This is a genomic window from Hymenobacter rubidus (assembly GCF_016734815.1).
In the GTDB taxonomy this organism is placed as follows: Bacteria; Bacteroidota; Bacteroidia; order Cytophagales; family Hymenobacteraceae; genus Hymenobacter; species Hymenobacter rubidus.
Genome location: NZ_JAERQF010000004.1, coordinates 57,672 through 114,865 on the forward strand (window position 1 = coordinate 57,672; position 57,194 = coordinate 114,865).

Consider the following 57,194-nt stretch of genomic DNA (forward strand, 5'->3'; position numbering starts at 1 on the left):
CATGCCAAGGCTGGTCTGCCGGCCAACAGCATCGAGTCCGTGGAAGTCGGTTTGCCAGAGCACCTGCCCTTGCTGGTTCAGTTTGGCCAAGGTGTGCCTTTGTGTAGTTCCGGGGCCACCTAACTTGTTTGTGCCGCCCCAGGTGAACGTTCCGTCGAGATTGCTCGCTACGTAAAAGATGTTGCCGTTCCGGGCAGGCAGCACCTGGGTGCGCAGCGAGTCACCTTGTGCGTTGGTGTACAGAAAATAAGGGTAGTACCCCCCGGAAGTATTAACCACACCCGCGTGAACGTACAGATTCGGACTGAGCTTGAGCGAGCCGGCGTAATTGTTGGCCGTCTCGCCCGCAAACCCGCTGCGGTAGCTGTGCTGCCAGAGCGGGGTTTGGGCCTGGGCGGTGAGTGTGAAGGCCAGCAAAGACACCAGCAGGCCGGCCAACAGACGTGGTTTGGCTAACCGAGAGCGGCCGGTAAGCTCATTCCACCCGCGCAATGCCAACGGGGGTACGGCGGAGTTACTAAAGCGGCTGTTGCGCCGAAAGTGCACCGAGCAGTCCTGCCCGGTCTGAACTGCCAGCGTCGATGGTGGGTAGCGGTTTGCCATGGTATCGGGTAAGAAGTAGAGGCGCATTCGGTGCGGCAAGAACAATGACCCGGCGAATGCTGGCCCGCAATAGCAAGCTGGATAGTCTCGGTTCGTTGGCTTCATGCCCAATAAATTGCCCAAAATTTCCAGCAAGTTTCGGTCCAACCTCAACTACTTTCCTCCGCATCCCAACTCGCTGCCCTTTTTGGGGAACGGGTTGGGGTCGGACCCCAACCCGTTCCCCAAAAAGGGCAGCGAGTTGCCAAAAAAGGGCAGCCGGTTCCCGAAAAAGCGGAACCGACTGCCCTTTTTACTGAAGTAGTTCGGGTGTGCGGGCTAGGCCTTGGCGAGCTTGGCCTTGGCTTTGCTTTGGCCCGCGAAACGGGGTTCCAGCTTGGTCACGGCGGCCTGGGCGCCGGGCTGGTTCAGCGAGGCCGCCGTTTTCAGAGCCGAGTAAGCCACCAGGGCGGCGGTGTAGCCTTCGGAGCCGGCCTCCATGCGGGTGCGGTCCACGTCGGTGGCGAAGCCGTTGAGCTCCAGACAGAGGGGGATAGCAGAGCAATACCTGCTGCTTTTGCCGCACCCGCAAAGGAAATTTCTTCTGCCTAATGAAAGGCAAGGCAGAAGCCAGCGCTGCCCTACGCCTGCTCGGTGGCTTGCAGCCAGCGGTCAGCCAGCACGGCCAGCAGCGCGCCCGCCACCGGGCCCACCACGTACAGCCACAAGTCGGCCAGGTGTCCGCTGAGGAGGGCTGGCGCCAGGGAGCGGGCCGGGTTCATGGAAGCGCCGCAGAGCGGGCCAGTCACCAGCGCCAGCACGCCCACCGTGGCCCCAATGGCCAAGCCCGCCCACAGCCCCTGTTCTTTGGAGCCCGACGTGACGCGCAAAATCACCAGCATCAGCCAGAAGGTAATGAACGTTTCGAGGCCCAGGGCCTGGCCCCAGCCGTGGGCCGCCAGGGTGGTGCCCAGCAGCGAACCCGGCAAGGCCACCAGCGCCACCAGCCCGCTGCCCGCGAAGGCTCCCAGCAGCTGCGCGCCTATATAGGGCAGCACCCGCCGCCCCGGAAAGCGCCCCGCCGCCCAAAACGCCACCGTCACGGCCGGGTTGATGTGGGCGCCGCTCAACGGCCCCAGGCTTTGAATGATGATGAACACCGCCAGCCCGAAGGCCGAAACAATGCCCCCAAGGCCCAAGGCATGGGTTTGCTCGTCCACCACAATGGCCCCGGTCCCAAGCATCATCAAGACGGCCGTGCCCAGCGCCTCGGCTAGCAGGCAGGTGCGCAGCGGCACGCTCATGCCGTGGCCGGAGTTGCCCCCACTACCGCGCTCCGCCGTTCCAGCAGCAGCGTGTCGCGCCACTGCCCGCGCATCTGGCCGATGCGCTCGCGCCGGCCCACCTGCCGGAACCCCTGGGCTTCGTGCAGGCGCAGGCTGGCGGCATTTTCTGGGAAGATACCCGCCTGCAAGGTCCACAAGCCCTGCCGTTCCGATTCGGCTGCCAGCGCTGCCAGCAGGGCCCGGCCCACGCCCTGCCCGCGCGCCGCTTCCCCAATATACACGCTCACCTCGGCCACGCCCGCGTACACGCAGCGCCCCGACACCGGCGAGAGGGCCGCCCAGCCCAGCACCGCGCCGTTTTCATCCACAGCCACCAGCCGGCACACTGCCAGGTGCGCGGCGTCCCAGTCGGCCCAGGTGGGCAGGTCGGTGGTGAAGGTGGCATTGCCAGTGGCAATGCCCTCGGCGTAAATGGCGCACACGGCGGGCCAGTGGGCGGGCGTCATCGGCACAATGTTCATAGCACGAAGCTAGTACAGGGAGTGTTAAGAGAATAAAGCGGAGTAGGAATGCGAGTGTTTTATCCGCCAAAACAACGGTCATGCAGCGCGCCGCAAAGCTTCTCGCTCGCGCCGCTTGTCATCCTGAGCTTGCGAAGGACCTTGTCACGATAGGATGACTTATTCAACGGTGACAAGGTCCTTCGCAAGCTCAGGATGACAGTCGATTTGAATCATCATTGCACACGAGATGCTTCGCGGCGCGCTGCATGACGTTACTTGTAGTCTGCTCTTGCCACCCGCACGAAACTTGTCTGCATTCCGGCGTGAGCAGAGCCTTCGCAAGCGCCGAATGCAAGCGCTTAAAAACCCTCTCAAAACACCCCATGTCGGCTGGGTGTTTCCCCCTCGCTTCCTATGCTACCCATCGCCTTCGCGCCCAGCTACGCCCACGCGCTGCCCACCGGCCACCGTTTCCCCATGCTGAAATACGAGCTGCTGCCCGAGCAGCTCTTGCACGAAGGCACGGCCACCGCGGCCGATTTTTTCGTGGCCACGCCGCCGCCCGAGGCCGACATTCTGCGGGTGCACGATGCCGGCTACTACACCCGGCTGCGCCTCGGCCAACTCACCCGGCAGGAGGAGCGTGCCACTGGCTTTCCGTGGTCGGCAGCGCTGTTTGAGCGCGAAATCACCATTCTGGGGGGCACCATTGAGGCGGCGCGGCGGGCCCTGGTGCACGGGGTGGCGTTCAACATTGCGGGCGGCACGCACCATGCGTTTCGGGGGCGGGGCGAAGGCTTTTGCCTGCTCAACGACCAGGCCGCCGCGGCTGCGTGGCTACTGGCCACCGTGCCCGCCATTCGCAAAGTCCTCATCGTCGACCTCGACGTACACCAGGGCAATGGCACGGCCGCTATTTTCCAGGACGAGCCCCGCGTGTTCACCTTTTCCATGCACGGCGCCCGCAACTACCCCGCCCGCAAAGAAGCCTCCGACCTCGACCTGCCCCTGCCCGATGGTACCGACGATGCCCACTACCTCCAGCTCCTCGCCGAAACGTTGCCCCGCCTACTCGATGAAGTACAGCCCGATTTCGTGTTCTACCTCGCCGGCGTCGACGTGCTGGCCACCGACAAGCTGGGCCACCTCGCCCTCACCCGCGCCGGCTGCCGCCAGCGCGACGAGCTGGTGCTCGGCCTCTGCCACCGTCACTGCCTGCCGGTGGTGGTTTGCATGGGTGGTGGCTACTCCGAGGGCATCATCGACATCGTTGAAGCCCACGCCAATACGTTTCGGGTAGCAGCCGGGCTGTGGGGCTGATAGCGAGCAGTGAGCAAAAAGAACGTCATGCTGAGCGCAGCCGAAGCATTTCGCGTGTGGCAGCAATTCTTTTATTCAACGATTGAATTACCATTGCACGCGAGATGCTTCGGCTGCGCTCAGCATGACGTTCTTTTTGCTCACTGCTCACTGCTCACTGCTCACTGCTCACTGCTCACTGAAAATCACCAACTGCCAGCGAAAGGCCCAGCGCCAGCGCAACTCGTAGCGTGCGATGCCGGCCTGCGCCAGCAAGACCACCCAGTCGGTGCGACGGAAGGCGCGGGCTACGGATAGCGGCGCGTCGTGCCGCACTAGGTAGGAGCCGCCCAGCAGCCGCGTCAGCCACTTGATGCTGTGGTAAGCCAGCCAGTGCCGGTGCAGGTCGTTGATGACCACGGCCATCTGCGCCTGCTGCTGCCATTGCCGGAGCAGCGGCACCAGTTCGTCGGTGGTGAAATGGTGGCAAAACAGGCTGCACGTCAGCACATCGAAAGGCTGGGCCTGAAATTCGGGCGAGAAAATATCGAACTGCCGGTAGCTGATTTCGGGGTAGTCCCGGCTTTTGCCGGCCGCGTAGTCCAGCATGAATTCGTTCGCGTCAATACCCACCAACTCAACCGCGACGCTATTTTTGCGGGCCCAGCGGGCTATTTGGCGCAGGGTATCGCCGCCGCCGCTGCCCAGGTCGGCCACGCGCAACGGCCGGCCGGCCGGAAACCTGGGTCGAAGTCGTTGCAGCGCATCAAGCACCGGCGCGTAGCCGCCCAGCCAGGTGTTGATGGTTTCCAGCTCGTCCAGGTTCTGGCGCAGGGCATCGGAGGCCAGCGTCAGGTCGTCCATCAGCTCCGGGCCGGAAGCTCTTTCATTTAACATCTATCAATTAACATTTAACAGTTCGAGAGGTGGAGCAGCAGTTGCCAGCTCGTCCGGCTTTGGGGAATCAACCGCTTGCGCCTGCTTGTTAAATGGTAAAGGATACTTGTTAAATGAAACCTCCAGCAGCATGGCTTCCATGGTCAGGCCCGGCCCGAAGGCGAAGCTGAGCACCGGGGCGCCGTGGTCGGCGGGGGCGGCGGCGGCCAGCACGTCGCGCAGCACAAACAGCACCGTGGCCGACGACATGTTGCCGTAGTCGCGCAGCACGCGGTAGGCGTGGCGGTTGTCCTGGCGGCTTAGGCCCAGCTCGGTTTCGATGGTTTCCAGAATCTTGCGGCCGCCGGGGTGAATGGCGAAGTGGCGAATGTCGCCCAGCTGCACCGGCAGGCTGGCCAGCAGCCCATCGGTCAGCTTGCGAATGCCACGCTGAATGAGCTTGGGCACGTAGCTGCTCAGCGTCATCTCAAACCCAAAGTCGTTGATGTGCCAGGCCATGTCGTCGTGCCCATCGGGCTCCAGGCCGCAATGGAAGGCTTGCAGGGCCAGGCTGGGCGCCTCGTTGGGCAGCGACTGGCCTAGCACCAGGCAGGCCGCCGCGCCATCGCCAAACAGGGCATTGCTTACGAGGTGGTCTTCTTCCGGGCTCTTCTGGAAGTGCAACGTACACAGCTCCACGCTCACGATGAGCACACGGGCTTCGGCATCGGCCCGGCAAAAGGCATCGGCGAGCTTCACGGCATTCACGGCCGCGTAGCAGCCCATGAAGTTCACGCAGGTGCGGCGCACATCGGGCCGCAGCCCCAGCACCTGCACCAACTCAATGTCGAGCCCCGGCGCGTACATGCCCGTGCAGCTCACCGTCACCAGGTGGGTGATGCTGGAAGCGGCCACGTCGGGCACTTGGCGTAGGCAGTCGCGCACGGCCTCGGTGGCCAGGGGCAGAGCCTCGCGCCGGTACACGGCCATGCGCTGGCCCACGCTGGGGAAAGGCTCCAGGTCCGGCGTGTTCGGGAAAAAGGTGTAGTCGCCGTTGGCCCGCCCGTAGTCCGGCAGCACCGAGTAGCGGTGCTCGATGCCTGACACCCGGTACAGCGCCCGCAGCTTGCGCGTGTCGTCCTCGCCAAACCCCAGCGCCCGCGCCATAAATTCGGCAATCTGCGGCTGGGCAATGCGGTGGACGGGGTTGGCAGTGCCGATGGCACCTAAATAACTCGGCATTCCGGGAGGGGCTTACGGATAAGGAAAAGGGCAAATGCAACTCAGAAACGCGGCCAACGGAGTGAGCTTCCATCGGCCAGTGCTCTATTTACGGGATATCAAACAGTTTTGCGCGGCGCTTTGCTAAAAAAACGGCAATAATATTCTGGCATTCCCCAAGCAGCCGTTTGCGTTACCAGGCGGAGTACCCCGAAATTTCATTTCGGCCCATCTGGTCCGTCGCACGACCCGAAATAATATTTCGGGGTACTCCGCCCGCCTCAAAAACGCCCTCAAGCCCATCAAAAAGGCTGGCCGTGGGTGCGCCGCATCAGCATCCGCACGGCGCCCGGCCAGTGGCTCAGGCCACCCACCACCAGCTCGCTCAGCACCGGCCCGCCAAACAGCCGCTGCACCGCCCGGCCCACCCGCAGCCGCGCCGAAAAATGCGCGTGCCAGGCCCGGCTGTACGCTTGTTCCAATTCGGCCCGCGAGGTGGCACCCTGCAAAAAATCGTGGACGGCCGCCGCTGCCAGCGCCGCCCCGTGCAGCGCCATGGCCATGCCGTTGCCGCACAGCGGCGTGATGAGGCCGGCCGCGTCGCCCACCATCAGCACGTGCTGCTCCACCGGCTGCTTGGGGGCAAAGGAAATTTCGTTGATGACCTCCGGCTGCGGATAGAGCACCTCCGCCGAGTGCAAAATCTCGCGCAAATGTGGGTTGCGGGCCAATACAGCCTCTTCCAGGGCCGGAATGGTGCCGTGCTGCTTCAGGTTCTGGCGGGTGGTGAGGTAGCAGAAGCACAGCTTGTCTTCCTCAATGGCCGAAATGCCGGCGTAGCCATCGGCGAAGTTGTGCAGGGCAATGACGTTGCGCGGAAACCCGGCCAGGCGCAGGTGGTACTTCACGCCCAGGTAAGGCGAGCGTTGGCTGAAAAAGGGCCGTTGCAGCTGCCGGTCGAGGTTGGCGCGCTTGCCGTAGGTGCCCAGCACCACGCGGGCCGTGAGCTGGCGGCCATCGGCCAGCGTCACGCGGTGCTGGTCGGCGCCGGCCTCAAATGCCACGTCCGTCACCGTCGCCTTCAAATGAAACGTGACGCCTCGCGCCACGGCCCGTTGGTAGAGAAAGTCATCGAGCACGTACCGGCTCACCCCAAAGCCGCCCAGGTCGAGCGCAGAAGTAAGCGTGCGCCCGCCGGGCGACGATACCAGAAATTGGGAAAGACTCGCCGGTCCCAGCTCGGCCGGGTCGGCCCCGAGGCGGCGCAGGTAGGGCAGCACCTCGTTGCTCACGTATTCGCCGCACACCTTATGAAACGGGTACTGCTTGCGCTCCACCACTGCCACGCTATGGCCGCGCCCGGCCAGGTCCAAAGCCGCCGCCAGGCCGGCGAGGCCGCCGCCAATCACCAGAATATCCACTTAGTTGGTCGGCAAAATGAGAACCATGGAAGCGAAAATACCGTAATTCATCGAGGTTTCTGTATATTCCCGTAGGCCTAGTGCCTGCGTTGCTGTACCTTTGTCAACTAAATCCATTATTTCCCGTTAGGTTCTTAGGCGCCGCTCTTCTTTCCCCACCCGCAAACTATACTATGATGCAACGCTACTTTTTACCATTTCTATTCGCTGTCTGTCTGAGCTTGGGCGTTGGCCCTCTGCTACATACTCCCCAAGCCGCTGCCGCCGCAACCAGCAAGCCCGGCCAACAGATTAAGCCCGGCGACGACAAAACCCTGCTGGTGTACCCCAACCCCAGTACCGGAATTGTCCATCTCACCATCAACAACCTGCAAGGCAAGAAGGTGGAGTTGAGCGTGCTCAACGTCATCGGCTCGGTGATGTACCACGAAACGCTGACTGAGCTGAATGACCGGTATACCAAAATGCTTGACCTCAGCAAGTTTGCCAACGGCCTGTACTACGTGCGGCTGGAGTCGGACAACACCAGCCAGATGTGCAAGCTGGTCATCCGCTAAATAGAAATTTTCCTGTCAACACGTCACAAAAAAAGCAGCTTTCGGGCTGCTTTTTTTGTGCTGAACCAGCGAGGAGCTATTGCACGCGCACCGGCTCAGGCGCGAGCATCTCCTCTACATTCGAAACGGTTTTGAGGGCGAGAAAAGCGGTGACCAGCAAGAGGCCAAGCATGAAAATAAACATGGGGCTGAAGGAAATACGGGTGGATAAAAAGCGGCTTCTTTCCGGAAGCTGCATCTGAAGTATTCAACCCAAAAACCGGGGGGCGGGTTTCAACAAGATTAGGGCATTTGGCGCAGGGCCGCCACCACGCGCCGGGCATCGGCACCCGCCCCGTTCAGCAGGGCCGAGCGGCGACTGTCCAGCCAGTTTAGGCCCAGAAAGGCTACCCCGGCTGCCGCCGTAAGGCCCCGGTGGTGCTGCGGCTGGCCATCAGCCCCGATAATCGGCAGGTCAATCCAGTCATAATCCGGCCGGTAGCCGGTGGCCCATACCACGGCATCGAGCACTTTTGAAGTACCACTGAGGCCCTGAATACCGCCCGTGGGCAGCGCCGCCATGCCCCGGCCGATAAACGTGACGTTTCCAAACGCCCGCAGCCGGGCCAGGTCGTCGCTGACCACGCCATCGGGCCGGGCGCGCAGGCGTTGGCCCAGGGCCGTGTGGCCCGGAATGCGCAACAAGCCGCTCAGCACCATAATAGCCCACATGAGCTGGTTGTTGGGCAGCGCGGGCGTCTTTTCATCGTAAGCCACGAACACGGCCCGGCCCGTGGCCGCGATGTCGGCGGCAATTTGAATGGCGGAGTTGCCGCTGCCCACCACGGCTACGGGCCCATGGCCCGGCAGCTGGCCGGGGTGGCGGTAGTCGCGGCTGTGCAGCTGGGCCACGGCGCGGGGCAGCTGGGCGGCCCACTCGGGCAGCCTGGGCGCCGAGTAGGGCCCGGTGGCAACGATGACGTGGCGGGCCACATAAGTCCGGCCGGTCGCGGTTTCCAGCTGGTAGCCGCCCTCGGGCGCGGTGCTCAGGCGCGTTACGCGCTGGTTCAGCTCCAAAGGAAAGGCGAAGTGGGCCGCGTAGTCACGCAGGTAGTCCAGGGCCTCGGTGCGAGTGGGGTAGCGCAGGGGCGAGCCCGGCCACGGCCGGCCCGGCAGCCCGCTGGCCCAGGCCGGCGAAAACAGCCGCAGCGAGTGGTACCGGCCGGCCCAGGCTGTGCCCGCCGTCGGGGCCGCGTCCAGCAGCCGGAAGTCGACGCCACTTTTCTGCAAATAATAGGCGGCCGCCAGTCCGGCCTGCCCCGCCCCCACCACGACCGTATGCGTGCGAATAACCGGGGCAGAAAAAGCGAGTTCGAGCATTAAATAAGCCGGTTATTTCGCCTGCTCGGGAAACTCGTGCCGCAGGTCGGCCATCACCTGCTCGGTCACGGCGCGCACCTGGGCCACTTGCCGGGCGGCGTGGGCAAACTCGGGCGGCGTGTCGCCATAGGCCTCAATCTCGCGGATTACCTGCCGCAGGCTTTCCACGCCCAGCCCGTCGAGGGAGCTTTTGAGGTGATGGGCCGCGTCGCCCACGGCTTCCCAGTCGGCTTTGGTGAGAGCTTCGTCGAGAGCCGTGAGAATGGCGGGCGTGGTTTCGATGAAAGCCCAAGCGAGGCGCCGCACAATGGCTTCGTCGTTGCGCACCAGCTGGCGCACGTTGTTGAGGTCGTACAAAGGTTCTGCAGAAGGCATGGTGTAGGGCGTGGTGTAGGTTGGGAGGGGTTCAGCAGCCCGCTGTTGGTGGGCCAGCACGGTTTGCATGGTTTCGAGAAGTTGCTCCTCGCGGTAGGGTTTGGCCAGGTAGCCGGCAAAGCCGTTGGCTTGCAGGCGCTCGGCTTCGCCGGCCTGGGCCCGCGCCGTGAGGGCGATGATGGGCGTGGCGGCCCGGGCGGCATCGGGGTGTTGGCGCAGGGCGCGGGCAGCGGTTTCGCCGTCCATGCCGGGCATCTGAATGTCCATCAGCACCAGGTCGAAGGGGCGGTGCTCGAACAGCTGAATGGCGGCCGGCCCGCTGGCGGCGGTGGTCACCTGCCAGCCCCAGTTGCGGAGCACGGTTTCGGCCAGCAGGCTGTTCACGAGGTTGTCTTCTACCAGCAGCACCCGGCCGGCGTTGGTAGGCACGGGGGCCTCGTCGGCGGTGGCGGCCGGCGTAGTGGGCGCAGGCACGGGCACCGGCTGGAAAGCCAGCGTGAAGGCGAAGGTACTACCCGTGCCCACTTCGCTGCTCACGCGCAGCACGCCGCCCATGAGCTTCACGAGGCCCTCCGAAATGCTCAGGCCCAGCCCCGAGCCGCCGTACTCGCGGTCGGTGCTGGCGGCGGCCTGAGTGAAGGGCTCAAAAACCTTGTCCAGCGACTCGGACGGAATGCCCACGCCCGTGTCGCTCACCGTGAATTGCAGCCAGATGGTGCCTGTCGGCTCGGCGTGGTTGGTGGGGGCCGGCACCGGGCGGCAGCGCAGGCGCACCGAGCCGGTTTCGGTGAACTTGATGGCGTTGCTCACCAGATTGAGCAGGACCTGGCGCAGGCGGTGGGCATCGCCCAGCACGGTGGGCAATTCCACGAGTTTGTCTACGCGCAGACGCAGCTCCTTCTCGCGGGCCTGGGGCCGCAGCAGCGAGGCGCAGCCCGTGAGCAGCTCGGCCGGGCTGAAGGGAATGGACTCGGGCCGCAGCTTGCCGGCGCCGAGGCGGGCGGTGGTCAGCACGTCGTTGAGCACCGTGAGCAGGTGCTCGGCCGACTCGCCCAGCAGCCGCAGGTAGTCGTGCTGGCTGCGGCTGAGGGTGGTTTTGGCCAGCACCCCGGTCAGGCCCAGGATGCCGTGCAGCGGCGTGCGAATTTCGTGGCTCATGTTGGCCAGGAAATTTTCTTTGGCCTGGGCATCTACTTCGGCCTCGCTCACGGCCGCTTCCAGCGCTTGTTGGGTGCGCTTCAGCTCGGTGATGTTGCTGTCCACGCCCAGCACCTGGGCCGTGCCATCGGAGCGCACAAACAACCGCTTCACGCTGCTGAACCACGACACCGTGCCATCGGGCGCCGTGTGGGATTCTTCAATGGTCAGGTCCTGGCCCGTATTCAATACCTGCTGGTCCTGCACGATGTACCGGGCTACCTCGTCGGTGCTCAGCAGCGGCCCGCCGGCTTCGCCGTAGTGCACCAGCTCTTCCGGCGTCAGGTTGTAGAGGGCGGCCAGGGCGCGGTTGGCCAGGAAGTAGTTGCCGTGCCCGTCTTTCAGGTAAATGGGGTGCGGCAGCGCATCAATTACCTGCCGGAACAAACGGTACTGCTCGGCCAGCTGGGCCGAGGCGGCGCGGCTCTGCTCATCGGCCAGGTGCCGCTCGGTCACGTCCTCCGCTACCCCAATGATGCTCGTGACCTGCCCTGCCGCGTTCCGCGCAAAGGGTGTGTGCGTACTGCGCAGCCAAATGAGTGAGCCGTTGCGGTGGTGCAGGGCAAACTCCAGCGCGAGGCTTTCGCCATCGGGCAAGCGGGCCACTTCCTCCATGTGCACCCGCAACTGTGCCAGCTCATTGGCCGGCAGCAGGCCGGGCAGCAGTGTTCCGTTCGGAAAGGCTTGCAATTCAGCCCTATCATAGCCCAGCACCAGCTCGATGCGGCGGTTGGCGTAGGTGTTGCGCTCCTGGGTCAGGTCGTAGACGTAGATGAGGTTCGGCACCAAATCCACTATTTGGCGCAGCAGGTGGCGGCTGTGGCGCAGCTCGTCCACGGCCGCCCGGTGGCGGGTCACGTCTTCGGCACTGCCCGTTATTTCGAGCACCTGCCCGTTGGGGCCGGTGGCACCGGGCCGCACCCGCAGCCGCAGCCAGCGCCAGCTGCCGTCGCGGTGGCGCACGCGGCAGTCCCAGCTCAAGGGGCGGCTGCCGGACAGCATGTCGTGGAAGTTGCCTTTTTGCAGTTGAGCATGGGAGTCGGGGTGCAGCAGCCGCGCCGCAAGGGCCGGCCCCAGGTCGAGCATGGCCTGGCTGCTGAAGCCCAGCACCGTGTGGCAGTGGCGGTTGCAGTGCAGCAGCCGCCGGTGCTGCAAGTCGTAGCTAAACAGGATGAGGGGCACCTTGTCGGCCACGCCCTGCCGAAACAGCGGTGGAATCCCTTCCACGGGCGAGGCCGTGTTGGCGGGCCGCAGCTGCTGGGCATCCGGCCCGGCCGCCCGTCGCGCAGCCGGTACAGCCTTGCGGCGGGCCTGGCGTGAGAAGCGGGAGCGGCGCATCATGGCAGGGAGCTAAAGCGATAAAAGCAGCGGATGAGAAAGGCCGGCACGGCCGGTGGCAGCAACGCCGAGCAATTTAACCAATTCGCAGCTCCTGCTGCTGAATCATGCGGTAGATGGTCGATTTGCCGATGCGCAGCCGGGCCGCTACGGCCAGCACATCACCGGCCATCTCGTCGAGGCAGCTTTGGACGATGGCCGTGGTTTGCTCCCGCAACGACAGCTGACTGCCCGGCCCTACCGTGACGCGGCCGGGGCGCAGGGGCAGGTCTTCGGCCTGCACCAGTTCGCCATCGGCCAGCACGGTGGCCAGCTCAACCACCGCTTTCAGCTCGCGCACGTTGCCGGGGAAGGAGTGCGCTTTCAGCCGGTGGCGGGCCTCGTCGGTGAGCTGGCGCAGCGGCAGGTTGTTGAGGTGGCAGAAATCGCGCACAAACACATCGGCCAGCAGCAGCACGTCGTTGCCGCGCAGGCGCAGCGGGGGCAGGGCAATGGGCAGCCCCAGCAAGCGGTAGTACAAATCTTCGCGGAAGCGACCGGCCTGCACTTCGGCCAGCAGGTCGCGGTGGGTGGCCACTATCAGGCGCACATCGAACGGAACGGCCTGGCTGCCGCCCACGCGGGTCACTTCCCGCTCCTGCAGCACGCGCAGCAGCTTGGCCTGCAGGCTCAGGTCGAGGTCGGCAATTTCGTCCAGAAACAGGGTGCCGCCGTTGGCTTCTTCCAGCCGGCCCACGCGCCGCGCCACCGCCCCGGTGAAGGAGCCTTTTTCGTGCCCAAACAGCTCGCTTTCCACCAGTTCGCGCGGAATGGCGGCCATGTTGACGGCCACAAACGGCTGCGCAGCCCGCCCCGACTGAAAGTGAATGGCTTTGGCCACCAGCTCCTTGCCGGTGCCGGTTTCGCCGCTCACGCTCACCGTGATGGTGGTGCGGGCCGCCTTGGCAATGAGCGTTTGCACCGCCTGCATGGACGCATGCTCGCCGAGCAGGGCCTGGCCAGCACCGTAGCGCATGCCAATTTGCTGGCGCAGCTGGGTGTTTTCGCGGCGCAGGCGGGCCTGTTGCTCCACCTTGCCCACAATGTTCCAGAGGCGGTCGAGGGTGTTTTCGTCCTTAACGAGGTAGTCGTAGGCCCCCTGGCGCAGCATGCTGACGGCCGTGCCCACATCCTCCTGGCCCGAAATCACGAGGACTTCGGTGCCGGGCAGGCGCTCTTTTATCTGGCGCAGCACGAGTTCGCCCTTGGCGTCGGGCAGGGAATAGTCGAGGGTGATGAAGTCGGGCTGTTCGCCGAGCTGGTCGAGGCAGGCGCGGGCGGTGGTGAACCGCAACACGCTGTGGCTGGGATTCTGGCCCAGGCGGTGCGTCAGCAGCTCGCCGTACCACTCGTTGTCCTCAACCACAAAAATTTTGAAGGGTAGCGTTGGCATCATGGTAGAGCAGCTTAAAGCACCAGGCACCGCCCAGGCTTATTGGAAGTGAGAAATAGCAAAGTTGCTAGTGCTTCATTGGAAAAATTATATTACAAAAATACGTCACAATAAGCTCATCCTTCAAAAAATCATTGTCAAAATGGGTAAGATACGAAACCTGACGCTAGTCGGATTGCAGGGGTTTACAGCCCTGTTTCTCGTTTTAGGAACAAAATCCAATAATGGGAAGGATGGTTTGCAGGCGCTGAAATCTATGTGGCTGATAACTAGCTAATGTTGGAAAAAGAACGGACATGGCCGTGGAATTGCATGGTTTGAGTAGCAGTGTGCCAATAATTCAAATTTTTTTCTCATTCCTATCTATTTATGCAACCCTCTACACAAACCCTCATGCCCAGGCGACTGTTTCGTGCCTGGATGGTCATTGCCATCGGTGTGGCTTTGGGAGCGCGGGTCGCGCACGCTACCCCCATTTATTCCACAACCGGCGTGGTGAGTTCCAGCGTTCAGTGCTCTGGACTTGGCTGCGCGGGCCTTGGGGTCGACCACGATAACCGTGCCGCCGACAACAACCTGATGGGCACCTACGCGGTGATGTCCAAAAACGCGACTGCCGCCTCGAGCGTTAGCCTGCGCCTGGGCTTGAGCGGTACCGGCCACCAGGGCGACCGTGCCGGCCTGCTAGTGGCCCTGGATGGTAGCGCGGTGAGCCTCAGCGCGCTGGGGGCCTATACCATCAAAACGTACCTTAATGGCTCTGCTACCGCGCAGGAGTCGCATGTGGTTGAGGTAGATGGCATCCAAAGCCTGCAGGTGCTGGCGGCGGCCAGCCCGCCCTCGCAGCTGGAATTTGTGGCCAATCGGGACTTCGATGCGGTTGAGCTCACCATCAGCGGGGCAGCCAGCCTGGGCTACGACCTGCGGGTGTATTATGCCTACGGGGTGCCCGCGCTGGTGCCCCTGCCGGTGCAAGGGCTGGCGTCGCAGTTTTCGGCCACCAACCTTGCGCCCTACTACAGCACGGCCATTGCCGGCGGCAGCGGCGTGGCGGTGTGCGGCAACACCACCATCACCAACCCGCAGTACGCCGTGGATGCCAGCCTGACCAACCACGCCACTTTCGGCACCTTTGTGTCGGCCAATTGCCCGTCCACGCTCAGCGTAAAGCTGCAAGACCTGAAGACCGCGCCGGCCGGCTACTACGCCGGCTTCGTGTTGGGGAATTCGGGAATTGTCGATTTGGATGTGCTGAGTGGGCTGCGCCTGACCACCTACAAAACGATTAACGGCGTGCGCACGGCTCAGCAGTCGGCCACGGGCGTGGGCCTGCTGAACCTGGCGCTGCTGCCCGACGGCAAATACCAGGTGAGCTTCCCCAGTACCTTGCCGTTCGATGAGGTGCAGATTGAGCAAATCAGTGGATTGTCGGCGCTGAGCAATCTGGATATTTACTACGGGTTTGGCCTCGAGCCCAGCGCCTTTCAGGGCACCAGCCGCGTCCTCTCCGATTTTTCCTCGACTACGGCTGCCAGCAAGGCCCGCGCAAGCATCAGCGGCGTATGCGCCCTGTGTGGGGTAGCCAACCCCGCCGGTGCGGCCGACAACAACCCCGCCACCAGCGCCACCGTGGTGGTGACGGCCGGTGTTACCGCCACGGTAGGGTTGGCGCTGGACCTCAACGGCCAGGGCCGGGCCGGCAACCGGGCGGGGGTTATTATCCAGAACAACGCCAACAACGGACTGCTGGACCTGGCCTTGCTGAACAACCTGACCCTGAGCACCTACGACAACAATGGGAAACTATTGGAAACGGCATCGGGCTCTTCCCTGCTATCGGTAAACCTGCTGCCCGATGGCAAGCAGGAGGTGTCCTTCCGCACCACCCAGGATTTTTCTTCGGTAAAAATTTCGGCTGCCTCCTTGCTCGGGGTGGGGGTGAACATCGGCGTTTTCCAAGCCTTTGCCGACGACTTGGCCAGCGGGTTATTGCCCGTCATTGTTCCCCTGCCGGTGGAGCTAACGGCCTTTGCCGGCCAGTGGCTGGGCGGGGCTGCCGAGCTGAAATGGACCACCGCTTCGGAAAAAAACAGCGACTATTTTGTGGTTGAGCGGTCGACGGGCCGCGATGACGGTTTTCAGCCAGTGGGCCGGGTAGCGGCCGCCGGCAGCAGCACCCGCACGCTGACGTACCAGTTCCGCGATGCCGAGGCGGGCGCCCAAGGCGCGGCTATTCTCTACTACCGGCTGCGGCAGGTTGATGTTGACGGCACGCAAGCGTTTTCGCCCCTGGTTGCGATGGCGGTGGGCAAGCAAGCCACCGCCGCACCGCAGCTGGAGCTGTACCCGAACCCCGCGCCCGATGCGCAGTCGGTAACCGCGCACTTCCTCAACCGGCCCGTTTCCGCAGGCACTCTGCTCGTGTACTCGCAAATGGGCCAGCTGGTGCGCCAACTGCCCGTTGTGGAAGCTGCTCAGGTGCTGGCCCTGCCCGCGCTGGCCCCCGGACTCTACCACGTGGTGCTGCGTGATGCGCAAGGCCAGCAATTGGCGGCCCAACGGCTCGTGGTGGGCGGGCGTTAAGGCAAACCACTTTCTTGGGCAATGAAAAGCCCCGCCGGACCACCGGCGGGGCTTTTCATTGCCCAAGAAATGGGCCGCTATGAGCTATAAAAAATGACCAGCGGCGTTGCGAATGATTTGCCGGCGGCAATACAAAATCTATATAAAACATAACTTTTCTGTTGCCTTATTATGAGGCCAAAATGTTCTTGCAGGGGGAGTTAGTGCATTGGTAATAGTTGTGTAACATTGCGATAGTAGTGAAGCAATTTCAACAAATGACTTTTGCGGTCACTAGCACCTTTCACTCTTTTCTTTTTTATGAAGCGAACGATTACCCGTCTCAGCAGCGCCGCGCTGCTTCTGGCCCTGGCCGCCTCCTGCTCGCGCACCGAGCAAGTGACTCCCACCACCGGCCCCACGGCCGCCGTAGCAAACCAGGACGCCACCCGCGACAACAACTTGGCCATGGGCAACCCCAGTGGCGCGGTGGCCGACACGTACTACTACTGGAACTACCTGATGACCAAGCCCCAGTACACCATGTCCTATCATCGCGACAGGGGCACGCCCAACTGGGTGAGCTGGCACCTGAGCAGCGCCTGGCTGGGCAGCACCCCGCGCCAGGACGATTTCCGCGCCGATGACACGCTGCCCAGCGCTTGGTACCACGTGGGCGGCACCAGCTACAGCGGCTCGGGCTTCGACCGCGGCCACAACTGCCCTTCGGCCGACCGCACTGGCTCGGTTACCGACAACTCAGCTACCTTCTTGATGACCAATATGATGCCTCAAGCCCCCACCAACAACCAGCAAACCTGGGCTAACCTGGAGAACTACTGCCGCACACTGGTAGGGCAGGGCTATGAACTCTATATCATCGCGGGCAGCTACGGCAAAGGCGGCACCGGCTCCAACGGCTATTACACCACCATCGACAACGGCCACATCACCGTGCCGGCCCGCACGTGGAAAGTGGTGGTGGTGCTGCCCGAAGGCAGTTCCGACGTCGGCCGCGTCACCACCAGCACCCGCATCATTGCCGTAGACATGCCCAACTCCAATTCCATCAGCACGAGCTGGGGCAGCTACCGCACCACGGTGGATGCCATCGAGTCGGCCACGGGCTACAACATTCTCTCGGCTGTGAGCAGCACCGTGCAAAGCACCATTGAGTCGAAGGTAGACACGGGGCCCACCAGCTGAGAAAAACGCGTAATTGCGAATTTGACAGCATGCGAAGCACGTCACTAATACCCGTTTCGAGCCAGCAAAAAGCCCCTGAAATACCAGTGTATTTCAGGGGCTTTTTGCTGGCTCGAAACAGCAGGAACTGCTTTCAGGAGCGGAATAAAGAGCCAAAGTTACGGTGGCTACTGCTTGCAAAGCAACGGGTTAGAAAACACCAAAATTTTTTTACGGCCAAAAGCCGACCCCAAAATGTGCGCTGATTAGCGAGTTAGGCCCGAAAGCGACGCTCAAAAAACACGCAAAAAAACACGCAAAAAAAACTTAATGTGACCAGTGATTTGGCCGGCATAAACATTCCGTAATTTTGCATCGTGCTTCAGCCCAATAAACAGTTGATGAAGTGTGGGACGCTCCGCCAGGATGTGCCGCAGCGAGACCGGAAGGTCTTGTCCCCCGTCGGTTTCGCCGATTTTTCGTTTACGATTTCTGGTTTTTGCCCCGCCACCGTTTCGGATTTTGAAACGGTTTTTTTGTGCGCGGCCGGTTCGGCTTCGTTTCCACTGGCTTTTAGTAACAACCCTCATTCCCTCAACCCTAGTAGATACCAACTCCCTCGTCTCCGGAGCAGAAGTGGCTGCGCTAGTTTCGGCTCACGCCGGCAACCGCAACCTGAGCACCGATTAACCGTGACAATGAAGCTGTTTAGGAAGTGAAAACCGATGTCATCCTGAGCGCAGCGAAGGACTTTGTCCCAACGGAACGGCGATTCTGCAGGCGTGAGAAAGTCCTATACCGAGTACCAAAATACCTTGAAAAGCCATGAAGCTCGGCGCCATTACGTTACAGAATTCCGTTTGCCTGGCCACGGCTCCGTGGGACCTCGCCGGCGAAGGCTATGAGCAACTGGGTGCGATTTTCACCAAAACCGTGACCATGGAGCCCCGCGCCGGCCTGCCCGGCGACGAAGGCATCCTGCAAGTGGCCGACCAAACCCTGCTCAACCGCACCGACCTCCGCACCGAGGGCGCAGAGCTATTGGTACAGGAGCATCTGCCGCGCCTGCGCCGCTTCGGCGTGCCGGTGTTTGTGAGCATCACCGCGCCGGGCGTGCCGGGCTTCCGCAAAATTGCGCGCTACCTGCAGCGCGAAGCCGGCGAGCAATTGGCGGGTGTGGAAGTCTACATCACCGTGCCCCACGGAGGCTCCGGCTCCGATGTGACGGCCCACTACGTGCGCGAAGCCACTGAGGCCGTGCGCAATGAGTTGCGCGACGACCTGGCCGTAGTTGTAAAACTGCCACCGTGGCCCGACCACATCCGGGGCCTGGCCCTGGGGGCGCAGGATGGGGGAGCTACAGCGCTGGCTGCAACCAATACCCTCAAAGTATTGCACCTGCCGGCTGACCCCAACGCCGCACCATTAATAGGCGGGCTCTCGGGCGAAGCGTTGCGGCCCTTGTCGCAGCGCTGCGTGTGGGAACTGGCGAATGACTCCAACCTGAACCTGCCCATTTTCGGCACGGGCGGCATTTTCACGCTGCGCGACGTGGAAGACTACCTGCGGGTAGGCGCCCAGGCCGTGCAGGTTGCCAGCGGCGAATGGCTGTCGCCGGGCCTCTCGGCCCGGTTGGCGTCGGAAGTTGCGCACAATACTTCAGTATCTCGGTAAGTTTAGAACGTCATGCCGAGCGCAGCCGAGGCATCTCGCTCGCTTCGTTGAACGATTGATTTACTACCACACGCGAGATGCCTCGGCTACGCTCGGCATGACGTTCTAAAAGCCTCGTTTTCCCTCTTCACCACCCCAAGCATACCGAATGCAAAAGCTGCTCACCCGCGTTCAAAAGGCCAATTCCCTGCTCTGCGTGGGCCTCGACCCGACGGGCAACGATGCGGCCGCCACCCAGCGGCTGCGCGAGGTAATTGCCGAAACCGCCGCCTACGCAGCCGCTTTCAAACCCAACCTTGCCTTCTTTCTGAGCCGTGAAAACGGAGTGGCCCTGCTCCAGCAAACCGTGCAACGCATCCCGGCCGGCATCCCCGTCATTCTGGATGGCAAATTCGGCGACATTGCCAACACCGCCGAGCAGTACGCCCGCTTCGCCTATGACATTGTGGGGGCCGATGCCGTAACGGTGAACCCCTATATGGGCGACGATGCCATCCGGCCCTTCGCCCGGCCCGGCAAGCTGGTTTTTTCGCTGGCGAAAACATCCAACAAGCCGCAATATGGCCTGCAGGACCAAGCCCTGGCCACCGGTGGCACCCTCAGCGACCGCGCTGCCCAGATTGCCCGGCAGCTCGATGAGGAACTGACCGAATCGACCATTGGCCTGGTGGTGGGTGCTACCGAGCCGGCCAGCATGGCCAAAGTCCGCGCCGCCTGCCCCGAGCAGTGGTTTTTGGTGCCGGGCATCGGCGCGCAGGGCGGCGACTTGGAAGCCACGCTCCGCGCCGGCCTGCGCGCCGATGGCAGCGGCCTGCTGATAAATTCCTCGCGGGGAATCTGGCAGGCAAAAGATGCAGGCGCCGCCGCCCGCGAATTGCAAGAACAAATCAACAAATTCCGGACCGTGTCGAGCCCGACCCACGCCTGAGCCAAAAAGCCGCTTCACCGCGGCTTTTTGCATGTTAGCCTTTCTGAATCAGATGACTGAAACCACCAACACCCATTCGCCCATCGCCCTCGACGCCGAGCTGCTGGAGCAGCAATTGCGGCAGGAAGATGCGCTGTTGCGCGGGCACTTCCGGCTGTCGTCGGGCCTGCATTCCGATACCTATGTGCAGTGCGCCCGCTTCCTGCGCCGGCCCGACTTGGCGGAGCCCGCCGCCGCCGCGCTGGCTGGCCAAGTTCAGGCCGCCGGCCTGCAGCCCGACGTGGTGGTTGGCCCCGCCATGGGCGGCGTGGTGATTGGCTACGAGCTGGCCCGGCAGTTGGGCGTGCCCGGCATTTTCACCGAGCGCGACGCCGATGGGCAAATGACCCTGCGGCGCGGTTTCACCATCGAGCCAGGCGAAAGAGTTGTCATTGCCGAAGATGTGGTGACCACCGGCAAAAGCACGCTGGAAGTAGCCAAAGTGCTGCGTGAGATGGGCGCTGAAGTGCTGGCCGTGGCCTCACTGATTGACCGCACGGGCGGAAAAGGTGGGCTGGATTTTCCGCATTTTGCGCTGCTTTCGGTGCAGGCCGCGACCTTTGCCCCGGAGAGCTGCCCCCTGTGCGCCGCCGGCGTGCCGGTAGTGAAGCCCGGCAGCCGGCCGGAAAAAGCGTTTTGATGTATTGCCCAGCCTCAGCCTGAACGACACGCTGAGTGCAGCCGAAGCATCTCTGCTGCTTCGTTGTGATAGTAAATAATTAGTTGTGCAGTAGAGACGCTTCGGCAAGCTCAGCATGACGTTTCGATATTATTGATGTCCGATAACGCCCCCAACACCACCCACACCATCCAGCTCACGCTGAAGCCCGGCCAGCACGATGGCGACGGCCAGCGCGTGGCCGAAGCCGCCGCCCGCCACTTGGGCCTGAAGACCGGCCGCGTGCGCAGCGCCGCCCTCTACACGGTGCGCTACCCGCTCAGCGAAACGCAACTGCATGAATTCGCCACCCGCTGCCTCGCCGACCCGGTGCTGCACGACGTGCGCCTGAACGAGCTGACGGCCGCCGAAGGCTTCGCTGCCTACATCCTCGTCGCCCGTCGCCCCGGCGTGACCGACGACGAAGGCACCTCGGCTCAAAACGCCCTCGCCGACATCCTGAACGAGCCGCTGGACATCCACACCCAGCACATCTTCAGCAAGCGCCTCTACCTGCTCGAAAACGACCTGCCCGCCGAAGACCTGCGCCGCATCGCAGAAGAGCTGCTCGGCAACAAGCTCATCAACTGGCTTGAAGTGGGCCGCGTGGCCGATGGCATCCGCGACTACACGCCGCGCCCCGGCGGTGGCGCCGAGGCCATTACCGAAATTATTAAGCTAACCGACCGCAGTGACGCCGAGTTGGTGCAGCTGTCGAAGGACAACATCTACGCGCTGAGCCTGGAAGAAATGCGGGCCGTGCGCGACTACTTCGCCGCCGCTGAGACCCAGGCGGAGCGCAAAGCCGCCGGCCTGCCCGCTGCCCCCACGGACTGCGAGCTGGAAATCATCGCCCAAACATGGTCGGAGCACTGCAAGCACAAGGAATTTTCGGCCCTCATCAACTACAAAGACTTGGAGACGGGCGAGGAGAAGCAGGTCGATTCGCTCTTCAAAACCTACATCAAAAATGCCACGTCGGAAGTTGACCGCCAGCTGCGCGCCAATGGCAACGACTGGCTGATAAAGGTGTTTTCGGACAACGCCGGCGCGGTGCGCATCAATCCCGATTCGCTGTTTGTGTGGAAGGTGGAAACGCATAACTCGCCCTCGGCCATTGACCCGTACGGCGGGGCCATCACCGGCATTTTGGGGAACAACCGCGACCCGTTGGCCACGGGCATTGGCGGCGCACAATTGCTGTTCAATACCAATGTGCTGTGCTTCGGCAACCCCGAGTATGACGGGCCGCTGCTAACGGGGCAGCTGCACCCGCGCCGCATTCTGGAAGGGGTGCGCAAGGGCATTGAGGACGGCGGCAACAAGTCGGGCGTGCCCACGGTGAATGGCGCCATTGTGTTCGATGACCGGTACGCGGGCAAGCCGCTGGTGTACTGCGGCACCGGCGCGGTGATGCCGATGCAATTCGCGGGCAAAGACTCCTGGGAGAAAATCATTGATGCCGGCGACCGCATCATCATGGCCGGCGGCCGGGTGGGCAAGGACGGCATTCACGGCGCCACGTTCTCTTCGATTGAACTGGACGAAACGGCCCCGGCCACGGCCGTGCAAATCGGCTCGCCCATCACGCAAAAGCTGGCGATGGATTTCCTGATGCTGGCCTCGCGCCGCGGCCTGCTGAAGTGCAGCACCGACAACGGCGCAGGTGGCCTCTCGTCCTCCGTAGGCGAGCTGGCGGGCATTTCCGGTGGCGCGGTGGTGGAACTGGAGCGCGTGCCTCTGAAATATCCTGGTTTGCGGCCGTGGGAGATTTTCGTGAGCGAGTCGCAGGAGCGGTTTACGCTGGTGGTGGAGCCCGGCAAAATGACCGAGCTGCTGGCGCTGGGCCAGGAAATGGAAGTGGAGTTGACCGATATCGGCCACTTCACCGCCGATGGTTTTCTGGACGTGCGCTTCGATGGCGCGCCGGTGGCGCGGCTGAACATGGATTTCCTGCACGAGGGCGTGCCGCGCAAAATTCTGGAAGCGGAGTGGACCAAACCTGCCGCGGCCGAGCCGGAAATTCCGGCCACTGCGGACTATACCGCCACGCTGGGCCAATTGCTGGGCTCGCTCAATATCTGCTCGCGCGAGTCCATCATTCGGCAGTACGACCACGAGGTGAAAGGCCGCACCATTGTGAAGCCCCTAATGGGCGCGACGGGCCAGGCGCCGCAGGACGCGGCCGTGGTGCGCTTCAATTTCGAGAGCTGGGAGGGAGTGGCCGTGAGCAACGGCATCCTGCCGCGCTACGGCGATTTGGACGCGTATGACATGTCGGCCGGCTCGTTTGACGAGGCCGTGCGCCAGATTATTGCGGTGGGAGGGAAGCTCCCGAACCTGACGCCTGGCGACGGCATTTTCTGGTCGGTGAACGACAACTTCTGCGTGCCCGATTCGGTGTACGACCCCACCACGAACCCCGATGGCAAGCAGAAGCTGGCCAAACTGGTGCGCATGTGCGAGGCCTTACGCGACGCTACGGCGGCCTACTGCATCCCGCTCACCAGCGGCAAGGACTCGATGAAAAACGACTTCAAGGCCGACGGCGTGAAGATTTCGGTGCCTCCCACCGTGCTCTACTCAATGACGGCCAAAATGGAAGACGTGCGCCGCGCCATCACCTCCGACTTCAAGCAGGCCGACGACGTGGTGTACCTCTTGGGCGAAACCCACGATGAGCTGGGCGGCTCTGAATTCTATGCTCTGCACGGCCAGTTGGGCGCCAATGTGCCCAAGGTTGATTTCGAAAAAGCCAAGGCGCTGTACACCCTCGTGGGTCAGGCCAACGACCAAAACCTGATTCAGTCCTGCCACGACCTGAGTGACGGCGGCCTCGCTGTGGCGCTGGCCGAATGCACTTTCGGCTACAACTGCGGTGCCAGCATCGACCTGCCCGAAACCGGCCTGGCGCTGCCGACGCAGCTGTTCTCCGAGTCGCATTCGCGCTTCCTGGCCACGGTGGCACCGGAGGATGTGGTGGCTTTTGAGCAGCTGCTCGGCCGCCGCGCCACGCGCCTTGGCATTGTGACCAAGGAGGTGCGCCTAGTGGTGCGCCACGGTGGCCGTGAGGTGATTTCGGCCGATACGGATGTATTGCGAAGCCTGTGGACCAACGGCCCTGTAAATAAGCTGCTTGGCGTGGTGTCGAAGGAAAACCTCAGCCATTCCAATTCGCTGTAAAAGCACAAGATTCAATTCCATTGGCCCAAAAGACTTTTGAAATGGTACAAGAAGCCACCCAGGCAGCACATAAAGTTCAATCGGAGGCACAAACCCAGGTGTCGGCTCCGACTGGCACGGTGCGCGCGCTGATTCTGACGGGCTTTGGAATCAACTGCGAGGAAGAATTCGCGGCTGCCTACCGCATGGCCGGCGCCGAGCCCACCATTGTGCACCTCAACCAGGTGCTGCACGGGCAGGTGAGCATTCACGATTTCGATACCCTGAACTTCCCCGGCGGCTTTTCCTTCGGCGACGACCTGGGTTCGGGCGTGGTGCTGGCCAACAAGCTGCGCTACCGCCAGACCGGCGCCGGTGGCCGCACGCTGCTCGACGACATCAAGCAATTCATTGCCGACGGCAAGTTTGTGCTCGGAATCTGCAATGGCTTCCAGGTGCTGGTGAAGCTGGGCTTGCTGCCCAACCTCAGCGGCGAAGTGACGCCCGAAGTGACCCTGACCCACAACGCCAGCGGCCGCTACGAAGACCGGTGGGTAACGCTCCGTGTAAATCCCAAGGCCAGCACACCTTTCCTCAAAGGCATCGACACGCTGGAAGTGCCCGTGCGCCACGGCGAAGGCCGCCTCGTGATTCCGGACGCCGCCATTCAGCAGCGCATCGAAGCCGGCGGCCTCAACTGCCTGAGCTACCTCGACGCCAACGGCGACGGCACCAACGTGTACCCTTTCAACCCCAACGGCGCGGCCCTGAACTGCGCCGGCCTCACCGACCCCACGGGGCAGGTATTCGGTCTCATGCCGCACCCCGAGGCCTTTTTGTCGGCCTACAACCACCCCGACTGGGCCCGCCGCCGCCGGCAGAATCCCACTGCTTCCGAGGAAGGGGAGGGGCTGCGGATTTTCAAGAACATTGTGGAGCACATTGCCCACTCGCGTACTGCCGCAGTTGCCGCCGCAGAGTTAGCCACCCAGCGTTAGTGTTCATTTACAACCAAATCCAGCTTTTCAGAAACGTAGTTAAATGAACACCCTCACCCGCTTCGCTTCTCCCCAACTCCCCCTGCTGCACCGTGGCAAAGTGCGCGACAGCCTGCGCGCCCCCAGCGGCGACCGCCTCATCATCGTAACCGACCGCCTCTCGGCGTTTGATTCGGTGCTCGAAACGGCCATCCCGCACAAAGGCGCGGTGCTGAACGGCTTGGCCAATTTTTGGTTTGATAAGACGGCCCACATCATCCCCAACCACGTCATCAAGCTTGTGGATGCCAACGCCATGCTGGTGAAGGAGGCTCAGCCTATTAAGGTAGAAATGGTGGTGCGCCAGTACCTCACCGGCTCGATGTGGCGCGGCTACCAGGCGGGGCAGCGCACGTTCTCGGGCGTGACGGTGCCCGATGGACTGACGAAAAACCAGCCCTTCCCGCAGGCCATTGTGACGCCGACGACGAAGGAGGAATCGGACCGCGAAATCACGCCCGAAAACCTGGTGAGCGAAGGCTGGGTGACCAAGGAATTGTACGACCAGATGGCCGTGAAGGCGCAAATGCTGTTTGCCGTGGGCTCGCAGCTGCTGGCCGAAAAGGGCATTATTCTGGTGGATACCAAGTACGAGTTTGGCTTGCTGAACGGCAAGCTTATTCTCATCGACGAGATGCATACGCCCGATTCCTCGCGTTTCTGGGCGGCCGAGGACTATGCCAGGAACCCCGAAACGGCCGAGCAGATGGACAAAGAGTACGTCCGCCAGTGGCTCATTGCCAACAAAAAGGACGGCCAGTACCCCCGCGCCCTCACCCCGGAAGTGACTCAGGAAGCCAGCCGCCGTTACCTCGACATCTACCAGCGCATCACCGGCGAGGCCTTGCCCACGGCCGACACCCACGGCCCCGATGCCCCCCACACCGGCCGCCAGGACGCCCACGCCCGCGTGCTGGCCAACCTCGTGCAGGCCGGCTTGGTGAAAGACGCTTGGGTGAACATCGTGATGGGCTCGCCAGCTGACAAGGAGCACTGCGATAAAATCCGCCGCCAATTCGAAGGCTACGACGTCTTCACGCAGCTGCGCGTGGCCTCGGCCCACAATGTTGGGGAAGCAATGGCTGGCCTGGCCGAAATCTGGAACAACAGCATCGAACCCGGCGTCATCATCGCCGTGGCTGGTTCGGGCAACGGCCTCGGCGGCTTCCTGGCTGCCAACGTGAACGTGCCCGTGATTTCGTGCCCTCCCCACGAGGACTTTGCTGAACTGGCCCTGAACCTGAACTCGTCGGTTATCACGCCCAGCGGCGCGCCCAGCCTCACCGTGGTGCGTCCCGACAACGCCGCCCAGGCCGCCCTGCGCGCGCTGAACATCCCCCGCCTGCGCGAGCGTCTGAGCCAGGACATCCTCGCCACCAAAGCCAAGCTAAAAGCGGCCGACGAGGAGTTTAAAAACCTATAGAGACGCGACGCTTCGCGTTTCGGCGTTGAGCCAGGGAGCTGCGCAGTAATAACATCAGCAACTACTAAACGCGAAGTATCGCGTTTCAACATACTAAATCCGTGACCACCTCGAAAAACGTTCTCCTCCTCGGCTCCGGCGCCCGCGAGCACGCCCTGGCCGAAAAGCTGACCCGCGACGGGGCCACGGTACACGTGCTGCCCGGCAACGCCGGCATCCCGAACAGCCAGTTAGGCTTTAATCCGCTGGATTTTGAGGCGGTGAAAGCCTTCGCGCAAGCCCACGATTCCAACCTGATTGTGGTGGGGCCGGAGGCGCCGCTGGCGGCCGGCATCACCGACTTTTTTGCGGGTTCCGACATCAAGGTTTTTGGCCCCACCCGCTCGGCGGCGCGGTTGGAAAGCTCGAAGGTGTGGAGCAAGGAGTTCATGCGCCGTCACGGCGTAGCGACTGCCAAAGCGTGGCCGTTCCGGAGCGACAACATTGCGGCGGCCCGGGCCAAAGCCGCGGAGCTGGGCGGCCATGTAGTGGTGAAGTACGACGGCCTGGCCGCCGGCAAAGGCGTGTACGTGTGCTCGTCGCCAGCAGAAGCGGAAGCGGCTTTCGATGACCTGCAAACGAGCTACTCAGGCTGGTTTTCCTTCTTGCTGGAAGAGAAGCTGACCGGTCCCGAAATCAGCATCATCGGCCTCACCGACGGACACGAAATCAAGCTACTGGCCACCTCGCAAGACCACAAGCAGCTGCTGGCCGGCGACCAGGGCCCTAACACCGGCGGCATGGGCGCCTATTGCCCGGTGCCCTTCGCCGACGACAACGTGCTGGCCGCCATTCGCCGCGACATTATCGACCCCACGCTGCGCGGCTTGCAACGGGAGCAGTTTGAGTTCCGGGGCTTCCTGTACTTCGGCATCATGCTCACGCCCGGCGGCCCCAAGCTGCTGGAGTACAACGTACGCCTCGGCGACCCCGAAGCCGAAGTGCTGCTGCCGGCTCTCGACAGCAGCTTGCTGAAGCTGATTGAGGCCACGCTCGACGGGACGCTGAGCCAGCAGGCCGTGCGGCAGCGGCCCGGGGCTTATGTGGGCGTGGTGCTGGCCTCGGGCGGCTACCCGGCGCCGAAATTTCCCACCGGGTTCCCCATCACCGGTCTGGATGACCTGCCCGCCGGCGTGCGGGCCTACCACGGCGCCACCAAGCGTGACGCGGACGGCCAACTTGTGACCAACGGCGGCCGCGTCCTCGTTTTGTCGGCCCACGGCAACAACTTGGAAGAAGCCACGACCCGCGCCTACGAAGCCTGCGCCCGCGTCACATTCCAGGACGTGTATTTCCGCCCCGACATTGCCCAACGCCCCGCGCCGACGCTAAGCCCGGCTGTTGTAAATTGAGACCAGAAGCCCAACTGAAACTCATGAAGCTCCTCACCGCCTTTGAGCAATTTCAGCTGCCTGCCCTCCCTTTTGGCGAGGGGAGGGAGGGGAAGTTGGTACGGCTGGCCATCCTGCTTTCGGGCCGGGGGTCCAACATGCTGGCGCTGGTGGAGGCCACCAAAACCGGTGTGCTGAAAGGACTGGCCGAAGTAGTGGTCGTGTTCAGCAACAAGCCCGACGCGTTTGGCCTCGAAGCGGCTGCCGCGCTGGGGTGCCCCATCGCCTCGCTGCCCAGCCAGGGCCGCAAGCGCGAAGCGTTTGATGCCGATGCGGCGCACTTGCTCCAGCAGTACCAACCCGATTTGGTGGTGCTGGCCGGCTACATGCGCATTTTGTCGCCGGCATTCATTCAGCCATTCGCAGGCCGAATTCTCAATATTCATCCGGCCGACACCCATCATCACCAAGGTTTACACGCTTACGAGTGGGCGTTTGAGAACCGGCTGCCCGAAACCAAAATCACCGTGCACCTGGTTGACGAGGGGCTCGACACCGGCCCCATCCTCGCCCAGCAAACCGTGGACTTGCGCGGGGCCGACACCCTGGTCGAAGTAGAGCGCCGCGGCCTGGCTGTGGAACACGAGCTATACGCCCGCACGCTGGCCGAATTAATTCAAAAACAAAACTGAACGTCATGCTGAGCCTGTCGAAGCATCTCTACTGTGCCAGTAATCAATGCCGTTATAACGACGCGGTAGAGATGCTTCGACAGGCTCAGTATGACGTACTAAATGGCCTGAACCCAGCAGGCGTTACCCCTCCAGTTACCAAATAACCACCCCATCCCATGTGCGGAATAGTAGGTTTTCACGGTCCCGATAACGTCGTAGGCGACATGATTATTGGTCTCACCGCCCTCCAGCACCGGGGGCAGGACGCGGCCGGCATCGCCACGTTCGACGACTCGTTTCACCTCTGCAAGGGCCAGGGCCTCGTCAACGACGTGTTCAAGCCCAAGCATGTGAAGAAGCTAAAGGGCAACATCGGCATCGGGCACGTGCGCTACACCACCCAGGGCGCCAACGACTCCGACCTCGCGCAGCCCTTCACCACCAGCTACCCCTTCGGGCTGGCGATGGTGCACAACGGCAACGTCATCAACTTCCGCGACGTAGCCAAGCGCCTGCACGACAAGTACCACGTGCTGCCCAAAACCACCAACGACCTGGAGCTCATCATGTACACCTTCGCCTCGGAGCTGCGCGTGAAAGACCTCGACCGCATTTCGGTGGTGGATATTTTTGACGCCGTGGAAACCACGCAGGAGCTGGTGGAAGGCGCTTACGCCACCATCACCGTCATTGCCGGGCACGGCCTGCTGGCTTTTACCGACCCGCTGGGCATCCGGCCGCTGGCGCTGGGCCGGCGCGACACGCCCAATGGCCCGGTCTATGCCTTCGTGTCGGAAAGCACTTGCTTCGACTACCTGGACTTTGAATTTGTGGAAAACGTTGGCCCCGGCCAAGCCATTTTCATCGACAATAACTACCAGGTGCACCGCAAAAACCAGTACGCGCTGCCCAAAAATTTCTGCGTATTTGAGCAGATTTACTTCGCCCGCGAAGACTCCGTTATTCACGGCCGGCTGGTGGCGCGGGAGCGGGTACGGCTGGGCAAAATCCTGGCCCGCAAGGTAGTCGATGCCGGTTTGAAGCCCGATATGGTGATTGACGTGCCGTCATCGGGCTATTTTGCGGCCTCCGGCTTGGCCGAAGCCATTGGCGTGCCGTACCGCCGGGCGTTGGTGAAAAACAACCACATGGGCCGCTCCTTCATCGTGCCTACCCAGGCCGGGCGCGAAGACGTGGTGAAGAAAAAACTTAACCCCATCCGCGAGTTTGTGAACGGCAAAAAGGTGGCCGTGGTCGACGACAGCATCGTGCGCGGCACCACCTCGCGCCGCATCGTGCGCCTGCTGCGCGAAGCCGGCGCCAAGGAGGTGTACTTCATTTCCAGCGCGCCGCCCATCGTGTCGCCCTGCATCTACGGCATCGACATGGCCATGAGCACCGAGCTGATTGCGGCCAACTACACGGAGGACGAAATCTGCCGCTACATCGAGGCCGACAAGGTGATTTACCAGGACTTGCAGGATTTGTACGAGCTGTTCTCGGAGGAGCGCGGCCACGGCGGCTCGTGCTTCGCCTGCTTCTCGGGCAAGTACCCGACCGGCGACGTGACCCACTACCTGCGCCACATCCAGGAAGAGCGCGCCAGCCACCGCGGCGACAAGAAAAAGGATAAGAAATCGGTGAGCGCGAAAGCGCCCGAGCCGACAGAGCATTAAGCATTGTAAAACACCCAGAACGTCATGCCGAGCGCATCCGAGGTATCTCGCTTGCCGCAGTAACCCAATCGTTGCAACGAAGCGAGCGAGATGCCTCGGCTGCGCTCGGCATGACGTGCTTCTTTAGCCTGACATTTCCCGAGTTAGTACCCATGTCCACCTCCACCGAAAACCCTGCCGGCTACTCCATCGAAGAAGGCAACGCCGCCTCGCGCAACGCCTACAACTGGTCGAAAAAAACCTTCCGAAACCGCGCCGGCAAGCCCGGCGAGCCCGCCCAGGACCTCGACGGCGGCTTCTCCAACGAAATCCGCTTCGGGGCGGAACGGCTGGGCATCAGCTCCGACGGCATCGGGACCAAGATTGAAGTGGCCGAGCGCTTGAACAAGTACGACACCCTCGGCTACGACCTCATCGCCATGACGGCCGACGACCTCATTGCCGCCGGTTTCGTACCCACCAACCTCTCCAACATCATCGACGTGAACCACCTCGACTACGATGTGGTGGACCAGATGATGCGCGGCCTGCACGATGCCGCCAACTTCGCCCAGGTGGCCATCACGGGCGGCGAAATTGCGGAGCTGGGCAACCGCATCGGCGGCTGGCCGGGCGCCAAGATGAACTTCAACTGGTGCTCCACGGCCATTGGGGTGCTGCACCCGAGCCTGGCCCAGCCCCTGAGCGGCAAAACCGCCCAGGCCGGCCACGTGGTGGTGGCCCTGCGCTCGCCCTCGTTCCGCTCCAACGGCTACTCGCTGGCCCGCAAAACCCTGCAAAAGGTATTCGGCGACAACTGGCACGACGCCCCCTTCGACGCTGTGCTTAATGAAGAATTAGGAATGAAGAATGAAGAATTGGGAGCGCCTGATAATTCCTCATTCCTCATTCCTCATTCCTCATTAAGCGCAGCCGCAGGCGAAGCGCCAAAGTCCTGGGGCGAGGCCATGCTCGCGCCTTCACTCATCTACTCGCCCGGCGTGGCGGCCCTGCTCGATGCCGGCCTGCCGCTGCACGGCGTGGCCCACATCACCGGCGGCGGCGTGGCCGACAACTTTTCGCGGGTGCTCAAAAATGGCCTCGGCGCGGTGTTGGATAATCTGTTTGCGCCACTGCCCGCCATGCAGCGCCTCTGCGAAATCGGCGGCATCAGTGCCGAAACGGCCTACCTCTACTGGAACATGGGCACCGGCATGCTCCTCGTGACCGAAGAAGCCAGCGCCGCCGCCGTGGTAGCCTCGCTGCAAGCCAGCGGCTACGAGGCGCAAATAGCAGGACACCTCACGGCCGAGCGCGGCGTGACACTGCGCGTGGCGGCTGGAGAACTGCGGTATGAGTAGTAGCCCAGCGGCTGAGGTACACTATCGGTCCTGAAACAACTCTTGCGATGGTGCCTTTCCTGCGTCTGGGTTCCTTGGCTCCGCTTTTCAATACTGTTAGACTTGTGGCCCTGATGCTGAGCGGGCTGCTATTTTTTACTGCCTACAAGCTGCTGAAGGAATCGCCCTAAAAAAAGCCTGCCGTGTTAGCGGCAGGCTTTTTTAGGTGATTTAAAATCCAATCCAGCCCAAGCGTCGGGCGGAGGTCAGGACCTCTTTGGCCCATAAGAAGGCCAGCATGGGAAGCACTAGCACAAACAAGTGGTTGAACCCCCAGGCCGTGCGCCATTGCAGGTGAATGGCATGCATGCAGGCGCGGCCCATTCCACAGCCGGGGCATTCCTGGTCCAGCAGCACCCGGCTGAGGCAGATGCTTTTGGTGTGGTCCAGGAAGTCGGCCGGCAGCAGGAGCAGCGTGAGCCACACCAGCGCCGAGCCAACCACCACGGCCTGGGCCCGCCAGCGGTGGGGCTGGGTTGGATTAGAGTTTCTTAGCGTAGTCGCCATCTTTCGGCTTTAGGTCGCCGGTGATGATGCGCACCAGGTCAATCAAGGCCCAAATGCCACAGCCGCCTGCGGTTAACAACTGCACAATGCCGATGCCGGTATAGCCCAGGTAGAAACGGTGGATGCCGAGGCCACCCACCAGCAGTACCAGTACGAGGGCCACAATCTGACTCTTGCCTTCGGCCGAGAGGGAAGCGGCTGGCGCGGTGTGCTTGGCGGCCTGCTTGCTGAACTGACGCTCCAAGGCCGGGAGGCGCTTGGCGATGCGCTGTTGCTGCTTGGGGGTTAGCGTAAAGGTTGTGGCATGCTTGGAGGCGTTGGAGGTGGAAGCAACGGTGGCGGTATTTGCCGACAGCGAGGCCGAAATTTCTTGTTCAACTGCCGTATCGGGTGCCACGGGTGCAGTGGTAGCGGTGGTGGTTTCAATAGCAGGTGCTACGGCTACTGATTTGTTGGTGCTGTAAGCTGCCGAGGCCGAGCTGTTGTCGAACTGGAAGTAACGGCCCGACGAGCATGCTGCGGTTGCCATGAGGGGAACCAGGGCAACCAAGGTGTGAAATTTACGCTTGAACAAACGCATAACAGAAAAAAGGAAAAAGGTGAATGAATGAGCAGGTTTTCTGCACAGGCAAATAAATTGAGAAAATCGTTACGTTCAAAGCAACCTGCAGAATAGGGAATCAGAAAAATAACAAGTTAAATCCCGTTAAGGACGTGGGTAATGTTGCAAATATGCTATTAGTTAATATTTTAACTTAAAAATGCTCTATTCTCAATGGGGCAACGAAATTCCTCCTTTTAGAGCAATTTCCAGGTTGGTGGATGGAGTTAGAGACGCAAAATGTTGCGTCTCTAACTCGTTCAAAGAACCATTTACCAACCTGAAAACCACTCCATATTAGCTCGCACGCGGCGCTATGCCATGGCCCAATTGCTTGGCGGTGCCGCTGCTAGCGGCTTTATCAGGCCAAGACCACCAATTCATCGCCGCACTACGGCTACTCCGCAACCTAGTCCGAAGCATCGGCCTTCGCTGTGCACTGCATAATAGCTAAACAGGCTCCTTGCAATAACCGCTTCAACATCAGGTAGTAAGCCCAAAGGGTGCGCAAGGTGGGCAGCATTTCTGGAAGCAGTTGCCCTTCATCAATGTTATCGGCCGGCAAGGTCTTGGTAATGTGCCGACGGTTCTCCGCAGAAAACAGTGAATGGTATATTATATTGTAATAATTATAAAATTTTAGCAAATGGTTAAATGGGATTTTGTCTTTAAAATACCAAAATGCCATCTGTTATTATGTGGAATAAGGTACATAAACTCCTTTCAGGATGGTTTTAGAGGCTTTTATATATTGTTTAAGCGTTCAAGTATTATATAACCAGTATATTTTTTACCTGGGCAAAATCTGATGAAAAGACAATTTATTGAAAACTCTTCGTATCTTTAAATCATCACTTCGCTATCAGGCTAATTATTGGCCGTCGACTTTCTAGCTTACTCATTCACTTTTACTGCTTCGCAACGTGAAAAATTCGCTACGCTTCCTTCCGTTTGTGGGCCTGTTGAGCTTGGTAGCCGCCACGCAAGGGCACGCTCAGGCCGGACCCAATGCAGCAGCCCGTACCAGCCCGGTGGCTCCGGCGGCCATCAAGCCCGATTCCGTGTTTGTCAACCCCGAGGTGCGGCCCCAGTTTGTGGGCGGTGACAAAGCTTTTATGGCCTACCTGAGCAAGTCCATTCGCTATCCGCAGCTGGCGCTGCAGCGGCGCGTGTCGGGCAAAGTGTATGTCAATTTTATCCTGAGTGCCCAGGGCAAGGTGCAGGATGCACACGTCATCAGCGGCCCCGGCAGCGGCCTGAACGACGAAGCGCTGCGCCTGATATGGCTGATGCCGCCCTGGGAGCCCGCCCGCTCAAATGGGCAGCCCGTGCGGGTGGCCTGCACCGTGCCCATCGCCTTCACCGCCGACCGGTAGCTAATTGTCAAAGTGCCAACTATATGATAAAGCATCAAGCGTCCTGCCGGGGAATCCTGGCAGGACGCTTGATGCTTTATCATGCTGCGCCCGTCGGTCATCCTGAGCACCGCGAAGGACCTTATCGCGCCTGTGTCAATTGGGTGGCTGCAAACCCTTCAGCAGTAATAAGGCCCTTCGCGGTGCTCAGGATGACCGACGGGCGCAGGAAAGTGTTGCAAAACATACTACCTACTGGTACTGGCCGGTACCGGGCGCCCCCAGGCCAAAATCGGTGAAGGTGACGGTTTCGCGGGAGGTTTCGAACATGCGGAGGCCGTTGGGGGCGCTGATGCCGCGCGGGTAGTAGCCAATCAGCAGTTGAAAGGTGCGCAGGGCCGTAAACTCGTTGCGGAAGCGCACCCCCAGCCCAAACCCCGTGTAGGGCGCATCTTGGAAGGGCGTGCCACCGCGGGGCTGGTCGCCTACCCAGGCGGCATCGGCAAAGGCGATGCCCGCCAGCCGAAAGCCCAGCAGCGAGAGCGGGGTAAAAAGCGTGGTTTCGTAGTTGAGCACGAAGCGGCTGGTGGCCAGAATGGGCGCCGCTGGCGAAAACCCGCGCAGGCCCCGGTTATCGGTAATGCCCTGGAGCAATTCGCCCGGCCGGCGGTCGAACCCAATGGTGGCCTTGCTGCTGAAAAAATGCCGGTACTGCCAGTTGCCAAAGTGGTAGAGCTTGGTGAACGTGGTGAGCTCCGACGAGAGCAAGCCCTGCTCCCAATCGCGCTCCGTGTTCAGCTTCTGGTAAGCGCCCAGGTCCAGGGCGCCGTAGAGGTAGCCCGTGCGGGTGCTGAAGCCCGCCGCCGCGAAGCGGATGTCGGCGTAGCGGCGCGGCACCACACTGTTCATGTCGTAGCCGGCCGTGAAGCTGATGAGCGTACCGGTCGGAATGTCCTCGGTGCGGCCAAAGCCGAACAGGTACCGGTCCTTATAATAGCGGCGCACCGAGTAGCCCACCGTGCCCAGCAGCACCACGTCGTCGTTGTATTCGTTGTGGTAGTCGGGCAGCTTGCTCGCATCGGGGTGCGGGATGGCGCTGTAGTCGGTCCGAATGACGCGCGCCGACACAATGACGCGGCCTGGGTTTTCGTAGCCCAGGTCGTAGGAGCGCAGGCGGAGGGACCGGCCCACCCAAGCGTCCTGTATGTTGTAGTGCAGCGGGTAGTAGTCGTAGGGCTCGCCGGGCGTGGGGGGGGCCAAGACAATGTTCTGGCTGTACGAATTAAGGTTGATGGCGCCGGCATACCGCACACTGGGCGAATAAAAGTCGCGTTGCAGCGATACCCCGCCCGAGCGGTAGTTGTAGTCGTTGCGGTAGCGCCCCTGCGCATACAAAAAGTTGCGAAACGGGGCCGTGTAGCTGCCTTCGTACGACCAGGTTTGGGGCGTGCCGCCATCGGGTGCGTGCACGATGCCGTAGCGGTAGGCATTCTCGACCTGATGCCCCTGGCCCAGAAAATTCTGGTCGCCCAAGGTGACGAGGGCCGACGTGGCCGAGCCCACTTCCACACCCGCCGTGACGCTAAATACGTCGGTGGTCAGCACCACAATGTCCACGCTGTCGCGGGTGGTCGTGGCTTCGTTCACCAGCACGCGGGCATCCAGGATTTCGGGCGTTTGGCGCAGCAGGCGTTCCGATTCGGTGAGGGCCTGGGGCTCCAGCGGCTGGCCGGGCCGAAACAGTAGCACCTGCCGGATGCGCGAGCGGGCCGTTTTGAGGTGCAGGGCGTTGCCCGACTTCTCCCAAAACGAGCGCGGCTGGCGGGTCGAGTCGGTGAGGCTGTAGCCAAAGGCATCGAGCGTGCGGATGTTGATGCGCCGCACAATCTTGAAGTTGTGCCGGTCGAACTGCCGGTCGAGCAGCACCGCGTCGAGGCCGGCTTGTTCTTCTTGGCGGCGGGTGAAGTTGAACAAGGCAGAAACTGCGCGGCCGGCAATGGTTTTGCGGCGCGAGTAGGCTTGCAAGCGCGTAATCACCCGCTGCTCGTCGAAGCGCTGGCGCAGGGAGTCGGGCCGGTGCGGCAGGATTTCCTGGTTGGCGTGCAGCGAATCGGGCGGCACGGCCATGCGCGGGTCAAACGTCTGCGCCCGCGCCGGCCGGGCGCCCCACGCCAGCAGTAACATCAGCAGAAAGCAGCCGCGAAAACTCATAATTCAGCCCAACGCCGCAAAGTACGAAAAGGAGCCGGGGGTGTTTGCCGGCCAAGATACGGCTGGTGCCATCGGAGGCGGGGTTTTACTAAAATACGCGGGCATGCCGCAGGAGGGTTTTTCTAAAAACAGGAAACTATTCCCAAAAAAATTAGCTTAGAATAGTAGGCCTATTTGGTCGCTGTATATTACTTTTAAGCCCGAAAGCAACCCGCTGCCGCATGAATGAGCGCATTCAAGAGAAACTAAGCATATTAGCTGATGCCGCGAAGTACGATACCTCGTGCAGCAGCAGCGGTGGCAAGCGTAAAAACGAAAATAAGGGCCTGGGCAATGCCGAAGGCATGGGCATTTGCCACAGCTACACCGAGGACGGCCGCTGCGTGAGCCTGCTCAAGATTCTGCTCACCAACCATTGCATTTTCGACTGCGCCTACTGCGTGTCGCGCCGCTCGAACGACGTGAAGCGCGCCGCCTTCACGGTGGACGAAGTGGTGGACCTGACCATCAATTTCTACCGCCGCAACTACATCGAAGGTCTGTTTTTGAGCTCCGGCATCTTCTCCAGCCCCGATTACACGATGGAGCGCCTCGTGCGCATCGCCAAAAAGCTGCGCACCGAGCACAAATTCAACGGCTACATCCATCTCAAAACCATTCCGGGCGCGAGCGAAGAGCTGATTCAGGAAGCCGGGCTGTATGCCGACCGCCTCAGTGTGAACATCGAGCTGCCCTCGGAGCTGGCCCTGACCACGCTGGCGCCTGAAAAAAACTACCAGGAAATTCTGACCCCGATGGGCCAGATTCGGGACGGCATCATCCAGAATAAAGAGGAAAAGGCGCTGTTCAAGAAAGTGCCCGCCTTTGCCACCGCCGGCCAAAGCACCCAGCTCATTGTGGGAGCCAGCGCCGAAACGGATTTGCAAATCATTAAGCTCACCGACAGCCTCTACCAAGGCTATGGCCTGAAGCGGGTGTACTACTCCGGCTACATCCCCGTGACGGACGACGCCCGCCTGCCGCAGGTGACGCAGCCGCCCCTCATCCGCGAGCACCGCTTGTACCAGACCGACTGGCTGATGCGCTTCTACGGCTTCCAAGCCGATGAAATTCTCGACCCCGCCCACCCGCACCTCGACCTCGAAATCGACCCCAAGCTGGCCTGGGCCCTGCGCAACCGCCACGTATTTCCGGTGGATGTGAACACGGCCGAGTACGAAATGATACTGCGCATTCCCGGCGTGGGCGCCCGCTCGGCCAAGCGCATTGTGGCCGCGCGCCGCTTCGCCAGGCTGAACCTGGAAACGCTGCGCCAGCTGGGCGTGGTGCTGAAGCGCGCCAAGTATTTCCTGACCTGCCAGGGCGAGCACCAGCCCGTCATCGGCGAGCTGAGCGAGCAGCAGGTGCGCCGCCAGATTCTGTTTGGGTCCGGCGCCGTGCGCTCGGCCCTGGTCACGCAGCAACTCGACTTATTTGCCCAAGCTTCCTAACCGCGCTATGCAACCCGACGCTCTCTTCCTCCAAGGCCAACCCAAAGTGCAAACCAGCACCTTAGGCGGCGTGCAAAACGACATCTTTTTTTCTGTCATGAAAGTCATCCACCGCCAACCGCAGCCGACGCCTTCGGCCAATTCCGATAAAGTAGCGCGCCTCTCGTGCTGCTGCCGCCTCAGCGAACTGATGCCGCTGGTGCGCCAGTTGCACACCGAGGCCCGCGCCCGCTACCAGGCCCAGCAGGGCGAACAGCGCCAGCAGGCAGCGTAGAAGTTGATTTGCCTGGGGCAGCAGCCAAGAAAGGTGGTCATGCTGAGCGCAGTCGAAGCATCTCTACCGCTTCGTTGCAGTCGATTGAATTACTACTGCAGTAGAGATGCTTCGACTGCGCTCAGCATGACGTTCTTTTGTTGCCCTTGAAACCTATCCGCCGCCCCACCTCCGTCTTGGCGTCTGCCGCCCCGCGCCGGCCCGGCGCGCCCGCGCTCACGGCTCCGCCGCGTGATTATACCTACGACGGCACCTTCGAGGGCCTGCTCACGGTGCTGTTCACGATATACGACTGGCGGGCCGCGCCCAGCAGCATTCAGCCCGAGGCTTCGGCCCAGGTGGGCCTGTTTGCCCAGCCAGCCCACCGCGAAACCGACGAGGCACTGGCGGCACGGGTATGGGACGGGCTCCTGAAAAGCATGGACAGCGAAGCCCGCACCCGCCTCTACCACGTCTTTCTGAGCGAGGACGCGGACCGGGAGCTGCTGATTTTTCGCTACGTGAATTTGGCCCTGCGCTCGGCCCAGGACGTTGCCGAAAACTACGCCAATGCCGATGTGCGCCGCGTGCAGCGCCTGGCCCAGCAGATGTTTCGCGAAAAGCACCGCATGGAGGCTTTCGTACGCTTCGAGAAAACGCAGGACGAGCTGTTCCACGCCACCATTGAGCCGGACATGGACGTGCTGCCGCTCATTGCCGTGCACTTCACCAAGCGCTATGCCGACCAGCGCTGGCTGATTTATGACCGCCGCCGCCACTACGGCCTGTACTACGACCTGACGCGGACCGATGTGGTGCAGTTCGAAGCCGCCGCCGGCCGGAAAACCACCGATGTTTCGGCCACCGTGTTCGATGAGCGGGAGCCGCTATTCAAACTGCTGTGGCAGGTGTATTTCGACCACGTCAACATCCCGGAACGCAAGAACCTGAAGCTGCACCGGCGCCACATGCCGCTGCGCTACTGGAAGTACCTGAGCGAGAAACAGCCGCGGGAAGTGCGTTTCGAGCCTATCCAAAACAAGCAGCCGGTTGTGGGCAAGGAAGTTTCGGCCGGCCAGAAGGCGCTGGAGTAAGGGGTTATTTAGGCCGTCATGCAGAGCGCAGCGAAGCATCTCGCGTGCCTTAGTGACTCAATCGATTGGTTTACTTCGGCACGCGAGATGCTTCGCTGCGCTCTGCATGACGACCTAATGGGTTGCATATATTTTAAAGCAGACCCGTTTTACCAGCGGCGGCCCCGCGCCAGCAGCTCGCTCTTGGAGTTGATGTGAAGCTTGCTGTAGATGTTTTTGATGTGGCCGCGCACGGTGTCGATGCTGATGCCGAGGCGCACGGCAATAAGCTTGTAGCTCAATCCTTCCTCAATGGCCTGCACCACCTGTTGCTCGCGGGGCGAAAGAGGCTGGTTGGGGGCAGCGACGGGCTGGAAAAAGCGCACTATCTGCCGGGCCACGGCCGGGCTCATGCTGCTGCCGCCCTCGGCCACGGCCAGCAGCCCGGCCTTGAGGTCGGTCAGGGGCGTGTTCTTCAGAAAATAGCCCACCGCGCCGGCACACAAGCCCTGGAAAATCCATTCAGGGTTGCCGGGTGGGGTGGTGAGGAGCACCACGTCGGTGCCCGGCAGCTGCGCCCGAATCAACCCCACGCCCTCGATGCCCGACTTGCCGGGCAGGCCAATGTCGGAGAGAACCAGGCGGGGCGGAGCCGCCAGGCCGGGGGCCTGCTCCAGAAATGCTTCCACCGAGCCCACCGCGAGCGCACACTCGAACTCGGGCTGGGCGCAGAGGTAGGTATCCAGTGCCTGCCGCACGGCGGGCACGTCTTCGATGATGGCAAGAGAAATGGGCATGGCGTAAAATTACCGGCTGGCAACCGGAGCCGCCATAGCATTTTGATGGGGGTAGAAAGCAGTAAGTAGAAAGGACTTTGCCGCTTGAAAATTGATGGAGTTAACAAAAAAACTGTCATGCTGAGCTTGTCGAAGCATCTCTACCGCAACAGTAATCAGATTTACTGTTGCGGTAGAGATGCTTCGACAAGCTCAGCATGACGTTCAAAAACGGCTCTTGGCTCACACTGGTGCTTCCTACCCGACCGGCACCTCTACCAGCACCCCAAAGCCGGGCTGGCCCGGCACCGCGCCAAAGCCGGTGCGGCAGGTGCCGCCCACGGCCTCGGCGCGGGCTTGCATATTGCGGCGTCCGTGGCCGGATGCGCGAATGTGGCCGTTGGTGGCAGGGGGGAAGCCGTCGTCGGCAATGCTGAGGGTGAAGGTGCGGGCATCGGCGTGCAGGGCCACCTGAATGTGGGTGCCCCGCGGCGCGTGCTTGCGGATGTTGGTGAGGGCTTCCTTGAAAATGAGGTAGAGCGCCCGGCGGGTTTCCACGGGCAGGGTGCGGGAAGTGGCGCCGGGCGTGGCATCGAAGGTGATGGTGGCTTCGCCGTATTGCAGCACCTCGTAGGCGTGGTCGCGCAAGCGGTCGAGCAGGCTGCCCACCGCGTCGTTGCGGGCATCGAAACTCCACACCACGTCCTGAAGCTGGCTGGCGGCCAGGCGGCTGGTGGCGGCCACTTCGCGCAGCAGGCCTTTTTGCTGCTCCGGCTCGTGCAGGCCTGCGCCGAGCAAGTCGGTTTGCATCGAAATCTGGGTGAGCAGGCCACCTACTTCGTCGTGCAGGTCGGCCGAGAGGCGCGTGCGCAGGGCCAGTTCCCGCCGGAGCCGTCGGCGCCGGTATTCGAGCAAGCCCAGTGCGCCCCCGGCCAGCAGCAGCACAGCACCCAGCAGGGCCCACAGCAGCAGGCGCTGGCGGCGCAGGTCGTCCACCTGCTGGCGTTGGGTGAGGTTGCGGACCTGGGCTTCGGCGTGGTCGGTTTCGAAGCGGGCGCGCTGCTCCTCGGTCACGCGCGCATCGGCCAGGGTGCGCAGGGAGTCGTTGAGGTGAAGCTCGCGGGTTTGCCAGGCGTAGGCGGCGGCAAAATCGTGGCGGTGGGCGGCTACCTTGTTCAACAGGCCATAGATGCCCACGCGCGTAAGCACGTCTACCTGTCGTACGGGCAGCGCCAACACCTGCTGGCCCAGGGCTTCGGCCTGCGCCCACTGGTGTTGGCGCAGATAAAAGTTGGCCAGCACCTGCAGGGCGTCGCCAATTTCTTTGGGGCGGCCCATTTGCTGCTGTTGGGCCAGCACCTGCCCAAAGCAGTAGCGGGCCGAGTCGATTTGGCCGAGTTGCTCGTAGGCGCGGGCCAGGTTGGTCCAGGACGAAGGCAGCTCGCCGTTGAGGTGCTGTTGCTGCCGGACCCGCAGCGCTTTGCGTAGGTAGGGCAGGCCGGCGCGGGCGCTGTCGCGGCGCACCAGCAGCACGCCCAGGTTGTGCCACGACACCGACAGCGAAATGGTATCGCCCAGCGCAGACTCGATGGCCAGGCCCCGGCGGGTGAAAGCAATGGCTTCGCCCCAGCGCTTTTGCTGGCCATACACCAGGGCCAGGTTGCTAAGGGCGGCGGCTTCGGGCTCGCGTTGGCCCATGCGGTGCAGCAGCCGCGCCGACCGAAATAAGTTGACGGCGGCGGAGTCGAGGCGGTTTTGAGCCAGGTAAAGCAAGCCGCGGGAGTTCAGCAGGTCGCCGCGCAGTCGGTCGTTGTCTTCGGCCAGTTGCTCGGCTTCGCTGTACAGGGCAAATGCCCGGCTGGGCTGGTTCAGGTCGCTATACAACATGCCCCAGTGGTAGCGAAACTGGGCCTGCATGGCGCGGGGGGCCGTGGTCAGGAGTGGCGCCGCCTGCTGAAACAGGGCCTGGGCCCGCGGCAGGTTGGCGGCCAGGCGGTAGTAGTCGCCCCGAAAAGCCAGCGCCTCGCCCACCAGCTCCGGCAGCCGGGCCTGGCGGGCCTCACGCTCCGCAGCCTCCGTGTATTCTACCACCCCGGCCGAGTCGAACGGCACGGTGTAGGCATCGGCAATGCGCAGCAGCACGCGAATACGGGCCTCGCCAGCGGGGGCCGCGCGCAGGGGCGCGCGCAGACTATCAGGCACGGGCGGCAGAATTCGGGGCGACTGTGCTCCGCTGGCCAGCGGCAAGCCGAGGCCGAGCAGCCAACCCAGGCAAGCCTTGCGCAGCCTGAGCTTATAATGAAAACTCATAAATGAACGTATCAACACCCTAAATATCCGCCGTGATTTCGATACTCCCGGCATGGCCCTGCCGCAACGCCGCCATTGGGCAAAGCGGCCGTGGCTAACTTGCGCCGTAAACCCACCGCATGCAAAGCACCCCGTACATGGACACGATATTGATTTTTGGAGCCTCCGGGCAGTTGGGGCAGTGCCTGGCGCACGTGGCGCAGGAAAGAAAAACGGCCGGCCTGGAGTTTCTGCCCGAAGCGCAGGCCAACATCCTGGATGTGGCCGGGCTGCAAGCCTTGTTTGCCCAATACCGTCCGGCTTATGTCATCAATTGCGCCGCGTACACGGCCGTAGACAAGGCCGAGGACGAGCTGGACCTGGCCCGCAAAATCAACCGCGACGGCGTGGAAAACCTGGCCCGGCTGTGCGGCGAGCACGGCACGGTACTCATTCAGATTTCGACCGATTTTGTGTTTGCCGGCACCGGCAACCAGCCCCTGACCGAAACCGACGAAACAGCACCCATCAGCGCCTACGGCCTCACCAAGCTGGAAGGCGAGCAGGTAATTCCGCCGCTCACGGACCGGTATTTCACCCTGCGCACCAGCTGGCTCTACTCCGAATTTGCGGGCAACTTCGTGAAAACGATGCAGAAGCTGGGGCGCGAACGCGACGAGCTGCGCGTCATCTGGGACCAGGTGGGCACGCCCACCTACGCCATCGATTTGGCCGGCGTTATTCTGACCATTATCGAAACCGGAAGCACAGCCTACGGCCTCTACCACTACAGCAACGAAGGCCTGACTTCGTGGTACGACTTCGCCACGGCCATCTTCGAACTGAGCGGAATTTCGGTAAAGACCACGCCCATTCGCACCAGCGAATACCCCACAAAGGCTACGCGTCCGCCGTTTTCGGTGATGGACAAGACGAAAATTAAAGCCGCACTGGGCGTGGCCATTCCGCACTGGCGCGCAAGCTTGAAAACCTGTGTGGAGCGGTTGTCTGCGGCGGAATAATGTACAGACGGCAATAGAGTTATAGAAAGGATTTGTTCAGGAAGCAGGCCGTCCTGCCGAGCGGAGTCGAAGCATCTCTACTGCAGAAGTAAATAAATGCTGCTGCGGGAGAGGTGCTTTGACAAGTTCCGCATGACGTTTTGCTTGATTTTGCCGCCTTCCTAAACGACGTCTAATGCTTCCTGCCAGCTAATGGCCACGCCCATAAAACCGGCTCACCAAAAACGCTGCGCCGGCGAGGGCTGCCCCCAGCAGGCACACGCCGGACCAGCCGGCGTGCGTCCAGGCCAAGCCGCCGAGGACGGAGCCCAGCGAGCCGCCCGTGAAGTAACCGGTCATGTACACCGTGTTGAGGCGGCTGCGGGCCTCGGGCACCAGCGAGAAAATGAGCGACTGATTGGAGATGTGCGCCGCCTGCACGCCCACATCGAGCACGATGACGCCCACCACCAGCCCGGCCACATACAGCCCGCCAACGCCCAGCACGGCATACGCCACCAGCGCCAGCACAATGCCCAGCCGAACAGTGTAGTCTGAACCGCGCGTATCGGCTGTTTTGCCGGCGAGCGGGGCGGCCAGTGCGCCAAAGGCCCCAATCAGGCCAAAGAAACCCGCCACATCGGAACCGTAGTGGAAGCGCGGCCCTTCGAGGTAAAACGCCAGCGTGGTCCAGAACACGCTGAAAGCCGCAAACAAAAACGCCCCCACCAGCGCCGCCCGCCGCAGCGCCGGCTGCTCCCAAATGAGCGTGCCCAGCGATTTCATCAGCGAAGCATAAGTGCCCGGGAAAGAGGGCTGGTCGGTGGGCAGTTGCCAGGCCAGCAGGGCCACGAGCGCCACCATCAGCCCGGCCCCGATTTCGAACATGGCCCGCCACCCCAGGTGCGCCCCCACGTAGCCGCTGATGGTGCGCGAGAGCAGAATGCCGATGAGCAGCCCGCTCATGACGCGGCCCACCACGCGGCCGCGTTCGGCCTCGGGCGCCAGGTGCGCGGCCATGGGCACCAGCAGCTGCGGCACCGCCGACAGGATGCCAATGAGCACGCTGGCCGCCGCCAATAGCGCAAACGTGGGCGCCCACGCCGCCAGCGCCATGGCCCCGGCCGCGCCCAGTAGCATCAGCAGCATCAGGCGCTTGCGCTCCAGCATGTCGCCCAGCGGCACCACAAACAGCATGCCCAGGGTGTAGCCCACCTGCGTGGCCGTGGCCGCCAGGCTGGCGCTGCTGTCTGAGAGGTGGAAAGTGCGGCCAATGGCGGCCAGCAGCGGCTGGTTGTAGTAGATATTGGCCACCACCAGCCCACAGGTGAGGGCCATGAGCCAAACCAGGGCATTGCTTAAAACCGGGGCCGGGCGGTGGGCCGGGGTGGCCGAAAGGGTTTGATTTTCGATAGCTGCGTTGGACATGAATGGAAAGGCCGCGCACGGCGCGGGCGGGGTACAGGTTTCCTCCAACCGCTTAAACCATCCGATGGTTGCACTTGAGTGCGTGCAAATGCGGCACTGGGTTTGGGGCAACTCCGCCCGCGAGCCTGCGTTTTACCCAGCATGAGCCGAGGTTTTGTTAAAGAAGACGACGCGCAGACGCCGCCCATCATTCCGCCCCGCGCGGCCCTGCCGCCGGGTACGCCCAACTACGTCACGCCCCGGGGCCTGGAGCTGTTGCGCGCCGAACTGGCCACCCTCGAAGCCGAGCGCGCCCAGGCCGAAGCCAACCGCGACAACGACACCGACCGCACCCATCAATTGTCTTTCTACAATGGCCGCATTGCCCTGCTCACCGAGCGCCTCGGCAGCGCCAAAGTGGTAGACCCCTCCGGCCAGCCGCCTAAGGAAGTGCGCTTCGGCGCCACCGTCACATTGCGCACGGTGCGCGGCGGAAAAGTAGGTTTCGAGCGCAAATTCACCATTGTCGGCGTCGATGAAGCCGATGTGGCGCTGGGCAAAGTCGCCTTCGTGGCGCCCATTGCCCGGGCCGTGCAGGGCGCCAAACTCAAGCAGCAAGTTGCGCTGAAGCTCGGTTCGCAGGAAGAGGTGGTGGAGGTGACGGCTATCCAATATTCCGAAGCGTAATTTTAGCCGCGCTGGCTCGGTACCAAGCCGCGCCGCCTGCGCTCATGATTGTCTACAAATCGACCGATTGGTGGGAGGCCCTGCGTCACCTGCGTTCTTCGGGCATCATTCGCCTGCTGCTGAAGCGGGTGCTGTGGGTGGGGGCTTACGCCACCATTGTCACGGCCCTGGTCATTCGCTTCGAGCGCATGAACGTGGCCGTCGATAAGGAGTTTTTCTCGTTTCTGGGCATCCTGCTGAGCTTGCTGCTGGCCTTCCGCACCAACACGGCCTACGACCGATTTTACGAAGGGCGCCGCCTCTGGGGCCAGCTCACCAACAACTGCCGCAACCTGGCCGGCCTGCTCCACGCCCGCCTGCCGGCCGACGACTACGCCTCGCGCACCTACCTCGCCCGGCTGCTTTCCAACTTTCCCATTGCCCTCGACGGCCACCTGCGCAAAGGCGTGCGGTTCGAAAAGCTCGAACCCATCGAGCCCGGTTTCGTCGAGCATTTGCAAACCGTGCGGCACGTGCCCTCGCGCCTGGCCGCCATGCTGCAGGAATTCTACGAGCAGCTGCTGCGCGAAGAGTTCATTCTGCCCACGCACCTCATTACCATTCAGCGGCACCACGAGGCCCTGCTCGACGTGGCCGGCGGCTGCGAGCGCATTAAAAACACGCCCATTCCTTTCTCCTACAGCTATTTCATCAAGGGTTTTGTCACGGTATTCATTCTTACCATGCCCTTCAACCTGCTCGATACCTACGAGTGGCTCACGGTGCCCATCACCATGTTTGGGGCCTACGCACTGCTGGGCGTGGAAATGATTGGCGACGAAATCGAAGACCCCTTCGGCAAAGACAGTAACGACCTCCCGCTTACCCAAATGGCCAACCGCATTCGGGCCAACGTGCACGAAATCCTGGGCGTGGAGCTGCACGAGGACCTGCGCGGGCTAGCCGATGTGCCGTACAGCGTGGTGTTTTAGGCAGGCGCCACGGCTCGTTCAATCGTTGAACGGCATCTCGGCCAACCCAAACAATTCAACCCAATCACGCCATGCGCCGAACGCGCCATGGCGCGTTCCTACCAATCCGTTTTGGTGGGGTCCCATTCTTCGGGGTTGCGAATGATATATTGTCGGATGTTGCCCAAGGCGTTGGCGTTTCGTACGATGTGGTCGTGGTAGCGGGGCTGCCAGGAAAAGTCCTCGTATCCATGCTGGTTGCACCAGCGTTTTACGCTGCCTTTAAACTGATTGATGATGGCAGGCACCGAAGCCGGACGCAGAGGGCGCCGGCCGGCTGGCGTGGCATCTTCCTGTTTGTCTAGGGCATCATTTTTATTCGGTTTGAGAATCAGCAATCCATGAAAATGGTCGGGCATGATGACCCATTGGTCCAAGCGCGCCACGGGGTAATGCTTTGGTATTTCCTGCCAACTGCGGCTCACTGCTTCGCCAATCGGCGAAAGCGTTAACCGTCCGTTTTCGATGCTGCCAAAAGCCGGAATGCGGTTCTGGACACAGATGGTGATGAAATACACGCCGCTCCGGCCATAATTATGCGTCGGCAGCCGGTATTGCTTCTGGTCCTTATACGCCATAATGGTAGGAACGCGCCACGGCGCGTTCGGCGCATGGCGTGATTGGGTTGAATTGCTTGGGTTGGCGAGATGTCGTTCAACGTAGGAACGCGCCACGGCGCCTGCCTACGCCGCCAGCTGCTTCTTATAGGCCCCCGGCGTCATGCCCTCGTATTTCTTAAACAGCGCCTGGAAATACGACAGGTTGTTAAAGCCCGCCCGCAGGCACACTTCCGCCACACTCGCCAGCGGGTGGCGCAGCAGTCGTTTGGCCTCGCCCAGCCGCTCCCGGATGATGAACTCGACCGGCGTAATGCCAAACTCGCGCTTAAATACCCGGAAGAACGTGGCCTTGCTCATGCAGGCCAGCGCGCTGAGCTTGTCGATGGTCAGATTTTCGGAAAGATGGTCTTTGATGTAGCCCACCACGGCGGCAAAGCGGTGCGTGGTGAGGTGCCGGGCGTAGTCGTGGAAAATGAGCTGGCGGGCCTGCGTCTGCATCAGGCGCACCAACAGTTCCTGGAGCGTGAAGCCGGCCAGCACGTCCTTGTTGATATCGGAAGTGCGCGACACGGCCACCAGGCGGCCCAGCGTGTCAGTCAGCTCGGGGGTGTTGGTGAGGTGGGCGTATTCGGGGCCTTCGATGGCCCAGGGCTGGTGCGGTTCGGCTTTGGGGTACCGCTCGTTCAGTAAGTCTACCGTGTGGCGAATAGTATCCGGCGCAATGGCCACGGCCAGGCACTGCGTGGGCTGGCAGAGGCAGGCGTCGGGGAAGTCGATTTCCATCAACTCGTCCTTGTCCACTACCACGCTTTCGCCGGGCAGGTAGTCGAACGCCTCGCGGCCGGGCAGGTGCATCACTTTCTTGCCGCGCAGCATGGTGGTCAGGGCCAGGCCTTCGAGGCGCAGTGGCACGCGGAGGGCGGCGCGGTGCGTTTCGAACACGTTCAACTCGAAGCCCGCCAGGTTGTATACCGTCCGGTTTTCGACCAAGGAATGCAGGCGTTCCAGCGCGAGCGGCGCAACGGCAGTAGGCAAATGGACGCGGGTGGGCATAACAGAAGCAGGTGAGGTGAGGGAGTACACACTCGCAACACGGAGATGGTATGGCAAGTTGCGACAATTTTAGCACTCTTTGCGATAATACCACAACCATTCGGCGAGGAAAAAAGGGACCTTTACAACGTCTCTCGTTCACCAAATTCCCATTCAAACAAAGCCATGGCTGAAACCTTAGAAGAAACCACCACCGTGGTGGCCCGCCCCCAGTTCAAATCACACTACGACAACTTCATCGGCGGTAAATGGGTAGCGCCGGTCAAGGGCCAGTACTTCGAAAACCCGTCGCCTATCGACGGCAAGGCCTTTACCAAAGTGGCCCGCAGCACCAAGGAAGACATCGAGTTGGCCCTCGACGCCGCCCACGAAGCTTTCCAGACCTGGGGCAAAACCTCGGCCACCGAGCGCAGCAACATCCTCAACAAAATTGCCAACCGCATCGAGGAAAACCTCGCCCACCTCGCCGCCGTGGAATGCGTCGAGAACGGCAAGCCCCTGCGCGAAACCACCTACGCCGACATGCCCTTGGTCATCGACCACTTCCGCTACTTCGCCAGCGTGATTCGGGCCGAGGAAGGCAACGTGACCGAGCTGAACAGCAGCACCGTGTCGATGAATATTCAGGAGCCACTGGGCGTCATCGGCCAGATTATTCCCTGGAACTTCCCGCTGCTGATGGCCACCTGGAAGCTGGCGCCTGCCATTGCCGCCGGCTGCACCGTAGTGATGAAGCCCGCCGAGCAGACGCCTGCTAGCATCATGGTGCTCATGGAGCTGATTCAGGACCTGGTGCCCGCCGGCGTGATTAACGTGGTGAACGGTTTCGGCCTCGAAGCCGGCAAGCCGCTGGCCTCGTCGCCGCGCATCCAGAAGGCCAGCTTCACGGGCGAGACGACCACCGGCCGCCTCATCATGCAGTACGCTTCGGAAAACCTCATTCCGGTGACGATGGAGCTGGGCGGCAAGTCGCCGAACGTCTTCTTCAAATCGGTGATGGATGCCGACGACGACTTCCTCGACAAGGCCATCGAAGGCGCCGTGATGTTTGCCCTGAACCAGGGCGAAATCTGCACCTGCCCCTCGCGGATGCTCATTCAGGAAGACATCTACGACGAGTTTATTGCCCGCGTGATAGAGCGCGTGAAAGCCATCAAGCTCGGCAACCCGCTCGACATGAACACGATGATGGGCGCCCAGGCCTCGAACGACCAATACGAGAAAATCTTAAGCTACCTCGAAATCGGCAAGGCCGAAGGGGCCGAAGTGCTGGTGGGCGGCGAAGCCCACGTGCACGAAGACAGCGGCCTGGCCGACGGCTACTACATCCAGCCCACCATGTTCCGGGGCCACAACAAGATGCGCATTTTCCAGGAGGAAATCTTCGGCCCGGTGGTGTCCGTCACCACCTTCAAAACCGTGGAGGAAGCCATCGAAATTGCCAACGACACGCTCTACGGCCTCGGCGCCGGCGTGTGGACGCGCGACGCCCACGAGCTGTACCAGGTGCCCCGCGCCATTCAGGCCGGCCGCGTGTGGGTGAACTGCTACCACGATTACCCGGCCGGCGCGCCCTTCGGCGGCTACAAAGCCTCCGGTTTTGGCCGCGAAAACCACAAGATGATGCTCTCGCACTATCGCCAGAACAAGAACATGCTCATCAGCTACAGCCAGAAGCCCCTGGGCTTTTTCTAGGCCCTGAAATAGCGCACGCTTCAGCTTGCGCCGGATGAAAAATAGAACGTCATGCTGCGCGTAGCCGAAGCATCTCGCGTGCCGAAGTAATCCTTTCGATTGGATTAGTGTTGCGGTAGAGATGCTTCGACAAGCTCAGCATGGCGTTCTGATTTAAATCGTTACGGAATAAGCATCCTTTTCCAACGTCGCGCGTCTTGATGAGAAATTATTGCGCCAGCTCTATGAAAAGTCTGTTCGTACTCTTCGCGCTGAGCGGGAGCGCCGCTGCCGTTCAGGCCCAGCTACTGCCCGTGCCGGGAGCTAAAAACCCCGACTGGAAAACAGAGAAATTCGAACCGCTGCCCGAAGCCACGCCATTCGACGAGCCGCCAAAAGTGGACCGCATGCCCAATGCGTTGCAAAAGAGCATTGTCAGCGCCGGCAACTTGCACCACTACTGGGATGCCGACCGGCAATTAGCCTACGAGTGGCGCAGCCGCCTTGGTTCGGGCACCGTTGCGCCCGACAAAGAAGTGCTGGTGTACGAAGAGCGCACGGGCATTACCTACACGTTCCGCCGCAAGCGGTAAACCAACACCAACTCTCGCCCATGCCCACGCCCCGCGTCCTCGTTACCCAAGCCGCCGAAGCCACCATCGACCTGCTCCGCGACGAGCACGGCCCGCTCATGTTTCACCAGAGTGGCGGGTGCTGCGACGGCTCCTCGCCCATGTGCTTCGCCAAGGGCGAGTTTCGGGTGGGCGGCAACGACACCTGGCTGGGCCGCATCCACGGCTGCGACTTTTTCATGAGTGCCAGTCAGTTCGAGTACTGGAAGCACACCCAGCTCACGGTGGATGTGGTGAAGGGCCGCGGCGCCAGCTTCTCGCTGGAAATTCCGCTCGGCGTGCGGTTTCTCATTCGCTCGCGGCTGTTTACCGAGGACGAGGAAAAGGACATGGAGCCGGTGTACGCCGGGGATGAAGTGCCGGAGGAAGCCGCCTGATTTTCGCGCAGCGGTTAAAAGGAGGGAGCGGAGTTTCGCAGAGGTATTATGCTTTGCGAAACTCCGCTCCCTCCTTTTAACCGCTGCGCTCTAGCTTAGGAAGTGATACAGGAACGTGACCACACCCGTGTAGGCCGGTTTTTTCTGCCCTTCAATCTCCAGCGTCACGCCCACGCGCGCCTTTGCGATGCCGCGCAAATTGGCCACCGATAGCAGCGCGGCCCGCAGGCGCACTTGGCTGTTCACTGTCACGGCCTGGTTGAAGCGCAGGCTTTCGATTTCGTAGTTCACCTGCATTTTCAGGTTCTCGATGGCCACAATCTGCTGCCACAAATAGGGTAGGAGCGAAACCGTGAGGTAGCCGTGGGCAATGGTGGCCTTGAACGGCGACTCGGCCTCGGCCCGCGCCGCGTCGGTGTGAATCCACTGGAAATCGAGCGTGGCGGCGGCAAACTGATTAATCTGCTCCTGCGTGATGGTGTGCAACTCGGACACGCCCAGCTCCTGGCCGGCGTGGGCTTCGAGTTCGGCAAGGCTTCGAATGGTAAGAGAGGGCATAAAAATATGGCGTATGGTTGCGATGAAAGGGCCGCAAACATACGCCACTATTTAGGTCGATGTGGCAAAACAGACCGTCATGCTGAGCGCAGTCGAAGCATCTCGCGTGCAGTAATAAATCAGATTACCGCTGCGGTAGAGATGCTTCGACAAGCTCAGCATGACCGTTCTTTTATCGCAGTTCCACCCCTAGCTGCGGCTGCCGAATACGCGGCGCAGCAGTTCGGTGGTGCGGGCCACGGGGTTTTCGCGGATGTTGGCTTCTTCCTGGGCGATGAGCGTGAAGAGGCCATCGACGGCCTTGCCGGTGGCGTACTGGTTGAGGTCGGGCTGGACTTTCTGCACCAGCGGAATTTGGTTGTAAGTCGTGGCCAGCTGGGTGTAGTAGCGCGTGGCACCCACTTGGTCGAGGCTTTTCTGCATGATGGGCGAGAAGGCCGACACCAGCTGCGTGGAGGTGGTGCGCTTCAGGAACTGCGTGGCGGCGTCTTTCTGGCCGGTCAGGATGTTCCACACGTCCGAAAACGTGAGGCTTTTGATGGCCGAGATGAAGATGGGCTTGGCACTGCGGGCGGCATCTTCGGCGCCGCGGTTTAAGCTCAGCTCGAACTTATCGACCTGGCTGCCCAGGCCGATGCTGCGCAACGTATTGGCTACGCGCTGGGCATCGGGCGGGAAGGGGATGCGGATGAGACGATTGAGGTAAAACCCATCGGTTTGCGAGGCCTGGTCGGCACCTTTGCCGATGCCTTGCAGCAGCGCTTCCTTGAGGCCACTGGCCGCTTCGGTGCTGCTGAGGCCGCCGATGCTGCTACCAGTGGAGGTGCTGGTGCCCGCCGGCTTGGTAAGAATATTTTTGAGGTCGGACAGGCGAAACTGGGCCGAGGCGCTGAGCGAACTGAGCGACAGGAGCAGTAAAATAACGAAAGCGGAAGTTTTCATAGCGGCGTAAATCCGGCTGGAAAGGGCCGGTAAGCCCTGCAATGCAAGCGGCGTGCCGGATGTGTCGGCGGGGCATCAGAGCCGGTCGAGTCGGCCTCCATCCACCCGAATTTCAGCGCCTTGCACAAATGCCGCATCATCCGACGCGAGGTAAGCAATGAGGGCGGCCACGTCTTCGGGTTTGCCCACATCGGCTTTGTTGATGACTTCAACGCCGGACTTCACGTTGGGATTGTCCCAAAGCATGGGCGTGTCGATGGCGCCGGGCAGAATGACGTTGGTGCGGATGCCCTTGGCTTTGCCCTCGAGCGACGACGAGCGGGTGAGCGAAAGCATAGCCGCTTTGGCCGCCGCGTAGGGCGCCACCAGTGGGCTGGTTTCGATGGCGTGAATGCTGGCCACGTTCACGATGCTGCCGCCCGGCTTCATGTGCAGAAACGCCTGCTTGGTGAAGTAGAATGCGCCCAGCAAATCCACGTTCAGAATGCGCAGCCAGTCGTCGCCGGTCAGCTCTTCCAGGGCTTTGAACTGCATGAGGCCGGCGTTGTTCACCACGGCGTCGAGGCGGCCAAAACGGGCCAGCGTCACGGCCACGGTGGTGGCCACTTGGGCTTCGACGGCCACGTTGCAGAGGCTGGCCAGCACGTCGGGCGCGCCGGCGGCTTTCACTTCGGGCACGGCGGCGTCGAGGTTGGCCTGGTTGTAGTCGGCCAGTACCACCCGGGCGCCTTCGGAGGCAACGCGCTTGGCCGCGGCCAGGCCAATGCCGCTGGCACCGCCGGTGATGAGGACGACTTTATCTTGAAAGCGAAGAGTCATGGGGGAGGATGATGAGGGAGAGAAGGAATGGATTAAAAAACGGCTGTCATCCTGAGCGCAGCGAAGGACCTTGTCACGTTTGAACCGATTGATTTACGGCGGACTGTTCTTACGTGAGAAGGTCCTTCGCTGCGCTCAGGATGACAATGTGGATTACGCCGCGTCAACAGTTGTCGAATTAGCCTGGTCCGTCGATTTATCGGCGCTGGCGGCTTTCACGTCGGCTTTTTGTTCTTTGGCCCAGGCTTCGTTGCTTTCCTGGGGCATCACCACGGGCACTTGCAGGCACACACTTTGGGCGGGCAGCACCTGGTCCCAGTCGGCGATAAGCTGCTTGTAGGCCGTGCCCACGGGCCGGATGTTGCGGTCGAGGTCGTAGAGGCCCACGGGGTTCAGGCGGCCGTTGTTTTCGCGCAGGGCAGTGTCCCAGTCCACCTGGTCGGTGAGCGAATACCAGGTGAAGCCCACCATCGGCACGCCGTCGTTGCGTACGCGCAGCACGTTGGCCCACTCTTTCCAGAGCCAGTTCACGGCTTCGTCGCCGTTGGGGCCCTGCCAGATGTTGGTTTCGGTGTGCATCACGGGCAGGCGGTAGCGGTCGTGGTACTGCGAGGTGATGACGTGGTAGCCAAAAATCTCGCCCGACGCACGGGTGCTGCCGTCGGCCGCCACGCGGTGCTCGTTGGTGTAGTAATAGTCGTTGCCCATGATGCAGTGCCGCTTCATCTTGTTTTGCAGGAAAAAGTGGTACTCGTCGCGGGTCATGCCGTTGTCGAGCAGAAACTCGTACATCTCCGAATTCACGCGGCGGCCGTAATTCAAGTCCAACGAGAGAAACCGCTCGGCGTTCATGATTTCGGCCGGGCCGATGGCCGCCGGGTTTTCGGCGTGGAAATACTCCGACGACTCGCTCTGAATAAACACGGCATCGGGCCGCACTTCCAGAATGGCTTTCATGGCCAGCACGTTGGCTTTCACAATGTATTTGAGCGCTGTCACAAACGGCTGGTCGCCGGTCAGCTGCTCGTTCCACCAGCCGTAGCGGGCCGAAAACTGCGCGCAGATGTACATCTCGTTCACCGGCGTGTAGAGCTGCACCCACGGAAACCGCTGCGCAAACGCCCGGGCGTATTGCGCGAAAAATTCCGGAAACTCCGGGTTCTGGAAGTTGCCAATCCAGTCGGGCACGCCGAAGTGGCACAGGTCCACGATGGGGGCGATGTTGCGCCGCAGCAGGTCCTGAAACGTCGTATCGGCAAACGACCAATCGTATTTGCCCGGACCCAAAAACGTGGTGTGGATGGGCGGCCCGTAACGCAAAAACTTGATGCCCAGCTCGTCGACCAAGTCAAAGTCTTTCTGCCAGAGCCGGTAGTGGTTGCATTTCTCCAACTCATCCACCCGGAATTTGCCGTTTTGGATGGTGGGGTTGCTGTTTTCGATACCGGTAGCAAAAAGAAACTGGGGGCCCATAAGCGAAGAAAAGGGGGTGCGGAGTGGCCAGGGCACCATCCCCGGCCGGTATCTGCCAGCTTACTCTTTTCACTGGGTTCACGTTACGTTCATGCGCACCGGGGCTGGCGCGGCTACAGCGTCCGCAGCTCCTGAATCTTCAGCTGCGCATCAAATTGGTAGACGCAAATACCACCGGTCACGATTTCCAGCGACTCGACCTGTTTGGGCGTGAGCTGCTCCAGGTACATGCGCAGCGCCCGCAGCGTGTTGCCGTGCGCCACGATGAGAATATTGCGGCCCGCCCGCAGCTGCGGCACAATTTCCGCTTCGTAGAATTTTACCACCCGCTCCTGGGTTTGCTGAAGGCTTTCGCCGCCGGGCGGGGCCACGGCGTAGCTGCGCCGCCAAATGTCAATTTGCGCCTGCCCGTACTTCAGGGCAGTTTCCGCCTTGTTCAGGCCCTGCAGGTCGCCGTACATGCGCTCGCGCAGGGCCCAAACGTGGTGCACCGGAATAGTGGCCCAGGCCGGCCGCGCTACTATCAGGTCGAGCGTGCGCTCGGCCCGCAGCAGGTCGGAGCTATACGCGGCATCGAAGTGAAAGCCGCGCAGCTTTTCGGCCGCCGCGCGGGCTTCTTCCTCGCCCTTGGGGCTCAGGGCCACGTTGAGCCAGCCCGTGAAAACATTCGCCAGATTCGCCGTCGATTCGCCGTGCCGGACAAGCACCAGAAGGGCCATACGCTTGAGTAAGGGAGTGAAGCAGCGTGCAAAAAAGCGCCCTTTTCTGAAGTGCGTATGAACCCGCCGTGTGGCCACCGGCTACAACTCGGCCACCTGTAGCTGAATGTCCACGTTGCGCCCGTGGTCGTCGGCGCAGGAAATTTTGACCGTGCCGCTGGGCGGGCGGAAGAACACCCGCTCGGTGGCCGAAGCGGCGCGCAGAAACCGGTCGTTCACGTACCAAAACACCTGGCGTACCTCGCTGCCCGCCGCGCAGCTGAGCAGCATCTGCTGCCGGTCATGGCGGTCGAGCACGTACTCGGCATGGTCGAGCGGGGAGGTGATGGCCAGGGCTGCGCCCGCGCCGCCGTCGGTGCCGCGCACCAGCTGGCAAGCTGGGTTGTGCGGCGGCAGTCGGCTGGATGGTAGCCCCTGCGCCTCCCGAAACGCCAGTGCTTCCGGCAGCGGGTTAGGGAATAATTGCCGCCTAAAACCTGCTGCCGGCACGCATGCCCGGCAATAGGAAATCATGCCATCAGCCGAAATCAGGCTTTCTTTCTGATGCTCGCAGCGCCGGGCCGAGGAAGTGCCGGGCAGATAATAGTCGATGAGTTGGTTGGGGCAATGCTCGCCGGGCACGAGGCCAGTTTCGGCACACACCAGCCGGAAATCGAGCGTGGCCGGCGGCACGGCCCAGCGGTTGGGCGAGTTGTAAGCCAGCGTATTGAAGAGGTCGAAGAGTAGGGGCGAGGCTACGTCGGCCCCGGTGAGGGCGGGGCTGCCCTGCCCGCTGAAATTGCCCACCCACACGCCGATGGTGTAATCTTGGTTGTAGCCGATGCTCCAGGCATCGCGACGGCCGTAGCTGGTGCCGGTTTTCCAGGCGATTTTGGGGAGGTGGCGGCTGTTTTGGTAGCCCATCGGCAGGTCGGGCCGGGTGCGCTGGGCGAGGATGTCGGTGATGAGGAAGGCGGCGGCGGGGCTTATTAATGAAGAATGAGGAATGAGGAATGAAGAATTTTGGGCATGAGCCTTCGGGGCTGAAGACGCTGCTGTTGACTTACGCTTCAATTCCTCATTAAGCACCAGCGTCAGCGGTGCGTATTGCCCACCATCGGCCAGCGCGGCGTACAGACCCGTCAGCTCCTCCAGCGTGGCTCCGCAGCCGCCCAGAATTGTACTGAGGCCCAGGCGCGGCGCTGCTTTGGCCACGCTTTTGAAACCGGCCGCCCGCAGCTTATCGGTGAAGACGGGCACGCCCACGTCGGCCAGTACACGCACGGCGGGGATGTTGAGGGAGTAGGTCAGGGCGCGCTCCACGGTCACTTCGCCGGCACAGCTTTTGTCGAAGTTCTCGGGCCGGAAGCCGCTGAAATTGGTGGGCACGTCGGGCAGCTTCAGCTTCGGCGTCACAATGCCTCGGTCCACGGCCAGCGCATATAAAAATGGCTTCAGCGTGCTGCCTGGCGAGCGGACGGCCCGCACGCCATCGACCTGCCCGCTGCTGACCGCATCGGCAAAATCGGCCGAGCCCACGTAGGCTTCCACGGCGCGGGTGCGGTTATTCACGACCAGCACGGCGGCCTGCGAAATGCCCAGTTCGCGCAGGCGGCGCACGTAGTTTTTGGTTAAGTCCTCGGCTTTTGCTTGCGGGGCGCGCCGGAGGGCGGAATGGATGATGGGCAAGTTGGGAAACTGCGACACCAGCCGGCGCGCCAGGTGCGGAGCCAGCGTGGGGGCGGCGTAGCGCTGCACGTCGAGCGGCTCGTTGATGGCATCTTCAATATCCTGCTTCGGAAACAGGTGCTGCTGCTGAAACTGCCGCAGCCAGCGGTTTCTTTCCGCTAAAATCAATGCGTTGTTTTTGCCCAGCACCAGCACACGCGGCTGGTTGGGAATAATAGCCAACGTCACCGTCTGGGCCAGCGAGAGGTAATCGGGTGGCTGCTGGAAGTAGAGCAGCGCCGCCGATTTCACACCTTCGATGTTGCCGCCATAGGGCACCAGGTTCAGGTAGAGCTGCAGGATTTCGGCCTTGCTGTAATGGGCTTCCAGTTGCGTGGCGCGCAGCATTTCGAGCAGCTTGTTGCCGAAGGTGCGCTCCTTTGGTTCCAAGAGCCGGGCCACCTGCATGGTGATGGTGCTGGCCCCGGTGGTGCGGCCTTTTTTGAAGATATTCCGCCCCGCCGCCTGCATTATTGCCAGCGGATTGACGCCGAAATGGTAGCGGAAATACCGGTCTTCTTTCTGGATAATAGCTTGCTGCAAAGCCGGCGTTATTTCCGCGAGCTCGGTTTTCATGCGCCACTTCTGCGTGGGGTTCAGGAAGGCGTGGAGGACGCTGCCGTCAGCGGCCAGCACAATGGGGGAGTAGCGCGGCGCGGGCGGCAGAGGGAATAGCTGGTCGAGGGCAAGCAGTAGCAGCAGCAGCCCCATCAGTCCAGCAACTGTCCAGCGTGTTGCCGGACGCGCCAGTCTCGACAAGACCTCTTTGCTGAAGCGGCTACTCGCTGGGCTGATGCGGGGTTGAAT

At 61.8% G+C, this 57,194-nt stretch carries 50 protein-coding genes (1 of these 50 only partly in view); 24 read left to right on the plus strand and 26 right to left on the minus strand.

The window, feature by feature from the left end:
• The 4 genes from JKL48_RS04255 to JKL48_RS04270 all read right to left on the minus strand — a co-directional run.
• A protein-coding gene (locus JKL48_RS04255; protein WP_201978991.1) for a T9SS type A sorting domain-containing protein crosses the window boundary here: on the minus strand, positions 1–603 show its beginning. The gene continues 1,380 nt to the left of window position 1, outside the view; the window shows 603 of its 1,983 coding nt (coding positions 1–603); its start codon is at positions 601–603; its stop codon lies off the left edge, out of view.
• Between the two features lie 318 nt (positions 604–921).
• Positions 922–1,098, minus strand: a complete 177-nt coding sequence (locus JKL48_RS04260; RefSeq protein ID WP_201978993.1) for a hypothetical protein — start codon at positions 1,096–1,098, stop codon at positions 922–924.
• A gap of 125 nt (positions 1,099–1,223) precedes the next feature.
• Positions 1,224–1,886, minus strand: a complete 663-nt coding sequence (locus JKL48_RS04265; protein ID WP_201978996.1) for an MIP/aquaporin family protein — start codon at positions 1,884–1,886, stop codon at positions 1,224–1,226.
• On the minus strand, positions 1,883–2,389 hold the full coding sequence (locus JKL48_RS04270; RefSeq protein WP_201978998.1) for a GNAT family N-acetyltransferase: 507 nt from the start codon (positions 2,387–2,389) through the stop codon (positions 1,883–1,885). Before JKL48_RS04270 ends, JKL48_RS04265 begins: the two co-directional genes overlap by 4 nt.
• A gap of 396 nt (positions 2,390–2,785) precedes the next feature.
• Between JKL48_RS04270 and JKL48_RS04275 the strand changes: the two genes are divergently transcribed.
• On the plus strand, positions 2,786–3,691 hold the full coding sequence (locus JKL48_RS04275) for a histone deacetylase family protein (RefSeq protein WP_201979001.1): 906 nt from the start codon (positions 2,786–2,788) through the stop codon (positions 3,689–3,691).
• Between the two features lie 168 nt (positions 3,692–3,859).
• Here JKL48_RS04275 and JKL48_RS04280 read toward each other — a convergent pair whose 3' ends face one another.
• From JKL48_RS04280 to JKL48_RS04290, 3 genes are all read right to left on the minus strand, one after another.
• Complete coding sequence (locus JKL48_RS04280; protein ID WP_201979005.1) at positions 3,860–4,567, minus strand: methyltransferase domain-containing protein; 708 nt, start codon at positions 4,565–4,567, stop codon at positions 3,860–3,862.
• A 3-nt stretch (positions 4,568–4,570) separates the two neighbouring features.
• On the minus strand, positions 4,571–5,788 hold the full coding sequence (locus tag JKL48_RS04285; RefSeq protein WP_201979007.1) for a type III polyketide synthase: 1,218 nt from the start codon (positions 5,786–5,788) through the stop codon (positions 4,571–4,573).
• Between the two features lie 281 nt (positions 5,789–6,069).
• The gene (locus JKL48_RS04290; RefSeq protein WP_201979009.1) at positions 6,070–7,188 is read right to left on the minus strand and encodes an NAD(P)/FAD-dependent oxidoreductase; all 1,119 of its coding nucleotides are present in this window, start codon (positions 7,186–7,188) and stop codon (positions 6,070–6,072) included.
• Between the two features lie 221 nt (positions 7,189–7,409).
• On the opposite strand from JKL48_RS04290, the gene JKL48_RS04295 reads away from it, so the two are divergent.
• On the plus strand, positions 7,410–7,745 hold the full coding sequence (locus JKL48_RS04295; protein WP_201979012.1) for a T9SS type A sorting domain-containing protein: 336 nt from the start codon (positions 7,410–7,412) through the stop codon (positions 7,743–7,745).
• A gap of 76 nt (positions 7,746–7,821) precedes the next feature.
• Here JKL48_RS04295 and JKL48_RS04300 read toward each other — a convergent pair whose 3' ends face one another.
• From JKL48_RS04300 to JKL48_RS04315, 4 genes are all read right to left on the minus strand, one after another.
• Positions 7,822–7,983 carry a hypothetical protein gene (locus JKL48_RS04300; RefSeq protein WP_201979014.1) on the minus strand — a complete coding sequence of 54 codons (162 nt, stop codon included), beginning with the start codon at positions 7,981–7,983 and terminating at the stop codon, positions 7,822–7,824.
• Positions 7,984–8,027: 44 nt separating this feature from the next.
• Positions 8,028–9,104, minus strand: coding sequence for a flavin-containing monooxygenase (locus JKL48_RS04305; protein ID WP_201979016.1), 1,077 nt, complete (start codon positions 9,102–9,104; stop codon positions 8,028–8,030).
• A 12-nt stretch (positions 9,105–9,116) separates the two neighbouring features.
• Positions 9,117–12,017 carry an ATP-binding protein gene (locus tag JKL48_RS04310; RefSeq protein WP_201979027.1) on the minus strand — a complete coding sequence of 967 codons (2,901 nt, stop codon included), beginning with the start codon at positions 12,015–12,017 and terminating at the stop codon, positions 9,117–9,119.
• Between the two features lie 73 nt (positions 12,018–12,090).
• On the minus strand, positions 12,091–13,449 hold the full coding sequence (locus JKL48_RS04315) for a sigma-54-dependent transcriptional regulator (protein ID WP_201979030.1): 1,359 nt from the start codon (positions 13,447–13,449) through the stop codon (positions 12,091–12,093).
• Positions 13,450–13,815: 366 nt separating this feature from the next.
• Here JKL48_RS04315 and JKL48_RS04320 point away from each other — a divergent pair, with 366 nt between their 5' ends.
• Complete coding sequence (locus JKL48_RS04320) at positions 13,816–16,029, plus strand: T9SS type A sorting domain-containing protein (RefSeq protein WP_201979032.1); 2,214 nt, start codon at positions 13,816–13,818, stop codon at positions 16,027–16,029.
• 300 nt (positions 16,030–16,329) lie between these two features.
• Positions 16,330–17,214 (plus strand): DNA/RNA non-specific endonuclease, encoded by an 885-nt coding sequence (locus JKL48_RS04325; protein ID WP_201979034.1) that lies wholly within the window; start codon positions 16,330–16,332, stop codon positions 17,212–17,214.
• Positions 17,215–17,486: 272 nt separating this feature from the next.
• Here JKL48_RS04325 and JKL48_RS04330 read toward each other — a convergent pair whose 3' ends face one another.
• Positions 17,487–17,783: a hypothetical protein gene (locus tag JKL48_RS04330; RefSeq protein WP_201979035.1), complete on the minus strand. Its 297-nt coding sequence runs from the start codon at positions 17,781–17,783 to the stop codon at positions 17,487–17,489.
• Positions 17,784–18,018: 235 nt separating this feature from the next.
• Here JKL48_RS04330 and JKL48_RS04335 point away from each other — a divergent pair, with 235 nt between their 5' ends.
• The 10 genes from JKL48_RS04335 to JKL48_RS04380 all read left to right on the plus strand — a co-directional run bounded on the left by JKL48_RS04335 (position 18,019) and on the right by JKL48_RS04380 (position 31,174).
• On the plus strand, positions 18,019–18,867 hold the full coding sequence (locus JKL48_RS04335) for a dihydroorotate dehydrogenase (protein ID WP_201979036.1): 849 nt from the start codon (positions 18,019–18,021) through the stop codon (positions 18,865–18,867).
• Between the two features lie 148 nt (positions 18,868–19,015).
• Entirely contained in the window at positions 19,016–19,795 is a 780-nt protein-coding gene (gene pyrF, locus JKL48_RS04340; RefSeq protein WP_201979037.1) for an orotidine-5'-phosphate decarboxylase, read from the plus strand.
• A gap of 52 nt (positions 19,796–19,847) precedes the next feature.
• Positions 19,848–20,474, plus strand: coding sequence for an orotate phosphoribosyltransferase (gene pyrE / locus JKL48_RS04345; protein WP_201979038.1), 627 nt, complete (start codon positions 19,848–19,850; stop codon positions 20,472–20,474).
• A gap of 135 nt (positions 20,475–20,609) precedes the next feature.
• Positions 20,610–23,675 carry an AIR synthase-related protein gene (locus JKL48_RS04350; protein WP_201979040.1) on the plus strand — a complete coding sequence of 1,022 codons (3,066 nt, stop codon included), beginning with the start codon at positions 20,610–20,612 and terminating at the stop codon, positions 23,673–23,675.
• A 41-nt stretch (positions 23,676–23,716) separates the two neighbouring features.
• On the plus strand, positions 23,717–24,652 hold the full coding sequence (locus tag JKL48_RS04355) for a phosphoribosylformylglycinamidine synthase subunit PurQ (RefSeq protein ID WP_201979043.1): 936 nt from the start codon (positions 23,717–23,719) through the stop codon (positions 24,650–24,652).
• Positions 24,653–24,695: 43 nt separating this feature from the next.
• The gene (locus tag JKL48_RS04360) at positions 24,696–26,114 is read left to right on the plus strand and encodes a phosphoribosylaminoimidazolesuccinocarboxamide synthase (protein ID WP_201979046.1); all 1,419 of its coding nucleotides are present in this window, start codon (positions 24,696–24,698) and stop codon (positions 26,112–26,114) included.
• A 101-nt stretch (positions 26,115–26,215) separates the two neighbouring features.
• Positions 26,216–27,505 carry a phosphoribosylamine--glycine ligase gene (purD, locus tag JKL48_RS04365; protein WP_201979049.1) on the plus strand — a complete coding sequence of 430 codons (1,290 nt, stop codon included), beginning with the start codon at positions 26,216–26,218 and terminating at the stop codon, positions 27,503–27,505.
• Positions 27,506–27,528: 23 nt separating this feature from the next.
• Positions 27,529–28,176: a phosphoribosylglycinamide formyltransferase gene (purN, locus tag JKL48_RS04370; protein ID WP_201979051.1), complete on the plus strand. Its 648-nt coding sequence runs from the start codon at positions 27,529–27,531 to the stop codon at positions 28,174–28,176.
• Between the two features lie 158 nt (positions 28,177–28,334).
• A complete protein-coding gene (gene purF, locus JKL48_RS04375) occupies positions 28,335–29,834 on the plus strand; it encodes an amidophosphoribosyltransferase (protein ID WP_201979054.1) in 1,500 nt (499 codons plus the stop codon).
• A gap of 152 nt (positions 29,835–29,986) precedes the next feature.
• The gene (locus tag JKL48_RS04380; protein WP_201979057.1) at positions 29,987–31,174 is read left to right on the plus strand and encodes an AIR synthase-related protein; all 1,188 of its coding nucleotides are present in this window, start codon (positions 29,987–29,989) and stop codon (positions 31,172–31,174) included.
• A 210-nt stretch (positions 31,175–31,384) separates the two neighbouring features.
• Here the strand turns inward: JKL48_RS04380 and JKL48_RS04385 are convergent, their stop codons facing one another.
• Together JKL48_RS04385 and JKL48_RS04390 are read right to left on the minus strand one after the other, a co-directional pair.
• Positions 31,385–31,720 (minus strand): DUF2752 domain-containing protein, encoded by a 336-nt coding sequence (locus JKL48_RS04385; RefSeq protein ID WP_201979060.1) that lies wholly within the window; start codon positions 31,718–31,720, stop codon positions 31,385–31,387.
• Positions 31,695–32,249 carry a TM2 domain-containing protein gene (locus JKL48_RS04390; RefSeq protein ID WP_201979063.1) on the minus strand — a complete coding sequence of 185 codons (555 nt, stop codon included), beginning with the start codon at positions 32,247–32,249 and terminating at the stop codon, positions 31,695–31,697. The genes JKL48_RS04385 and JKL48_RS04390 overlap by 26 nt, the downstream gene beginning before the upstream one ends.
• A gap of 995 nt (positions 32,250–33,244) precedes the next feature.
• Between JKL48_RS04390 and JKL48_RS23515 the strand changes: the two genes are divergently transcribed.
• Positions 33,245–33,697, plus strand: coding sequence for an energy transducer TonB (locus JKL48_RS23515; RefSeq protein WP_201979066.1), 453 nt, complete (start codon positions 33,245–33,247; stop codon positions 33,695–33,697).
• A gap of 231 nt (positions 33,698–33,928) precedes the next feature.
• Here JKL48_RS23515 and JKL48_RS04400 read toward each other — a convergent pair whose 3' ends face one another.
• Positions 33,929–35,860 (minus strand): BamA/TamA family outer membrane protein, encoded by a 1,932-nt coding sequence (locus JKL48_RS04400; RefSeq protein WP_201979069.1) that lies wholly within the window; start codon positions 35,858–35,860, stop codon positions 33,929–33,931.
• 248 nt (positions 35,861–36,108) lie between these two features.
• Here JKL48_RS04400 and JKL48_RS04405 point away from each other — a divergent pair, with 248 nt between their 5' ends.
• The 3 genes from JKL48_RS04405 to JKL48_RS04415 all read left to right on the plus strand — a co-directional run bounded on the left by JKL48_RS04405 (position 36,109) and on the right by JKL48_RS04415 (position 38,724).
• Positions 36,109–37,377, plus strand: coding sequence for a putative DNA modification/repair radical SAM protein (locus JKL48_RS04405; RefSeq protein WP_201979072.1), 1,269 nt, complete (start codon positions 36,109–36,111; stop codon positions 37,375–37,377).
• Between the two features lie 7 nt (positions 37,378–37,384).
• On the plus strand, positions 37,385–37,651 hold the full coding sequence (locus JKL48_RS04410; protein ID WP_201979075.1) for a hypothetical protein: 267 nt from the start codon (positions 37,385–37,387) through the stop codon (positions 37,649–37,651).
• A 146-nt stretch (positions 37,652–37,797) separates the two neighbouring features.
• On the plus strand, positions 37,798–38,724 hold the full coding sequence (locus tag JKL48_RS04415; protein WP_236668616.1) for a TIGR03915 family putative DNA repair protein: 927 nt from the start codon (positions 37,798–37,800) through the stop codon (positions 38,722–38,724).
• A 149-nt stretch (positions 38,725–38,873) separates the two neighbouring features.
• Here the strand turns inward: JKL48_RS04415 and JKL48_RS04420 are convergent, their stop codons facing one another.
• Both JKL48_RS04420 and JKL48_RS04425 read right to left on the minus strand, forming a co-directional pair.
• Complete coding sequence (locus JKL48_RS04420; RefSeq protein ID WP_201979077.1) at positions 38,874–39,500, minus strand: LuxR C-terminal-related transcriptional regulator; 627 nt, start codon at positions 39,498–39,500, stop codon at positions 38,874–38,876.
• Positions 39,501–39,737: 237 nt separating this feature from the next.
• Positions 39,738–41,789 (minus strand): tetratricopeptide repeat-containing sensor histidine kinase, encoded by a 2,052-nt coding sequence (locus JKL48_RS04425; RefSeq protein ID WP_201979078.1) that lies wholly within the window; start codon positions 41,787–41,789, stop codon positions 39,738–39,740.
• Between the two features lie 119 nt (positions 41,790–41,908).
• Between JKL48_RS04425 and rfbD the strand changes: the two genes are divergently transcribed.
• On the plus strand, positions 41,909–42,790 hold the full coding sequence (rfbD, locus tag JKL48_RS04430) for a dTDP-4-dehydrorhamnose reductase (RefSeq protein ID WP_236668617.1): 882 nt from the start codon (positions 41,909–41,911) through the stop codon (positions 42,788–42,790).
• A gap of 189 nt (positions 42,791–42,979) precedes the next feature.
• Here the strand turns inward: rfbD and JKL48_RS04435 are convergent, their stop codons facing one another.
• Entirely contained in the window at positions 42,980–44,197 is a 1,218-nt protein-coding gene (locus tag JKL48_RS04435; RefSeq protein ID WP_201979079.1) for an MFS transporter, read from the minus strand.
• 141 nt (positions 44,198–44,338) lie between these two features.
• Between JKL48_RS04435 and JKL48_RS04440 the strand changes: the two genes are divergently transcribed.
• A complete protein-coding gene (locus JKL48_RS04440; RefSeq protein WP_201979080.1) occupies positions 44,339–44,863 on the plus strand; it encodes a GreA/GreB family elongation factor in 525 nt (174 codons plus the stop codon).
• A 44-nt stretch (positions 44,864–44,907) separates the two neighbouring features.
• On the plus strand, positions 44,908–45,834 hold the full coding sequence (locus tag JKL48_RS04445) for a bestrophin family protein (RefSeq protein WP_201979081.1): 927 nt from the start codon (positions 44,908–44,910) through the stop codon (positions 45,832–45,834).
• A gap of 98 nt (positions 45,835–45,932) precedes the next feature.
• Here the strand turns inward: JKL48_RS04445 and JKL48_RS04450 are convergent, their stop codons facing one another.
• Together JKL48_RS04450 and JKL48_RS04455 are read right to left on the minus strand one after the other, a co-directional pair.
• Positions 45,933–46,547 (minus strand): transposase, encoded by a 615-nt coding sequence (locus tag JKL48_RS04450; RefSeq protein ID WP_201979082.1) that lies wholly within the window; start codon positions 46,545–46,547, stop codon positions 45,933–45,935.
• A gap of 9 nt (positions 46,548–46,556) precedes the next feature.
• Positions 46,557–47,486, minus strand: a complete 930-nt coding sequence (locus JKL48_RS04455; RefSeq protein ID WP_201979085.1) for a helix-turn-helix transcriptional regulator — start codon at positions 47,484–47,486, stop codon at positions 46,557–46,559.
• A 165-nt stretch (positions 47,487–47,651) separates the two neighbouring features.
• On the opposite strand from JKL48_RS04455, the gene JKL48_RS04460 reads away from it, so the two are divergent.
• From JKL48_RS04460 to JKL48_RS04470, 3 genes are all read left to right on the plus strand, one after another.
• Entirely contained in the window at positions 47,652–49,181 is a 1,530-nt protein-coding gene (locus tag JKL48_RS04460) for an aldehyde dehydrogenase family protein (protein WP_201979087.1), read from the plus strand.
• Between the two features lie 224 nt (positions 49,182–49,405).
• Positions 49,406–49,753 (plus strand): hypothetical protein, encoded by a 348-nt coding sequence (locus JKL48_RS04465; RefSeq protein ID WP_201979098.1) that lies wholly within the window; start codon positions 49,406–49,408, stop codon positions 49,751–49,753.
• 20 nt (positions 49,754–49,773) lie between these two features.
• Positions 49,774–50,169, plus strand: coding sequence for a DUF779 domain-containing protein (locus JKL48_RS04470; RefSeq protein ID WP_201979100.1), 396 nt, complete (start codon positions 49,774–49,776; stop codon positions 50,167–50,169).
• A 90-nt stretch (positions 50,170–50,259) separates the two neighbouring features.
• Here the strand turns inward: JKL48_RS04470 and JKL48_RS04475 are convergent, their stop codons facing one another.
• From JKL48_RS04475 to pbpC, 6 genes are all read right to left on the minus strand, one after another.
• Entirely contained in the window at positions 50,260–50,727 is a 468-nt protein-coding gene (locus JKL48_RS04475; RefSeq protein ID WP_201979102.1) for a MaoC family dehydratase, read from the minus strand.
• Between the two features lie 189 nt (positions 50,728–50,916).
• Positions 50,917–51,669: a DUF4197 domain-containing protein gene (locus JKL48_RS04480; RefSeq protein WP_201979104.1), complete on the minus strand. Its 753-nt coding sequence runs from the start codon at positions 51,667–51,669 to the stop codon at positions 50,917–50,919.
• A gap of 75 nt (positions 51,670–51,744) precedes the next feature.
• On the minus strand, positions 51,745–52,488 hold the full coding sequence (locus JKL48_RS04485) for an SDR family NAD(P)-dependent oxidoreductase (protein ID WP_201979107.1): 744 nt from the start codon (positions 52,486–52,488) through the stop codon (positions 51,745–51,747).
• Between the two features lie 153 nt (positions 52,489–52,641).
• Entirely contained in the window at positions 52,642–53,961 is a 1,320-nt protein-coding gene (locus JKL48_RS04490) for a family 1 glycosylhydrolase (protein ID WP_201979109.1), read from the minus strand.
• A 113-nt stretch (positions 53,962–54,074) separates the two neighbouring features.
• A complete protein-coding gene (locus JKL48_RS04495) occupies positions 54,075–54,680 on the minus strand; it encodes a 2,3-bisphosphoglycerate-dependent phosphoglycerate mutase (protein ID WP_201979112.1) in 606 nt (201 codons plus the stop codon).
• 81 nt (positions 54,681–54,761) lie between these two features.
• On the minus strand, positions 54,762–57,098 hold the full coding sequence (gene pbpC, locus JKL48_RS04500; protein ID WP_201979113.1) for a penicillin-binding protein 1C: 2,337 nt from the start codon (positions 57,096–57,098) through the stop codon (positions 54,762–54,764).
• Positions 57,099–57,194: the final 96 nt, after the last annotated feature.

Coding starts and splice junctions, on each gene's coding strand:
- JKL48_RS04435 (WP_201979079.1), bottom strand. CDS start 44,197: ATGTCCAACGCAGCTATCGAAAATCAAACCCTTTCGGCCACCCCGGCC.
- JKL48_RS04440 (WP_201979080.1), top strand. CDS start 44,339: ATGAGCCGAGGTTTTGTTAAAGAAGACGACGCGCAGACGCCGCCCATC.
- JKL48_RS04410 (WP_201979075.1), top strand. CDS start 37,385: ATGCAACCCGACGCTCTCTTCCTCCAAGGCCAACCCAAAGTGCAAACC.
- JKL48_RS04315 (WP_201979030.1), bottom strand. CDS start 13,449: ATGATGCCAACGCTACCCTTCAAAATTTTTGTGGTTGAGGACAACGAG.
- JKL48_RS04385 (WP_201979060.1), bottom strand. CDS start 31,720: ATGGCGACTACGCTAAGAAACTCTAATCCAACCCAGCCCCACCGCTGG.
- JKL48_RS04270 (WP_201978998.1), bottom strand. CDS start 2,389: ATGAACATTGTGCCGATGACGCCCGCCCACTGGCCCGCCGTGTGCGCC.
- JKL48_RS04420 (WP_201979077.1), bottom strand. CDS start 39,500: ATGCCCATTTCTCTTGCCATCATCGAAGACGTGCCCGCCGTGCGGCAG.
- JKL48_RS04335 (WP_201979036.1), top strand. CDS start 18,019: ATGAAGCTCGGCGCCATTACGTTACAGAATTCCGTTTGCCTGGCCACG.
- JKL48_RS04350 (WP_201979040.1), top strand. CDS start 20,610: ATGTCCGATAACGCCCCCAACACCACCCACACCATCCAGCTCACGCTG.
- rfbD (WP_236668617.1), top strand. CDS start 41,909: ATGCAAAGCACCCCGTACATGGACACGATATTGATTTTTGGAGCCTCC.
- JKL48_RS04425 (WP_201979078.1), bottom strand. CDS start 41,789: ATGAGTTTTCATTATAAGCTCAGGCTGCGCAAGGCTTGCCTGGGTTGG.
- JKL48_RS04320 (WP_201979032.1), top strand. CDS start 13,816: ATGCAACCCTCTACACAAACCCTCATGCCCAGGCGACTGTTTCGTGCC.
- JKL48_RS04465 (WP_201979098.1), top strand. CDS start 49,406: ATGAAAAGTCTGTTCGTACTCTTCGCGCTGAGCGGGAGCGCCGCTGCC.
- JKL48_RS04280 (WP_201979005.1), bottom strand. CDS start 4,567: ATGTTAAATGAAAGAGCTTCCGGCCCGGAGCTGATGGACGACCTGACG.
- JKL48_RS04275 (WP_201979001.1), top strand. CDS start 2,786: ATGCTACCCATCGCCTTCGCGCCCAGCTACGCCCACGCGCTGCCCACC.
- JKL48_RS04360 (WP_201979046.1), top strand. CDS start 24,696: ATGAACACCCTCACCCGCTTCGCTTCTCCCCAACTCCCCCTGCTGCAC.
- pbpC (WP_201979113.1), bottom strand. CDS start 57,098: ATGGGGCTGCTGCTGCTACTGCTTGCCCTCGACCAGCTATTCCCTCTG.
- pyrF (WP_201979037.1), top strand. CDS start 19,016: ATGCAAAAGCTGCTCACCCGCGTTCAAAAGGCCAATTCCCTGCTCTGC.
- JKL48_RS04355 (WP_201979043.1), top strand. CDS start 23,717: ATGGTACAAGAAGCCACCCAGGCAGCACATAAAGTTCAATCGGAGGCA.
- JKL48_RS04460 (WP_201979087.1), top strand. CDS start 47,652: ATGGCTGAAACCTTAGAAGAAACCACCACCGTGGTGGCCCGCCCCCAG.
- JKL48_RS04325 (WP_201979034.1), top strand. CDS start 16,330: ATGAAGCGAACGATTACCCGTCTCAGCAGCGCCGCGCTGCTTCTGGCC.
- JKL48_RS04445 (WP_201979081.1), top strand. CDS start 44,908: ATGATTGTCTACAAATCGACCGATTGGTGGGAGGCCCTGCGTCACCTG.
- JKL48_RS04495 (WP_201979112.1), bottom strand. CDS start 54,680: ATGGCCCTTCTGGTGCTTGTCCGGCACGGCGAATCGACGGCGAATCTG.
- JKL48_RS04475 (WP_201979102.1), bottom strand. CDS start 50,727: ATGCCCTCTCTTACCATTCGAAGCCTTGCCGAACTCGAAGCCCACGCC.
- JKL48_RS04470 (WP_201979100.1), top strand. CDS start 49,774: ATGCCCACGCCCCGCGTCCTCGTTACCCAAGCCGCCGAAGCCACCATC.
- JKL48_RS04485 (WP_201979107.1), bottom strand. CDS start 52,488: ATGACTCTTCGCTTTCAAGATAAAGTCGTCCTCATCACCGGCGGTGCC.
- JKL48_RS04305 (WP_201979016.1), bottom strand. CDS start 9,104: ATGCTCGAACTCGCTTTTTCTGCCCCGGTTATTCGCACGCATACGGTC.
- JKL48_RS04490 (WP_201979109.1), bottom strand. CDS start 53,961: ATGGGCCCCCAGTTTCTTTTTGCTACCGGTATCGAAAACAGCAACCCC.
- JKL48_RS04265 (WP_201978996.1), bottom strand. CDS start 1,886: ATGAGCGTGCCGCTGCGCACCTGCCTGCTAGCCGAGGCGCTGGGCACG.
- JKL48_RS04330 (WP_201979035.1), bottom strand. CDS start 17,783: ATGAGGGTTGTTACTAAAAGCCAGTGGAAACGAAGCCGAACCGGCCGC.
- purF (WP_201979054.1), top strand. CDS start 28,335: ATGTGCGGAATAGTAGGTTTTCACGGTCCCGATAACGTCGTAGGCGAC.
- JKL48_RS04300 (WP_201979014.1), bottom strand. CDS start 7,983: ATGCAGCTTCCGGAAAGAAGCCGCTTTTTATCCACCCGTATTTCCTTC.
- JKL48_RS04400 (WP_201979069.1), bottom strand. CDS start 35,860: ATGTTACTGCTGGCGTGGGGCGCCCGGCCGGCGCGGGCGCAGACGTTT.
- JKL48_RS04390 (WP_201979063.1), bottom strand. CDS start 32,249: ATGGCAACCGCAGCATGCTCGTCGGGCCGTTACTTCCAGTTCGACAAC.
- JKL48_RS04285 (WP_201979007.1), bottom strand. CDS start 5,788: ATGCCGAGTTATTTAGGTGCCATCGGCACTGCCAACCCCGTCCACCGC.
- purN (WP_201979051.1), top strand. CDS start 27,529: ATGAAGCTCCTCACCGCCTTTGAGCAATTTCAGCTGCCTGCCCTCCCT.
- JKL48_RS04455 (WP_201979085.1), bottom strand. CDS start 47,486: ATGCCCACCCGCGTCCATTTGCCTACTGCCGTTGCGCCGCTCGCGCTG.
- JKL48_RS04380 (WP_201979057.1), top strand. CDS start 29,987: ATGTCCACCTCCACCGAAAACCCTGCCGGCTACTCCATCGAAGAAGGC.
- JKL48_RS04405 (WP_201979072.1), top strand. CDS start 36,109: ATGAATGAGCGCATTCAAGAGAAACTAAGCATATTAGCTGATGCCGCG.
- pyrE (WP_201979038.1), top strand. CDS start 19,848: ATGACTGAAACCACCAACACCCATTCGCCCATCGCCCTCGACGCCGAG.
- JKL48_RS04480 (WP_201979104.1), bottom strand. CDS start 51,669: ATGAAAACTTCCGCTTTCGTTATTTTACTGCTCCTGTCGCTCAGTTCG.
- JKL48_RS04310 (WP_201979027.1), bottom strand. CDS start 12,017: ATGATGCGCCGCTCCCGCTTCTCACGCCAGGCCCGCCGCAAGGCTGTA.